At 71.9% G+C, this 55,919-nt stretch carries 51 protein-coding genes (2 of these 51 only partly in view); 20 read left to right on the top strand and 31 right to left on the bottom strand.

What is annotated here, in order from left to right; all coding sequences use genetic code 11:
* On the top strand, positions 1-435 hold the final stretch of the coding sequence (locus ACH4S7_RS02460; protein ID WP_398519178.1) for a Bcr/CflA family multidrug efflux MFS transporter. 903 nt of this gene lie to the left of the window's left edge; only the last 435 of its 1,338 coding nucleotides appear in the window; the start codon falls outside the window, past its left edge; it ends in the stop codon at positions 433-435.
* 134 nt (positions 436-569) lie between these two features.
* On the opposite strand, the gene ACH4S7_RS02455 is transcribed toward ACH4S7_RS02460, so the two are convergent.
* Positions 570-1,919, bottom strand: coding sequence for a hypothetical protein (locus tag ACH4S7_RS02455; RefSeq protein ID WP_398519177.1), 1,350 nt, complete (start codon positions 1,917-1,919; stop codon positions 570-572).
* A gap of 235 nt (positions 1,920-2,154) precedes the next feature.
* Here ACH4S7_RS02455 and ACH4S7_RS02450 point away from each other — a divergent pair, with 235 nt between their 5' ends.
* On the top strand, positions 2,155-3,216 hold the full coding sequence (locus ACH4S7_RS02450) for a small ribosomal subunit Rsm22 family protein (protein ID WP_398519176.1): 1,062 nt from the start codon (positions 2,155-2,157) through the stop codon (positions 3,214-3,216).
* 12 nt (positions 3,217-3,228) lie between these two features.
* Here ACH4S7_RS02450 and ddaH read toward each other — a convergent pair whose 3' ends face one another.
* Positions 3,229-4,053 carry a dimethylargininase gene (gene ddaH / locus ACH4S7_RS02445; RefSeq protein WP_398519175.1) on the bottom strand — a complete coding sequence of 275 codons (825 nt, stop codon included), beginning with the start codon at positions 4,051-4,053 and terminating at the stop codon, positions 3,229-3,231.
* 325 nt (positions 4,054-4,378) lie between these two features.
* On the opposite strand from ddaH, the gene ACH4S7_RS02440 reads away from it, so the two are divergent.
* Complete coding sequence (locus ACH4S7_RS02440) at positions 4,379-4,993, top strand: TetR/AcrR family transcriptional regulator (RefSeq protein ID WP_398519174.1); 615 nt, start codon at positions 4,379-4,381, stop codon at positions 4,991-4,993.
* A 206-nt stretch (positions 4,994-5,199) separates the two neighbouring features.
* Positions 5,200-5,988, top strand: a complete 789-nt coding sequence (locus ACH4S7_RS02435) for a bifunctional DNA primase/polymerase (protein WP_398519173.1) — start codon at positions 5,200-5,202, stop codon at positions 5,986-5,988.
* An 84-nt stretch (positions 5,989-6,072) separates the two neighbouring features.
* Here the strand turns inward: ACH4S7_RS02435 and ACH4S7_RS02430 are convergent, their stop codons facing one another.
* From ACH4S7_RS02430 to ACH4S7_RS02415, 4 genes are all read right to left on the bottom strand, one after another.
* On the bottom strand, positions 6,073-7,035 hold the full coding sequence (locus tag ACH4S7_RS02430) for a hypothetical protein (protein ID WP_398520005.1): 963 nt from the start codon (positions 7,033-7,035) through the stop codon (positions 6,073-6,075).
* A gap of 486 nt (positions 7,036-7,521) precedes the next feature.
* Positions 7,522-8,352, bottom strand: coding sequence for a heme ABC transporter ATP-binding protein (locus tag ACH4S7_RS02425; protein ID WP_398519172.1), 831 nt, complete (start codon positions 8,350-8,352; stop codon positions 7,522-7,524).
* Positions 8,349-9,395: a FecCD family ABC transporter permease gene (locus tag ACH4S7_RS02420; RefSeq protein WP_398520004.1), complete on the bottom strand. Its 1,047-nt coding sequence runs from the start codon at positions 9,393-9,395 to the stop codon at positions 8,349-8,351. Before ACH4S7_RS02420 ends, ACH4S7_RS02425 begins: the two co-directional genes overlap by 4 nt.
* 362 nt (positions 9,396-9,757) lie before the next feature.
* Complete coding sequence (locus ACH4S7_RS02415) at positions 9,758-10,756, bottom strand: hemin ABC transporter substrate-binding protein (protein WP_398519171.1); 999 nt, start codon at positions 10,754-10,756, stop codon at positions 9,758-9,760.
* A 255-nt stretch (positions 10,757-11,011) separates the two neighbouring features.
* Here ACH4S7_RS02415 and ACH4S7_RS02410 point away from each other — a divergent pair, with 255 nt between their 5' ends.
* The 3 genes from ACH4S7_RS02410 (at position 11,012) to ACH4S7_RS02400 (ending at position 15,075) form a co-directional block, all read left to right on the top strand.
* Complete coding sequence (locus ACH4S7_RS02410; protein WP_398519170.1) at positions 11,012-12,433, top strand: HtaA domain-containing protein; 1,422 nt, start codon at positions 11,012-11,014, stop codon at positions 12,431-12,433.
* Positions 12,434-12,456: 23 nt separating this feature from the next.
* Positions 12,457-14,157 carry an HtaA domain-containing protein gene (locus ACH4S7_RS02405; protein ID WP_398519169.1) on the top strand — a complete coding sequence of 567 codons (1,701 nt, stop codon included), beginning with the start codon at positions 12,457-12,459 and terminating at the stop codon, positions 14,155-14,157.
* Positions 14,158-14,343: 186 nt separating this feature from the next.
* Complete coding sequence (locus ACH4S7_RS02400; protein WP_398519168.1) at positions 14,344-15,075, top strand: PhzF family phenazine biosynthesis protein; 732 nt, start codon at positions 14,344-14,346, stop codon at positions 15,073-15,075.
* Positions 15,076-15,288: 213 nt separating this feature from the next.
* Here ACH4S7_RS02400 and ACH4S7_RS02395 read toward each other — a convergent pair whose 3' ends face one another.
* Positions 15,289-15,966 carry a heme oxygenase (biliverdin-producing) gene (locus tag ACH4S7_RS02395; RefSeq protein WP_398519167.1) on the bottom strand — a complete coding sequence of 226 codons (678 nt, stop codon included), beginning with the start codon at positions 15,964-15,966 and terminating at the stop codon, positions 15,289-15,291.
* Between the two features lie 145 nt (positions 15,967-16,111).
* Entirely contained in the window at positions 16,112-16,969 is an 858-nt protein-coding gene (gene map / locus ACH4S7_RS02390) for a type I methionyl aminopeptidase (protein WP_398519166.1), read from the bottom strand.
* A gap of 59 nt (positions 16,970-17,028) precedes the next feature.
* On the opposite strand from map, the gene ACH4S7_RS02385 reads away from it, so the two are divergent.
* Positions 17,029-17,256 carry a hypothetical protein gene (locus ACH4S7_RS02385; RefSeq protein WP_398519165.1) on the top strand — a complete coding sequence of 76 codons (228 nt, stop codon included), beginning with the start codon at positions 17,029-17,031 and terminating at the stop codon, positions 17,254-17,256.
* Between the two features lie 130 nt (positions 17,257-17,386).
* On the opposite strand, the gene ACH4S7_RS02380 is transcribed toward ACH4S7_RS02385, so the two are convergent.
* Together ACH4S7_RS02380 and ACH4S7_RS02375 are read right to left on the bottom strand one after the other, a co-directional pair.
* The gene (locus ACH4S7_RS02380) at positions 17,387-18,667 is read right to left on the bottom strand and encodes an MFS transporter (RefSeq protein ID WP_398519164.1); all 1,281 of its coding nucleotides are present in this window, start codon (positions 18,665-18,667) and stop codon (positions 17,387-17,389) included.
* 92 nt (positions 18,668-18,759) lie between these two features.
* Positions 18,760-19,359 carry a hypothetical protein gene (locus ACH4S7_RS02375; RefSeq protein WP_398519163.1) on the bottom strand — a complete coding sequence of 200 codons (600 nt, stop codon included), beginning with the start codon at positions 19,357-19,359 and terminating at the stop codon, positions 18,760-18,762.
* A gap of 221 nt (positions 19,360-19,580) precedes the next feature.
* Here ACH4S7_RS02375 and npdG point away from each other — a divergent pair, with 221 nt between their 5' ends.
* Positions 19,581-20,303, top strand: coding sequence for an NADPH-dependent F420 reductase (gene npdG, locus ACH4S7_RS02370; protein ID WP_398519162.1), 723 nt, complete (start codon positions 19,581-19,583; stop codon positions 20,301-20,303).
* A 136-nt stretch (positions 20,304-20,439) separates the two neighbouring features.
* Entirely contained in the window at positions 20,440-20,634 is a 195-nt protein-coding gene (locus ACH4S7_RS02365) for a hypothetical protein (protein WP_398519161.1), read from the top strand.
* A 65-nt stretch (positions 20,635-20,699) separates the two neighbouring features.
* Here ACH4S7_RS02365 and ACH4S7_RS02360 read toward each other — a convergent pair whose 3' ends face one another.
* Positions 20,700-21,509 (bottom strand): site-2 protease family protein, encoded by an 810-nt coding sequence (locus tag ACH4S7_RS02360; RefSeq protein WP_398519160.1) that lies wholly within the window; start codon positions 21,507-21,509, stop codon positions 20,700-20,702.
* A 200-nt stretch (positions 21,510-21,709) separates the two neighbouring features.
* Between ACH4S7_RS02360 and ACH4S7_RS02355 the strand changes: the two genes are divergently transcribed.
* The gene (locus ACH4S7_RS02355; RefSeq protein WP_398519159.1) at positions 21,710-25,234 is read left to right on the top strand and encodes an AfsR/SARP family transcriptional regulator; all 3,525 of its coding nucleotides are present in this window, start codon (positions 21,710-21,712) and stop codon (positions 25,232-25,234) included.
* A 9-nt stretch (positions 25,235-25,243) separates the two neighbouring features.
* On the opposite strand, the gene ACH4S7_RS02350 is transcribed toward ACH4S7_RS02355, so the two are convergent.
* From ACH4S7_RS02350 to panB, 3 genes are all read right to left on the bottom strand, one after another.
* On the bottom strand, positions 25,244-26,137 hold the full coding sequence (locus tag ACH4S7_RS02350; protein WP_398520003.1) for an ABC transporter permease: 894 nt from the start codon (positions 26,135-26,137) through the stop codon (positions 25,244-25,246).
* Between the two features lie 8 nt (positions 26,138-26,145).
* On the bottom strand, positions 26,146-27,159 hold the full coding sequence (locus tag ACH4S7_RS02345; protein WP_398519158.1) for an ATP-binding cassette domain-containing protein: 1,014 nt from the start codon (positions 27,157-27,159) through the stop codon (positions 26,146-26,148).
* 208 nt (positions 27,160-27,367) lie between these two features.
* Positions 27,368-28,228 carry a 3-methyl-2-oxobutanoate hydroxymethyltransferase gene (panB, locus tag ACH4S7_RS02340; protein WP_398519157.1) on the bottom strand — a complete coding sequence of 287 codons (861 nt, stop codon included), beginning with the start codon at positions 28,226-28,228 and terminating at the stop codon, positions 27,368-27,370.
* A gap of 161 nt (positions 28,229-28,389) precedes the next feature.
* Here panB and ACH4S7_RS02335 point away from each other — a divergent pair, with 161 nt between their 5' ends.
* The 3 genes from ACH4S7_RS02335 to ACH4S7_RS02325 all read left to right on the top strand — a co-directional run bounded on the left by ACH4S7_RS02335 (position 28,390) and on the right by ACH4S7_RS02325 (position 32,166).
* Positions 28,390-30,060, top strand: a complete 1,671-nt coding sequence (locus ACH4S7_RS02335; protein WP_398519156.1) for a DHA2 family efflux MFS transporter permease subunit — start codon at positions 28,390-28,392, stop codon at positions 30,058-30,060.
* A 104-nt stretch (positions 30,061-30,164) separates the two neighbouring features.
* Positions 30,165-30,812: a TetR/AcrR family transcriptional regulator gene (locus ACH4S7_RS02330; protein ID WP_398520002.1), complete on the top strand. Its 648-nt coding sequence runs from the start codon at positions 30,165-30,167 to the stop codon at positions 30,810-30,812.
* A gap of 328 nt (positions 30,813-31,140) precedes the next feature.
* Complete coding sequence (locus ACH4S7_RS02325) at positions 31,141-32,166, top strand: endonuclease/exonuclease/phosphatase family protein (protein WP_398519155.1); 1,026 nt, start codon at positions 31,141-31,143, stop codon at positions 32,164-32,166.
* A 287-nt stretch (positions 32,167-32,453) separates the two neighbouring features.
* Here ACH4S7_RS02325 and ACH4S7_RS02320 read toward each other — a convergent pair whose 3' ends face one another.
* The 3 genes from ACH4S7_RS02320 to ACH4S7_RS02310 form a co-directional block, all read right to left on the bottom strand.
* The gene (locus ACH4S7_RS02320; protein WP_398519154.1) at positions 32,454-34,208 is read right to left on the bottom strand and encodes an NAD+ synthase; all 1,755 of its coding nucleotides are present in this window, start codon (positions 34,206-34,208) and stop codon (positions 32,454-32,456) included.
* Positions 34,209-34,290: 82 nt separating this feature from the next.
* Positions 34,291-35,910, bottom strand: coding sequence for a multicopper oxidase family protein (locus ACH4S7_RS02315; protein WP_398519153.1), 1,620 nt, complete (start codon positions 35,908-35,910; stop codon positions 34,291-34,293).
* Positions 35,911-36,054: 144 nt separating this feature from the next.
* Entirely contained in the window at positions 36,055-36,732 is a 678-nt protein-coding gene (locus ACH4S7_RS02310) for a hypothetical protein (protein WP_398519152.1), read from the bottom strand.
* Between the two features lie 70 nt (positions 36,733-36,802).
* On the opposite strand from ACH4S7_RS02310, the gene ACH4S7_RS02305 reads away from it, so the two are divergent.
* On the top strand, positions 36,803-37,504 hold the full coding sequence (locus tag ACH4S7_RS02305) for a DUF998 domain-containing protein (protein ID WP_398519151.1): 702 nt from the start codon (positions 36,803-36,805) through the stop codon (positions 37,502-37,504).
* Complete coding sequence (locus ACH4S7_RS02300) at positions 37,501-38,343, top strand: alpha/beta fold hydrolase (RefSeq protein WP_398519150.1); 843 nt, start codon at positions 37,501-37,503, stop codon at positions 38,341-38,343. The genes ACH4S7_RS02305 and ACH4S7_RS02300 overlap by 4 nt, the downstream gene beginning before the upstream one ends.
* A 95-nt stretch (positions 38,344-38,438) precedes the next feature.
* Here ACH4S7_RS02300 and ACH4S7_RS02295 read toward each other — a convergent pair whose 3' ends face one another.
* Positions 38,439-38,858, bottom strand: a complete 420-nt coding sequence (locus ACH4S7_RS02295) for a CBS domain-containing protein (protein ID WP_398519149.1) — start codon at positions 38,856-38,858, stop codon at positions 38,439-38,441.
* Between the two features lie 158 nt (positions 38,859-39,016).
* Between ACH4S7_RS02295 and ACH4S7_RS02290 the strand changes: the two genes are divergently transcribed.
* Entirely contained in the window at positions 39,017-39,460 is a 444-nt protein-coding gene (locus ACH4S7_RS02290; protein ID WP_398519148.1) for a DUF5990 family protein, read from the top strand.
* A 190-nt stretch (positions 39,461-39,650) separates the two neighbouring features.
* On the opposite strand, the gene ACH4S7_RS02285 is transcribed toward ACH4S7_RS02290, so the two are convergent.
* The 3 genes from ACH4S7_RS02285 to ACH4S7_RS02275 all read right to left on the bottom strand — a co-directional run bounded on the left by ACH4S7_RS02285 (position 39,651) and on the right by ACH4S7_RS02275 (position 41,347).
* Positions 39,651-40,304 (bottom strand): DUF305 domain-containing protein, encoded by a 654-nt coding sequence (locus ACH4S7_RS02285; RefSeq protein WP_398519147.1) that lies wholly within the window; start codon positions 40,302-40,304, stop codon positions 39,651-39,653.
* A gap of 5 nt (positions 40,305-40,309) precedes the next feature.
* Positions 40,310-40,957, bottom strand: a complete 648-nt coding sequence (locus ACH4S7_RS02280; protein ID WP_398519146.1) for a DUF3105 domain-containing protein — start codon at positions 40,955-40,957, stop codon at positions 40,310-40,312.
* Positions 40,958-41,020: 63 nt separating this feature from the next.
* On the bottom strand, positions 41,021-41,347 hold the full coding sequence (locus ACH4S7_RS02275) for a hypothetical protein (RefSeq protein WP_398519145.1): 327 nt from the start codon (positions 41,345-41,347) through the stop codon (positions 41,021-41,023).
* Positions 41,348-41,648: 301 nt separating this feature from the next.
* On the opposite strand from ACH4S7_RS02275, the gene ACH4S7_RS02270 reads away from it, so the two are divergent.
* Positions 41,649-43,010, top strand: a complete 1,362-nt coding sequence (locus ACH4S7_RS02270; RefSeq protein ID WP_398519144.1) for a glutamine synthetase family protein — start codon at positions 41,649-41,651, stop codon at positions 43,008-43,010.
* A gap of 105 nt (positions 43,011-43,115) precedes the next feature.
* Here ACH4S7_RS02270 and ACH4S7_RS02265 read toward each other — a convergent pair whose 3' ends face one another.
* A complete protein-coding gene (locus ACH4S7_RS02265; protein ID WP_398519143.1) occupies positions 43,116-43,589 on the bottom strand; it encodes a hypothetical protein in 474 nt (157 codons plus the stop codon).
* 180 nt (positions 43,590-43,769) lie between these two features.
* On the bottom strand, positions 43,770-44,630 hold the full coding sequence (locus ACH4S7_RS02260; RefSeq protein WP_398519142.1) for a GNAT family N-acetyltransferase: 861 nt from the start codon (positions 44,628-44,630) through the stop codon (positions 43,770-43,772).
* Between the two features lie 131 nt (positions 44,631-44,761).
* Here ACH4S7_RS02260 and ACH4S7_RS02255 point away from each other — a divergent pair, with 131 nt between their 5' ends.
* Positions 44,762-44,953, top strand: a complete 192-nt coding sequence (locus tag ACH4S7_RS02255) for an antitoxin (protein WP_398519141.1) — start codon at positions 44,762-44,764, stop codon at positions 44,951-44,953.
* Between the two features lie 204 nt (positions 44,954-45,157).
* Here the strand turns inward: ACH4S7_RS02255 and ACH4S7_RS02250 are convergent, their stop codons facing one another.
* Together ACH4S7_RS02250 and ACH4S7_RS02245 are read right to left on the bottom strand one after the other, a co-directional pair.
* Positions 45,158-45,589, bottom strand: coding sequence for a VOC family protein (locus tag ACH4S7_RS02250; protein ID WP_398519140.1), 432 nt, complete (start codon positions 45,587-45,589; stop codon positions 45,158-45,160).
* Between the two features lie 55 nt (positions 45,590-45,644).
* Positions 45,645-46,151 (bottom strand): pyridoxamine 5'-phosphate oxidase family protein, encoded by a 507-nt coding sequence (locus ACH4S7_RS02245; protein WP_398519139.1) that lies wholly within the window; start codon positions 46,149-46,151, stop codon positions 45,645-45,647.
* Positions 46,152-46,339: 188 nt separating this feature from the next.
* Between ACH4S7_RS02245 and ACH4S7_RS02240 the strand changes: the two genes are divergently transcribed.
* Positions 46,340-49,330 carry a bifunctional [glutamine synthetase] adenylyltransferase/[glutamine synthetase]-adenylyl-L-tyrosine phosphorylase gene (locus ACH4S7_RS02240; protein ID WP_398519138.1) on the top strand — a complete coding sequence of 997 codons (2,991 nt, stop codon included), beginning with the start codon at positions 46,340-46,342 and terminating at the stop codon, positions 49,328-49,330.
* Positions 49,331-49,433: 103 nt separating this feature from the next.
* On the opposite strand, the gene ACH4S7_RS02235 is transcribed toward ACH4S7_RS02240, so the two are convergent.
* The 6 genes from ACH4S7_RS02235 to ACH4S7_RS02210 form a co-directional block, all read right to left on the bottom strand.
* Positions 49,434-49,805 carry a peptidase inhibitor family I36 protein gene (locus ACH4S7_RS02235; RefSeq protein ID WP_398520001.1) on the bottom strand — a complete coding sequence of 124 codons (372 nt, stop codon included), beginning with the start codon at positions 49,803-49,805 and terminating at the stop codon, positions 49,434-49,436.
* Between the two features lie 506 nt (positions 49,806-50,311).
* Positions 50,312-51,196, bottom strand: a complete 885-nt coding sequence (locus tag ACH4S7_RS02230) for a phosphatase PAP2 family protein (protein WP_398519137.1) — start codon at positions 51,194-51,196, stop codon at positions 50,312-50,314.
* A gap of 108 nt (positions 51,197-51,304) precedes the next feature.
* Complete coding sequence (locus ACH4S7_RS02225) at positions 51,305-52,396, bottom strand: LacI family DNA-binding transcriptional regulator (RefSeq protein ID WP_398519136.1); 1,092 nt, start codon at positions 52,394-52,396, stop codon at positions 51,305-51,307.
* Between the two features lies 1 nt (position 52,397).
* Positions 52,398-53,999, bottom strand: coding sequence for a glycoside hydrolase family 13 protein (locus ACH4S7_RS02220; RefSeq protein WP_398519135.1), 1,602 nt, complete (start codon positions 53,997-53,999; stop codon positions 52,398-52,400).
* Between the two features lie 158 nt (positions 54,000-54,157).
* Positions 54,158-55,006, bottom strand: coding sequence for a sugar ABC transporter permease (locus ACH4S7_RS02215; RefSeq protein WP_398519134.1), 849 nt, complete (start codon positions 55,004-55,006; stop codon positions 54,158-54,160).
* Positions 55,003-55,919 carry the 3' portion of a carbohydrate ABC transporter permease gene (locus ACH4S7_RS02210; RefSeq protein WP_398519133.1) on the bottom strand. It continues 25 nt past the right edge of the window, so 917 of the gene's 942 nt are visible here — the last part of the coding sequence; its start codon lies off the right edge, out of view; the stop codon is at positions 55,003-55,005. Before ACH4S7_RS02210 ends, ACH4S7_RS02215 begins: the two co-directional genes overlap by 4 nt.

Genomic DNA, 55,919 nt, shown 5'->3' with positions numbered 1-55,919 from the left:
ATCGCCGTCGGGCAGATCAACGGCCGGATCCTGGTCGGCCGGGTCGGTCTGGACAAGGTGCTCGGCGTCGGACTGATCATCCTCGCGCTGGCCGGGACCGCGCTGTTGCTGATGACCTCCGGCGCCTTCGGTGAGGCGAATCTGTTCGCCGTGGCCACCGGGCTCTTCGTGCTGATGGCCGCGATGGGTCTGGTCACGCCCAACACCAACGCCATGGCCCTCAACCGGACCCCGCACGCGGCCGGTTCCGCCTCCGCGCTGCTCGGGACGTCGTCGTTCCTGATCGGGGCGGTCGCCTCACCCATCGTTGGCATCGCGGGGGAGGCGACCGCCGTGCCGATGGCCGTGGTGCAGTTGGTGTGCGCGCTGACGGCGATCGGCTGCTTCCTGGGGCTCTGCCGTCCGTGGCAGCGCCGCGCGGGCGCGGTGATCTAGTACGGCGTACGGGGGAGTGACCCCACGGTCGTCGCAGGCACCCTTCGGCACACGGGTTCCGGGGTGGCACCGGGGCCGCACCGGTCCTGCCGATGGTCACCTCCGGCCACCTCCGACATGGGAGGGCGCGGTGGTCACTTCCGGCGCGGATGCCCCAGCAGCCGCAGCCGGTCCTTCGTGTCCGTCCAGCCGAAGACGCCCACCCCCGCCGCCTCGGCGCCCGGCAGCCGCACCGTCGGACCCAGCGGCCGGGGCGTCGCCGAGCCCGGACCCAGCTCCACCGGGACGCCGCCGCCCGCGAGCGCGTCCGGCGCGTTCCGGGCGCCGATCGCGCCGTAGGCGGTGCCCGTGTCGGTCACCGAGGTCAGGGTCAGCGGCCGGGAGTCGCCCGCCGGCTCGACGCACCGCCCCTTGCGGCGCTGGAGGTCGAAGACGAGATTCCCCGCCACGAGATGACCGCCCCCGGGCGAGAGCACCGCCCGGGGGTGCTCGCCCGGTTCGATGGCCGGCTTCTGGCAGCGCGTCTGCACCAGCGGCTTCCCCGACGCGGTGTCGTGCACCGCCCAGACCTCATGCGTGGGGGCGTCCTTCCGCCCCTTCGCGAGACGCCACTTGGCCAGCAGTCGGCCCGGTGCCACGGCGGTCGGCACCCCGGACGCGCGGTCGGTGCCGGCCGGGGCGGTGTTCCCGCTGTACCAGCCGCCCCGTACCCAGAAGCCCGTCTCGCCGCTGAGCAGCAGCCCCTTCGCGGTGACCCCGCGCACCTCGGTCAGCCGACGGCAGCCCGCACAGCCCTTGGGGTGGGCGAGCGCGGTCTCCGGCACCCGGGTCACCTCACCGGTCGCCGGATCGACGACGGCGTTACGGGTGCGGCCGTCGCCGACGAGGATTCCCGGGCCGGTGCCGGAGACGGTCGGCGGAGTGGGCCAGGGCAGTTCGGTCCGCTGCCGGCCGCCGGTCTCGACGTCGTACACATCGAGCACGACGAAGGTCTCGGTGGCCGTGAGCACATCGTCGCCGCCCGCCGTGCCGAACGACCAGACCACCAGATACTCCCGGCCGTCCTTGGCGACGGAGAGCAGCCGGGGGACGGCGGCCCCCGGACCCGAGCGGCGGTCGGCCGAGGCCGGGGGATGCCAGGGGCGGCCCGTCCAGACGGGACGGCCGGAGGCGATATCGAAGGCGCGCAGCCGGAAGCGGCCCGGCCCGACGCGTTCCAACTGGGCGATACGGCCGCTGGCCGGCGCGATTGCGTACCCGAGCGAGGCGTCGGGGAGCTCCCACCTCGGCCGGGGCTGGTACCCGCCGGGGACGGCGAGCCGGGTGAGGGGCGGCGCGGCGGTGCCGGTCGCGGCGCGTGGCGTGGAGCCGGATGCGCCGTCCTCACCGTCATCCCCGGCCGTGCCGCACATGGTGAGCAACAGGAGCGCCGCCAGTACGGTGGCACCCGCCGTCAGGGCCAGCCGTGCGACTCGCTGTCTCATGCGCCCCTCGGTGGTCTCATGAATCCCCCTCGTGAGCCCCCGGCCGGGTCCGGTGACCGGGCCGCCCCTCCACGTGCTGACGTCCGCCTGCGCACGTTCCGTGTGATCACGTTCCGTGTGCGGCGGAGGCGGTCAGCGTAGCAACGCGCCCCCGGGGCCGGGCACATGCTCCCCGACCCCCGGGCCCCGGGGCAGGACGCGTCAGCCCCCGCCCGTGAGGGCCTAGAATTTCTCGGTGAACGCCACCCTCCCCAGCGCGGAATCCCTGCGCGCCGCCCTCGCCGGTCTGCTCGACGGGCTGCCGCCCACCCAGGCCGCCCGGGCCGTCGACCGGCTGATCGCCAACTACCGGGGGACCACCCCGACCGACGCCCCCGTACTGCGGGACCGGTCGGACGTCGTCGCGTACGCCGCGTACCGGATGCCCGCGACCTTCGAGGCGGTACGGTCCGCGCTCGGCGCCCTGCGGGACGCGGCACCCGACTGGGTACCGGCCACCCACACCGACATCGGCGGCGGTACGGGCGCGGCGAGCTGGGCCGTCGCCGAGGCTTGGCACGACGAGAGCCCGCCCGGGGAGCAGCAGGGGGAACGACCGGAGCGGGAGGGCGCGGGGGACGGCCCGGGACCACGGACCACCGTGCTCGACTGGGCCGAGCCCGCGCTCGCCCTCGGGCGGGAGCTGGCCGTCGCGTCCGGCGCGCCCGCGCTGCGCGCCGCCCGCTGGGAGCGCTCGCGGATCAGCGCGGCCATCCGCATCGACGACGCCGACCTCGTCACCGTGTCGTACGTCCTCAAGGAGTTGACCGAGGCGGACCGCGCCGCCGTCGTCACCGAGGCCGCGCGTGCGGCGCGGGCCGTGGTCATCGTGGAACCCGGCACCCCCGACGGCTATCTGCGGATCATCGAGGCCCGTGACCGGCTGATCGCGGCCGGTCTCACCGTCGCCGCGCCCTGCCCGCACAGCGCCCCCTGCCCCATCGTCCCCGGCACGGACTGGTGCCACTTCTCGGCCCGGGTCAGCCGTTCCTCACTGCACCGCCAGGTGAAGGGCGGCTCGCTGCCGTACGAGGACGAGAAGTTCAGCTATGTCGTGGCCACCAGATTCCCGGTGCGCCCCGTCACCGCCCGGGTCGTCCGCAAGCCGCAGCTCCGCAAGGGCCTGGTCCTGCTGGACCTCTGTGGGACGGAGGAGACCCTGACCCGCGCCACCGTCACCAAGCGGCAGGGGGCCGTGTACAAGGAGGCCCGTGACGCGGAGTGGGGCGACTCGTGGCCGTCCCACCCCGCACCGTAGGAACGGAGCGGCTCAGGCGCGTAGTTCCTGCGTACAGCACTTCACGCTGCCGCCCCCCTTCAGGAGTTCCCCGAGGTCCATCCCGATCGGCTCGTAGCCCCGGTCCCGCAGCGGTTCGAACAGCCCCACCGCCGCCTGCGGGAGCAGCACATGGCGGCCGTCGCTGACCGCGTTCAGCCCGAGTGCGGCGGCGTCCGGCTCCCCGGTGATCAGGGCGTCGGGGAAGAGCCGGGCGAGGACCGCGCGGCTGCCCGGCGAGAAGGCGCCGGGGTAGTACATGACGTCGTCCGCCGCGTCGTCCAGGACGGAGAGCGCCGTGTCGAGGTGGTAGTAGCGCGGATCGACCAGGTCCAGGCCGATCACCGGCCGGCCGAAGAATTCCTGTGCCTCGCCGTGCGAGAGCGGGCTGGAGCGGAAGCCCCGACCGGCCAGGACGTAGGAGGCGGTGACGGCGAAGTCGCCCTCGCCCTCGTTGATATGGGTCGGTTCCTGGACGACGGGGAAGCCGGCCGAGCGGAACCAGTCGCGGTGGGCGGCGGCCTCGGCCTCCCGTTCCCGGTGGGCGAACCGGGCGAGGAGTACCCGGCCGTCGATCACGGTCGCGCCGTTGGCGGCGTAGACCATATCGGGCAGATCGGGCCGGGGGGTCAGCAGTTCCACGGTGTGGCCCAGGGCGCGGTAGCGGTCGCGCAGGTCCTCCCACTGGGCCATGGCCAGCGGGAGATCGATCGGTTTCGCCGGATCCATCCATGGGTTGATGGAGTACGTCACTCTGAAGTGCGCGGGTGGGCACATCAGATAGCGGCGCGGCGACGCGTCACGAAGCGATGAGCGCAATGAGGGCTCCTCACATGCGAGTACGACGGTGGTGCACGCGGTCTGCGTGTGTTCAGCCATGGTGCGGCCAAGGGCCCGGTTGTGTCCGGGGTCGGTCGTGTGGTGTTCCTTTCGTTGGAATCCGGCCGTTTCGGGGCAGGGCGCCGATGGCCTGTTCGATATATCCGGTGTGTCCGGGTCCGTTCGGCGCGGGACGACCGGTGCGGGTGGTTCGGTGGGGCGAGGGCGGTGCGGGTGGTTCGGTGCGGGTGGGCGAGTGATCACCGTGTGATCGATCAAATGTCGAGACGATACGTCTCGGTTCTCGGTTGGTAGATTGAGTGCCATGACCGACACCAAGGCACCCGACTCCAGCCGCCGCAGCGACCGCTCCCGCCACGCGATCTACGAAGCCGCACTCGCGCTCGTCGCCGAGGTCGGCTACGCCCGTACCACCATCGAGGGCATCGCCGCCCGCGCCGGAGTCGGCAAGCAGACCATCTACCGCTGGTGGCCCTCCAAGGCCGCCGTCCTCCTGGAGGCGTATCTCGACCTCGCCGGCCAGGCGGCCGGGGACGAGACCGAGATCCCCGACACCGGCGATCTGGCCGCCGACCTCAAGCTGGTGCTGCGCGCCACCGTGGACGAGATGAACAACCCCGCCTACGACGGGCCCACCCGCGCGCTCGCCGCCGAGGGCGTGGTCGATCCGGCCCTGGGAGCGCAGTTCGTGGAGAAGCTCCTCGACCCGTCGCTCCAGCTCTACGCGCGGCGGCTGCGCGCCGCCGAGGAGGCGGGCGGGCTGCGGCCGGGGCTCGACCTCCGGATCGCCCTCGAACTCTTCGTCGGGCCGCTCACCCACCGCTGGCTGCTGCGGACCCTGCCGCTCACCCACGACTACGCCGACACCCTCGTCGACTACGCCCTGCACGGGCTGGCGACCGAGCCGCCCCGCTCCTGAGCCGCCCCGCCGCCCGGAGGGAGCCCCCTCCCGAGGGGTTCCGCGCGGTGCCGGGAGCGCCCCATGAGCGGGCCAAGAGCGGGCCAAGACTGCCCCGGGCGACCCCCGCGACCGACCCCCGGTTGGAAACTGTGGCCACCTACGGCGCAGGATGGTGCGACGATGGTAGAGACCACGTGGGGCGAGCGTGAGCTGTGAGGGGATAGATGGGCGACGGTAAAGGCCGCTTCCGCGGCACGGAGAACGGGCTCTCCTGGGAGAGCCGGCTGCCCCAGTGGCTGCGCCGCCGCCCCAAGGACATCGACCCCGGCGCGGCCGACTCCAGCCGTGAGGATCTCCTTCTCGCCGTCGCCTCGGCGGGTATGCCCCTGGCGCCCGCTGCCCACCCGGTCTCGTACCGATGTTCCTGTGACCGCATCGGCTGTCCCACCCCCGGCCGGCACCCCGTCTCCTTCGCCTGGCAGACGCAGTCCACCACCGACCGCTCGCAGATCCTGCGCTGGGCGCAGGGTCAGCCGCAGGCCAACTTCATCACCGCCACCGGCATGGTCCACGATGTGCTCGATGTGCCACTGGACGCCGGGCGCGCCGCCCTGGACCGGCTGCTGGAGCAGGGCATCGAGGTCGGCCCGGTCGCCGAGTCCACCGGCGAGGGCGAGGCGGGGCGGACGCTGTTCTTCACCGCCACCCGCGGCACCCCGGAGGACGAGGACGAGTGGTGGCCCTGTGAGCTGGACTGCCGTCCCGAGACCATGGACGAGCACCCCGGGCTCCGCTGGCACTGCCGGGGCAGCTACGTCCTGGTACCGCCCGCCCGACTCCCCGGTGACCACGAGGTGTACTGGGTGCGCGGCCCCGAGCTGCCGCTGCCGGATCCGCTGACGCTGCTGGAGACCCTGACGGACGCCTGCGCGCGGTATGCCGGCGAGGTCGAGGCCAATGAGGCGCTGGACGAGGAGCGGCACCAGACGGCGTGGCCGATGGGCCGCCGCTGAGCACCCGCGGTGACCGGACCGGGCTGGTGGCTCGGTCCGCATCCGGCCTGAACGCCGGGGTGTGGGGCCGGGGTGCGCTCCGGCCTAGGACCCCTTCGCCGAGGTCAGCCCGGTCAGCCTGCCGAGCACATCGACCTTTCCGCCGTCGCCGACGGGCGGTATCACCACGGCCTGGCTGGAGATCCGCTCCTTCGTCAGCGAGGACGTGACCGCACCCGTCAGCAGGGCCTTCACATCCGGGTGGACCGTCAGGGTCACCCCCTTGGCCGCGGTCTCCCGTTCGAAATTCCGTACGGTGAAGAAGACCAGCGCCCCACCGTCCTCGGTGGTCAGCCCCAGCGGCGCGTACTCCCCGGTGTCCAGCGGCTGGTCGATGTACTGCGTGGACTTGCCGGGCCGATTCGCCGCCTTGCGGCGCGAGTCGCGCCAGCCGGAGGTGTGCGGGCCGTCGGCGAAGTACTCCGGTTCCCCGGTCCGCAGATATGCGGTGTAGTCCTCGCCCAGATCGCGCGGGGCCCGGGTCAGCGCGGTGCTGTTCGGGGCGACGGACTCCGCGTGGCCGTTCTTGTCGGTCTTCAGAGCGGGGATGCGGTCGGGCGAGAGGATCGTCAGATAGCCGGCCTTCCAGGTGTGCGCCGGCCCGTTGCGCAGAAAGACCAGCACCCAGCGGTTGTCCTGGGCGCCGGCGTCCGCGTCACGGTTGGAGTCGACGTCGGCGAGGAAGAACCGCGGCCAGCCCGCCTTCTTCGGGATCGTGAACCGGGCGTCGGTCAGCCGCAGCGGCACATGCTGCGGATTGCCGTCGGGGTAGTTGACGCTACGCGCCTTGATACCGGCCTGGTTGATCGCGCCGAGGGCGCCGGCGACCCGGCCCGCGTCCAGCGCGGGATCGTACGCCTTGTCGGCGGCGTTGTACGCGTCGGTGAACCCCTTCAACGCTTCGGCCGCCTCGGCCGCGGTCGCCGCCGGGACGAGTTCCCGCTCCCCGTGCACGGTCACACAGCCGCTCGCCGTCAGGGCCAGGACCGCCACGGCCGTCACCATCATGAGGCCCGTCGACCGGCTGCCCCGGTGCTGCCCTCTCACCCGAATCGGCCTTCTCATCGGTCGTCTTCTCCTCGCCGCACGGTGACCGGCCGAAGCCTACCGGGGTGCGGAACAGCGCGGCCCCGGGGATCGCGTACAGCGCCCACACCGCGATCTGGAGGACGGTCGGCCCCGGCGAGAGATGGAGCACGCCGTACACGACCGTCCCGTACCAACTGTCCGGGGGGAGGGCGCCACTGACGTCGAACGCCTCATCGGCGGGTGCGCCCGGCGGGGGCCCGGCTAAGTCGGAGGTCGGCGGCTGGACGTCGGAGGCGGGAAGTCCGAAGCCGGAGGCCGCGTTCTGAACGGCGGGCGTCAGCCGGGTGGGCGGGGGGCATGGCAGGGCCGGTGGCAGGGCCATGAGATCAGAGCCCGGCCACCGGCCGGCCGGAATCCCGGTGAGAGGAGAGCCCGGCGCCCCCCGGTGGGAGGCGCCGGGGAGGGTCAGTCCGTGCGGCGGGGGAGCACCACGGGCGCGCCGGAGCGCGGATGCGGGAACACCTCGACCGGCTGTCGGTAGACCTGGCTGAGCAGCTCATCACGGAAGATCTCGGTGGGCTCCCCCTCCGCCGCCAACCGGCCCTCGTGCAGCACGGCGACCCGGTCTGCGTAGGCCGCGGCGAGGCCGAGGTCGTGCAGGACGACGACGACACCGTCCCCGGCCGCCGCCCGCTCGCGGCAGAGGCGGAGTACCAGTTCCTGGTGGCGCAGATCGAGCGCGGCGGTCGGCTCGTCGAGGAGCAGTAGCGGGACGCGCTGGGCCAGCACCCGGGCGAGGGCGACCCGGGCGCGTTCGCCCCCGGAGAGCGCGGAGAACGGCCGGTCGCCGAACTCGGTGGTCTCGGTGGCCGCCATCGCCTCGGCGACGGCGAGATCGTCGTCGTCCTCCAACTCGGTGCCGGCCCAGGGTGCGCGACCCATCCGTACGACCTCGGCCACCGGGAAGGGGAAGGAGAGCACGGCGGTCTGCGGCAGCACCGCCCGGCGCAGGGCGAGTTCGGCGGCGCTCCACTCGCGGGCCGGGCGGCCGGAGATCCGCACCGAGCCGCGGTCGGCGGGGAGATCGGCGGCGAGGGCGCCGAACAGTGTCGACTTTCCGGCTCCGTTGGGTCCCACCAGGGCCAGCACCTCACCCGCGCGGGCCGACAGTTCGATACCGGCGAGGACCGCCCGGCCGCCGAGCCGGACATGGAGCCCCTCGACCTCGGCGAGTACGGTGCCGGGTGCGGGTCGGGCGGGCAGTTGCCGCCGTCGGTTGCCGAAGAGACTGATCATGCCCAACCACCCTGCTTACGACGGGTCCTGCGCAGCAGCCAGAAGAAGAAGGGGCTGCCGAAGAGTGCGGTGAGCACCCCGAGCGGAAGCTCGGCGGGCTCGGCGATCGTCCGCGCGGCGAGATCGCCGACGGCCAGCACCAGCGCGCCGCCGAGCGCCGAGCCGGGGACGAGGAAACGGTGGCCGGGGCCGTTCGCCATCCGCAGCAGATGCGGGACGAGCAGTCCGACGAAGGTGATGATGCCGGCGACGGCGACCGCGGCGGCGGTGAGCAGCGCGACGACGAGGATGAGGACGAGCCGGAGCCGTTCCACATCGACACCGAGATGGCGGGCCGGCCGCTCACCGAGGGCGAGCAGATCGAGCTTGCGCGCGTACAGCGGCGCGAGCAGCAGACCGAGGACGGTGCACGGCAGCACGGCGAGCACCTTCGGCCAGGTCGCCTGGGAGAGTGAGCCGAGCTGCCAGAACGTGATCTGGGTGATCTGCGCGTTGTCGGCGAAGAAGATGAACAGGCCGATCAGGGCGCCCGCGAAGGCGTTGACGGCGATACCGGTGAGGATGAGGGTGACGACCTCGCTCTTGCCGCCGGAGCGGGAGAGCACGTAGACGAGTGTCACGGTCAGGAGCCCGGCGACGAAGGCGCAGGCGGTGATGGTCCAGTTGCCGAAGAAGCTGAGCCCGAAGGCGATCGAGGCGACGGCGCCGACGGCCGCGCCGGCGGAGATGCCGATGATGCCCGGTTCGGCGAGCGGGTTGCCGAAGACGCCCTGCATGAGGGCTCCGGCGCAGCCGAGGGAGGCGCCGACGAGCAGGGCGAGGACGACCCGGGGGAGCCGGACGTTCCACAGGACGCTCTCGCCGACGCGGTCCAGGGCCTGACCGCCGAGTCCCATCCGGTGCTGGGCGGAGGCGATGACATCGCCGAGGGGGATGTCATAGGCGCCGTAGCCGGCGGAGACGAGGGTGACGAGGAAGAGGGCGCCGAGGAGCGAGGCGGTGAGGAGGTAGGCGGTGGAGCGGGGGCGTCGGGGCGGTTCCACGACGGGGGTGGTGCGGGGTGCGGTGGTCTGCTTCGCGACTGCGGTACGGGGGGTGGCCGCGGGTGCGGGGTCCTTGCTGAGCCGGGGCGCGGCGACGGGGGGTCGCTCGGCGGCCGGTTCGGTGAGGCCGGCCGGTTCGCCGGGTTCAGGGGGTTGGGTCGGCTGCGGCGCGGGGGGCGGCTTCGGCTGTTCAGTGGTCCTGGTCGGCTCCGTGCCTTCTGTGGCCTTGGTGGCCTTCGGGGCTCCGGTGGCGTCCGTGGCTCCGGTGGTTTCCGTCTCGTCCGTCGGGTCGGTCGCGGTTCCGGGGGTCGGCCGTTCCGGGGGCGTCGCCCCCGGCTGGGGCCGGGTGGAGATCGACATGGTCACTTACCGCCCGCGTAGAGCTGGTCGACCAGTGACTGCAACACCTCGTCGGTCCGGGGCCCGTAGTTCAGCATCACGCCGTCCGGGATCGACACCACCCTGCGGTCCATCCCGGCCGGGGTCTGCGCCACACCGGGGATCTTGACCAGACCGTCGATGCCGCCGACCGAGTCCAGGCCCTTCGACATCACCAGGATCGCGTCGGGCGCCGCCTTCGCGAGCGCTTCGCTGGTGATGGCGGTGAAGTCCTTCTCCAGACCGGACTCCTTGCCCGCGTCCACCGCGCCCGCCGCCTCCAGCAGGGACGCCGCACCCGACTCGCGCCCGCCGAGGAGGTACACCGACGCCGTGCCGCGCAGATACAGGAACGCGACCCGCGGCTTCTTCCCCTCGGTGGCCTGCGCCGGGATGTCCTTCTGGACCGCCGCGATGCGTGCCTCCGTACGCGTCTTCAACTCGGTGCCCGCCGCCTTCACGCCCAGCGCTGCGGCCACCGCGTCGATCCGGGTGCCGACATCGGACAGACTCTTCGCCGTCGTCACGACCACCAGCGGAATGCCCGCGTCACGTATCTGCTGAATGGATTCAGCAGGTCCCGACGCGGTCTCGGCGAGGACGACGGTCGGCTTCAGCGAGAGCACGCTCTCGGCCGACACATCGTGTCCCCGGGTCACCACCGGCAGATCCTTGGCCTGTTCGAAGGTGGCGGTGACATCGCGCGCCACCACCTTCTTCCCGAGCCCGAGGGTGAAGACCAGCTCGTTCAGCGATCCGGTCAGCGGCACGATCCGGTCGGTCGACGCGATGGTGACCTGCCGCCCGTCCGCCGACGGCACGGTCACCGGCAGCTCGGGCACCGGCGTCTTCGCCAGCGGCTCGACCCGGTCGGCGGCGGCGCCGGTGGCGGCGGTCCGACCCTTGGCGGCGGGCGAAGCGGAATCACCGCCGCAGCCGGTCGCCACCAGGGTGACGGTGAGCGCGGTAAGGGCCGCGCCCATCAGGCGAATTCTGCGCACCGAGCGCGTCGTGGCCTGTGAGAGCACCGAGGGCACCGTCCTGTCGTTCTGTGGCATGTCGTACGGGGGCGTCCCCCCATGGTCAATTCCCGTGGTGGTTTCGGTGGCCGGAACCCGGCACCGAGTCCGGCACCGGAGGCAAAAGCGGAATGCGGGGGGCTACCGGTACAGGGTGGACACAGCTTAGGTTAGCCTTACCTCGCTCTGCCAGACCGCCGCACCCCTCGGAGGGAACTCATGCTGCCGTTCAGACCGGCCCGCGCGTTCGCCGTCGCGCTCCTCGCGGCCGTGCTCGGGGCGCTGCTCCCAGCCGGTGCCGCCCATGCGGCGGAACGCACGGTCCAGGGCGGCAGACTCGACTGGGGACTGAAGTCCTCCTTCCAGAAGTACATCACCGGCCCCATCGCCAACGGCAACTACCGGCTCACGGCGGGCGCGGCCACGGTCGGCGGCAGCAACTACCGCTTCCACTCCGCCCAGGGCTCGTACGACCCGGGCACCGGCGCCTTCGAGGCGCGCTTCTCCGGTGGCGTCCACTTCACCGGCCACCGCAAGCCCGACGGCACCCATGAGCTGGACCTCTCACTCAGCCGCCCGACCGTCAAGATCTCCGGCGGTCGGGGCACCCTCCACGTGGACATGGTGAGCAAGGCCCGGAGCACCGGCAAGGTCACCACGTACAACCAGGTCGCCTTCGGCACGCTCAACCTCTCCGGCATCAACATGCGCGGCGGCTCGGGGCCCATCGGCCTCACCAACATCCCCGCCACGCTCACCTCCCAGGGCGCCGCCGCCTTCGCCGGGTTCTACACCGCGGGCACGCCCCTCGACCCGATCAGCCTGAACGTCGACCTCGCGGCCGCGCAGGCGCCGCAGAAGCCGCAGCCGAACAAGCCCCAGCCGCCCGCGGCCAAGCCCCCGGTCACGGCACAGCCCCCGCGCGCCGCCGGAGTGCTCCAGAACGCCGCCGTCGACTGGGGGGTGCGCCGCACCTTCCGGGAGTACGTGACCGGTTCCATCGCCCAGGGCCAGTGGACCCTCTCCGGCGGGGCCCAGGACGGCGGAGCCCTCTTCCGCTTCCCGCAGGGCAAGGGCACCTACGACGCGAAGACCCAGACCCTGAACGCCTCCTTCGCCGGGTCCGTGCGCTTCACCGGCGAGCACCTCGACCTCACGCTGGGCCGGGTCACCACCCGGGTGGCGGCCGGCCTGGGCACGCTGAGCGCCGATGTGACCGCCGCCGGCCGCACCGAGAAGGCGGTCCCCCTGGTCACCTTCGTCGCCAAGGACTTCACCCCCAAGAACGGTCTCGCGGCCCTCACGGAGGCCCCGGCCACCCTCACCGCGGGCGGCGCCAAGGCGTTCGGCTCGATGTACAAGGCGGGCACCGTGATGGACCCGGTCTCGCTCGCCGTCGCCGTGGACAAGGCGGCGCAGCTTCCCGCCCTTCCCGATCTGGGCAGTGACGTCAAGCCGGCGCCGAGCCCGGCGCAGTCCGAGCCGAAGGCCGAGTCCGCGTCCGCCGTGGCACCCGCCGCCGACTCGTCGGACTCGACCGTTCCCACCTGGGTCTACGTGGCCGCGGGCGCCGGTGTCCTCGCCGCTGCCGCCGCCGTCGCCCTCTTCGTCGTACGCCGTCGCCGTACGACCCCGAACTGATCCGGACTGAAGGAGTAGCCACCATGACAGCCAACCGTCGTTCCCTGAGCATCGCCGCGGCGGCGGCCACCGCGGCCGCGTTCGGAGCAACCGCGCTCGCCCTCCCCGCGGTCGCCGCCGCGAGTTCACCGGCTGCCGCCGGCGCCACGGCCGACCAGGCCACTTCATCGGCGGCGGGGGCGACCACCATCGGGCTGAAGGACGGCACGCTGGAGTGGGGCTTCAAGGGAACCTTCCGCAAGTATGTGAAGGCGAAGAACATCAGCGTCGCCGACGGCGCGAAGCAGGCGCCCGACAACGGGCCCTTCACCTTCACGGGCGGCACCGGCACCTACGACACCAAGTCGCACGGCACGAGTACGGCCTTCCAGGGCAGCGTGCTGTTCAACTCGGCGCACTTCACGATGGAGTTCGCCGATGTGAAGATGGTCACCAACCGGACGAGCGGCAGCATCACCGCCGATGTCACGCTCGACGGCGAGCTCCACCCCGATCTCGCCATCGCCGCGCTCGATATGACGAAGGCCACCCGGGGCGGGGGCGAGGGCGGCGCGATGGTCTTCAGCGCCATCCCGGCGTCGATCACCGCCGAGGGCGGGCCGGTCCTCAACTACCCGGAGGGCGAGGTGCTGGACACCGCGACGCTCTCCGTGAAGGCGGATGGCGGCGGCCGGCCCGACCCGGGCAAGGACCCGGAGACGGACCCCGGTAAGGACCCGGAGAAGGACCCGGAGAAGGACCCCAACAAGGATCCTGAGAAGGAGCCCGAGAAGGACCCGGGGAAGGAGCCGGGCAAGGATCCTGAGAAGGACCCGGTCAAGGAGCCCGAGAAGGACCCGGTCAAGGAGCCCGACGCCGCCGTGAACGGCGCGATCGTCGACGGCAATCTCGACTGGGGCGTGATGAAGCGCTTCCGGGAGTACGTCGTCGGCAACTTCGCCAAGGGCAAGGCCGAACTGGCCGGTGGCGCGGTGAAGTCCGGCGAGGGCTACCGCTTCCCCAAGGGCAAGGGCAGCTACGACGCCGCCAAGGACTCCCTCTCGGTCTCCTTCGACGGCAGCGTCCGCTTCCTCGGCCACCTCAGCCAGGGCGTCTACGGTCTCGACCTCAAGCTGAGCGACATCAAGGTCAAGGCGACCGGCACCAAGGGCACGCTCTATGTGGACGTCAACACCAAGAGCAAGGACACGGGCAAGCCCCTCAACTACAACGACGTCGCGTTCGGCTCGCTGAGCCTGCCGGCCGGGGCGCTCAAGCCCGTGAACAAGACGGTGAAGCTGACCGCCGTACCGGGCACGCTGACCGCCGAAGGCCGCAAGGTGTTCGAGAACCAGTACGACCTGGGGGAGCCCCTCGACGCCGTCACGGTCGCGGCGGCCCTCGACAAGGGCGTCCCCCTGCCGCCCGGAGGCACCGGTGGCACCACAGGCGGTACCAACGGCGGCACCACGGGCGGCTCGACCAACGGTGGCACCACGGGCGGCTCGGTCGGCGGCACCGTCGGCGGCGGTTCGCTGGGTAGCGGCTCCGTGGGCGGCGGTTCGGTGGGCGGTACGACCGGCTCCGTCGGCGGCCCCGCCGATGGCTCGGTCGGCGGCGCACTCGCCTCCACCGGCGCCGGCCTCCCCACGACCGCGCTGCTCGCCGCATCGGCGGGCATCGCCGCGGCCGGCGCCGGTGTGGTCTTCGCGGTCCGCCGCCGTGGGGCCACCACCGAGTTCTGACCGGAGCGGTCCCGTACGTCCTGTACATCCCGTACGACCCTGATGGCAGGGCCGGTCCGACGCCACCCGCGTCGGACCGGCCCTGCCGTCGTACGGGCGCGCTGCTCGGCCGGTCCCGCCGCGCCGGGGGCGCGCCGTCCTGGGACGGCCGCCCACTCCCCACCCGGCTGGTGCTTCAATGCCCGGGTGAACGAACGCCACGCGCTCCATGTACTCGATGTGCTCGATGTGTTCTGCGGCCCCGACGGACGCCACGGGAACACCCTGGGAGTCGTACGCGACCCCCGACGCTTCCCCGACCAGGCGTCCCGCCAGGCCCTCGCCGCCGAACTCGGCTACAGCGAGACCGTGTTCGTGGACGACCCCGAACGCGGGGTGGTCGACATCTACACCCCCGGTCTACGGCTGCCGTTCGCCGGGCACCCGCTCGTCGGGGCGGCCTGGCTACTCGATCTGGCGGAGCTGAACCCGCCGGCCGGGCAGGTGTGGGCGCGCGGCGACGGGGAGTTCACCTGGATCACCGCGCGGGCCGAGTGGGCGCCGCCCCGGACCCTGACGCGGTACGCGTCCCCCGCCGAGGTGGACGCGCTGCCCGCGCCGCCACCGGGGGAGGGCTGGCTCTACGCCTGGGCGTGGGAGGACGAGGCGGCCGGGCGGGTACGGGCGCGGGGCTTCCCCCGGCGCGACGACGGCATCGTGGAGGACGAGGCCACCGGCGCGGCGGCCCTCCTGCTCACGGATCTGCTCGGGCGGGCCCTGAACATCACTCAGGGCCGGGGGTCGCAGATCCTGACGGCCCCCGGCCCTGACGGCACGGTCGAGATCGGCGGACGGGTACGCCTCGCGGCGCCCGCCCCCGTACTGACTCCGGTACCCCCTCCGGCCCTGGTGCCCAAGCGCCGTACTTCTTTCTTTTGAGGGCTCGGTTCGCCTCCGGGGCGCTGTGAGCGTGCGTCGACGGTCGATCGTGCTCGGTCCCTCGTACCTCGGGACCTGCGCGCGTTCTCCCTTTCGACCCCCGCGCGCCCCTTCGGCTCACTCGCCACGGGTGCCCGGGCCATGGGTACGGGGGCGCCCCTTCGGCTCATTCGCCGAAGGGGCGCCGGGTACGGCTCGCTGACCGCACGGGCCCTACGCGCTCAGCGGGAACTCCGCGCCCAGCTCGCGGAAGACCGCGCCGTTGAAGTCGAACGCCCGCTTGCACTCGTCGATGATCCGCTTCTTCTCCAGATCGTCCGCGTTCACCGCGTCCAGCAGCTCGCGGTAGCCCCGCTTGAAGGCGGCCGGGTTGCCGATCTCCTCGAAGACGTAGAACCGCACGCCGTCGCCCTTGCGGTCGAAGCCCCAGGTCTTCTCCGCCTTGTCCCGGATGATCTGGCCACCGGAGAGGTCCCCCAGGTAGCGGGTGTAGTGGTGTGCGACGTAACCGGCCGGCCAGCTCTCGGCGCACTCCGCGACCCGTGCCGCGTACGCCGTGGTCGCGGGCAGCGGGGCGACGCCCGCACGCCAGTCGGCACCCCGCAGATGCGCCAGATCGCGCTCCAGCTCGGCCGTGCGGAACAGCTCGGGCTGGATGAAGGGCCCGGCGATCGGGTCGTCCTTCAACGACGCGGCGGCGCTCTCCAGCTCCCGGTACACGAACCAGAGCTGCTCGGTGTATCGGGCGTACGCCTCGACACCGAGCCGGCCACCGAGGAGGTGGCCCATGAAGGGGGAGGTCTCCGCCTCTGTGTGCTGCTCGTGGGACGCGACACGGATGAGCGTGGAGAAGGGCGTGCCGGTGGGCGTGCCGGTGGCGGTGACGTCCAAGGCGGACCTCCAGGGACCAGGGGGGACGGAACGAACGGGCGGCGACAGCCCATGGCTGCCACCGCCTCCGATCATCCTACTTAGGCATACCTAAGTCAATGTGTTCCCGACGACCTGTCGGTAAAAACGTTCGCCCCGGCGCGCCTCAGGGAAGCGTGAGGATTTCCGTTCCCGTCTCGGTCACCACCAGCGTGTGCTCGAACTGGGCGGTGCGCCTGCGGTCCTTGGTCACCACGGTCCAGCCGTCCTCCCACATGTCGTACTCGTACGTACCGAGGGTGAGCATCGGCTCGATGGTGAAGGTCATGCCCGGCTGGATGACGGTGGTCGCGTGCGGGGAGTCGTAGTGCGGGACGACCAGCCCGGAGTGGAACGAGGTGTTGATCCCGTGCCCGGTGAAGTCCCGGACGACCCCGTAGCCGAAACGCTTGGCGTAGGACTCGATGACCCGACCGATGACATTGATCTGGCGGCCCGGCCTGACCGCCTTGATGGCCCGCTCCAGGGACTCCCGGGTGCGCTCCACGAGCAGCCGGGACTCTTCGTCCACATCACCACAGAGGTAGGTGGCGTTGTTGTCGCCGTGGACGCCGTCGATGTACGCGGTGACGTCGAGGTTCACGATGTCACCGTCGCGGAGCACGGTGGAGTCGGGGATTCCGTGGCAGATGACCTCATTGATCGAGGCGCAGAGCGACTTGGGGAAGCCGCGGTAGCCGAGTGTGGAGGGGTAGGCGCCGTGGTCGCACATGAACTCGTGGGCGACCCGGTCGAGTTCGTCGGTGGTCACCCCGGGGGCGATGTGCTTGGCGGCCTCCGCCATCGCGCGGGCGGCGATCCGCCCCGCGACACGCATCCGCTCGACGGTGTCGGAGTCCTGGATCTCCGGCCCGGTGTACGGGGTCGGCGCGGACTTGCCGACGTACTCGGGGCGCCGGATGGCGGCGGGGACGGGGCGGGGGGGAGAGAGCTCACCTGGGACGAGCAGCGACTGGCCAGACATGTCAGCGAGTCTAACCAGGGGGTGTGGGGCAGCATGGCGAGAGAGGAAGGGAGCCGACGATGGCCTTGTTCAAACGGCGCACGGTGGGTAAGCCGGGCGAGTGGTACTACTGCCTCCAGCACCAGAAGGTCGAGGAGGGGCCGGACTGCCCGGCGAAGGACCGTTTCGGACCGTACGGGACGCGCGAGGAGGCAGAGCACGCGATGGAGACCGCGCGCGAGCGGAATCTGGAGTGGGAGACCGATCCGAAGTGGCACGACAAGCCACCGGGGGAGCGGGACGGCTGACCGGCTGGCGGGGCGCGCGTCCCGGCCGACGCTCCACCGAGGGGCGGGACGGCTGACGGTCCAGCGGTCCAGCGGGGGGTGGGGCCGCACTGTGGCGGCCCCCCGCCCGTCACCGTGCCGCCCCCGCCCGTCACTCCGCCAGCGTCGCCTGCTGCTGCGCCCGGCGCCGTAGCGCGTCCTCGTCCGTCGACGCGTCGTACCGCAGCAGCTTCGGCAGCGCCAGCGTCAGCAGCGCCACCCCCGCCACACACATCACCCCGCCAGCGCCGATCGCCGCCCGGGTGCCGGTCCATCCCGCCATCGCCCCCGCGCGGACCTGGCCCAGTTGGGGGCCGACGCTGTACGAGAGCACCTCGATCCCCGCCAGCCGGCCCCGCAGCTCCTCCGGGATCGTCTGGTTCCAGATGGTGGAGCGGCCCAGGCCGCTCAGGGTGTCCCCGGCGCCCGCCACCGCCAGACACGCCAGCACCAGCCAGACATTGCTGAACCACCCCGCCGCGGCGATGGCGAGCCCCCACACCGCCGCCCCGTAGACCACGAAGAGCCCGTGCCGCCGCACCCGTGAGGTCCAGCCGCTCGTCAGGCTCAGCACCACCGAGCCGAACGAGATCGCCGCGAACATCAGGCCCAGCGACCACTCCGCGCCCAGGTCCTCCGCGAGGAAGGGGAAGATCGCGACCGGGAAGGCGAAGACCATCGCCACCAGGTCGATCGCGTACGTCCCCAGCAGGACCGGACGCGACCAGGCGTAGCGCGCGCCCTCCGCTATCCCGCGCAGCGACGGCTTCTCCGCGTCGTGCGCGGCCGGCGCGGGCGCCAGCCGCAGACACATCAGTACGGACACCGCGAACCCGACGATCGTGATCCCGTACGCCGTCGCATGGCCCGCGTACGCCACCACCAGACCGGCCACGGCGGGCCCCGCGATCCCGCCGAGCTGCCAGCGCAGGGTGTTCAGCGCCGCCGCGGCGGTGAGCTGGTCATGCGGCACGATCCGGGCCATCAGCGAGTCCAGCGCCGGGCGCTGGAGCCCCGCCAGTGCCGAGACCCCCGCCGCCACCACATAGAGGGGCCAGAGCAGCGGATTCGGCAGCAAGGCGTTGACCAGCAGGATCACGGCCAGCAGCCCGAGGCCGACCTCGGTCCAGAGGATCATCTTGCGCCGGTCGGTGGAGTCGGCGAGTGCCCCTCCGTAGAGCCCGAACACGATCAGTGGCACCAGCTCGACCGCGCCCATCGCGCCGACCGCCAGCGGTGACCCCGTCAGATCCTTGATCTGCAACGGCAGCGCGATCATCGCCATGAAGCTGCCGAAGTAGGTGATCAGGCCCTGGACCCAGAGTCGGCGGAAATCCGGCGAGGAACGCCATGGCGAGAGGTCGGGGAGTACGGCGGAGAGCTTCGAGGTCACAACGGGCCATCGTCCGTCCCCGGAAACGCCCCCGGCAACCGAATTACCCGCCCGCCCCGGTCCTGGCACGGGCGCCCCCGGCCGGCCGGGGGCTACCAGCGGCCCGGTGGCGGTGAGGTCAACTGGTCCACCAGCCGTGACAGCCGGTCCTGGAACCGCCACCGCCCGCGCGCCCCCGGCAGGCAGTTCTCCCCGGCCGCCGCGCTCACCAGATGCTGCACCGTGTCCAGGTCCAGTTCGTCGTCGGCCACCGTCAGGGCCTCATGGGCCAGCCCGTGCACCTCCGGGTGCCCGCCGTCCAGCGCCAGCACCGTCGCGCCCGCCCGGCGCGCGTCGTGCACCCGCTCCAGCAGCCCGGCCCCTGGCCGGCCCGGCGCCACCAGCAGCAGGGTCTCCCCGCGCCCCGCCGCCGCCAGCCTGGCGAGACCGACGCCCAGATGCGCCGGGCCCCCGGGGCGCACCCGGTGCCGTACCAGCGTCGGCGCCAGCTCCGGCAGACCGGACCAGGCGGCCTCGTCCACCAGATGCGCCGCCAGGTGCCAGGGTTCGTACTCCTCGGTGCCCACCAGCAGCAGCCCACCGCCCTGGGGCACCACGGACGAGCGCAGCACCCCCGCGAATCGTCGGGTGGTGGCCGGCCACTCGGTGCCCGCCAGGACTTCGCGCAGCAGCGCGACACGTACGGCATCCATGGCCCGCATCCTGTAGTACCGGCCGCGCCGGTACGGGGGCGTTGCCCGATGCTCACCCGTACGGGACCCTCCGGCGGCGAGACCATCCGTCAGCAGGGTCAGCAGGGTCAGCAGGGTCGGCAGGGTCGGCGGACGGTGATCGTGGGAGGCGTCGGCGGGACCGTGACCGAAGTCGCACGGGAGTCCGTACCCTCGTCCCTACCTGCGAGTAGGGTCGGGCCATGACTTCCCATGACACCGCGGGCGACACCGCGCCCGCCGCCAAGCCCGCGCCGAAGGATCCCTGGGACCTCCCCGACGTGTCCGGTCTCGTCGTCGGCGTCCTCGGCGGCACCGGCGACCAGGGGCGGGGGCTCGCCTACCGGCTCGCCAGGGCCGGACAGAAAGTGATCATCGGCTCCCGGGCCGCCGAGCGCGCCGAGACCGCCGCCGCCGAGCTGGGCCTCGGCATCGAGGGCGCCGAGAACGCCGAGTGCGCCCGGCGCAGCGATGTGGTGATCGTCGCCGTCCCGTGGGAGGGACACGGCAAGACCCTGGAGGCGCTGCGGACCGAACTGGCCGGCAAGCTCGTGGTCGACTGCGTCAACCCCCTCGGCTTCGACAAGAAGGGCGCCTACGCGCTCAAGCCGGCCGAGGGCAGCGCCGCCGAGCAGGCCGCCGCCCTGCTGCCCGACTCACGGGTGACGGCCGCCTTCCACCACCTGTCGGCGGTACTGCTCCAGGACGCCACGATCGACGAGATCGACACCGATGTGATGGTGCTCGGCGAGTCGCGTGCGGACACCGACATCGTCCAGGCGCTGGCGGGCCGGATTCCCGGGATGCGCGGAGTCTTCGCCGGCCGGCTGCGTAACGCCCACCAGGTGGAGTCGCTGGTCGCCAACCTGATCTCGGTGAACCGCCGCTACAAGGCGCACGCGGGCCTGCGCGTCACCGACATCTGAGCCGACATCTGAACCGATATCTGAGCCGACATCTGAGCGCCGGCTTGACCGACACCTGAGCTGACGTAGGTGCCGGATCGGGGCATGGGGGACACTGGACGGGACGTCCGTACACCCCCGACAGGAGCCGTACCCCATGCCCCGCCTCGCTCTCTACGCACTCGCCGTCTGCGCGCTCGCCATCGTGGCGGCGGTGGTCTCCTTCGTCCAGGGCCTCTGGATCGGGGTCGTCTGGGTGCTGCTCGCCGGACTGGCGTCCAACATGGCCTGGTACTACCTGCGCAGGGCGAAGGCCGAGCGCGCCGCCGCCGAGCACGCCACCACCGGCTGACGCGCCCGTACCCGTACCCCCGTACCGCCGGAGCCCCCCCGGCGGTCGTCGCGCACCGCCGCGTCCTAGCCGTCGTCGCGGACCGCCGCGCAGAACTCGTTCTCCCCCTGCCAGAAGCGGTAGTACTCCCGGCCGCAGTCGGCGTCCAGGTCCGCCACGCCCAGACTCCGCAGGATCGCGTCGACCCCGTCGAAGAAGGCGCCGTTCACCTCCGGGATGAAGAGCAGCGCGAAGACCGCGATCAGCCCGTACGGCGCGAAGGGCTCCACTTGGCGACGGATCTTGTACGAGAGCCAGGGCTCGATCACCCCGTACCCGTCGAGCCCCGGTACCGGCAGGAAGTTCAGGAGTGCGGCGGTCACCTGGAGCAGCGCCAGGAAGGCGAGCGCGAAGCGGACCAGGTCCGGGACGCCGTCCAGTGCGTCCAGCCAGAACGGCGCGGTGCAGACGACCGCGAAGAGCACATTCGTCAGCGGGCCGGCCGCCGAGATCAGACTGTGCCGCCACCGCCCCCGGATGCGCTCCCGCTCGATGAAGACCGCGCCACCGGGCAGGCCGATGCCGCCCATGATGACGAAGAGCACCGGCAGCACGATGCTCAGCAGGGCGTGGGTGTAGGCGAGCGGGTTGAGCGTCAGATAGCCCTTCGCGCCGACCGAGATATCGCCGCTGTGCAGCGCGGTCCTGGCGTGCGCGTACTCGTGCAGACAGAGCGAGACGATCCACGCCGAGGTCACGAAGAGGAACACGGCGAGCCCGGCCGACGCCGAGAAGTCCGTCCAGACCGCCCAGCCGGTCACCACCATCACGGCGACGATCCCGAGGAAGACAGGGCTGACGCGCCGGCCGCTGTGGCGGGAGGTGGCGGAGGTCATGGGCACGGCTCCAGAGATGAGGGGGTGGGGGATGAGGGGGCGGGAGGGCGGCGGAGGCGGAGACGGTGGTACGGGGTGAGGGCGCGGGAGTGGATGGTGGGCGCGGGAACGACCGTACCGGTGACGGAGGAGGAACGTCCCGTGGTCGCCCGGCCGTTCCCGCCCGTGGCCCCGCCGTCCGCACCAGGGACAATGGGGGCGTGCGCATCTCGCTGCTCGGCCCCACCCAGGCACTCCACGACGACGGCACCCCCGTCGCACTCGGCGGGGCGCGGCTGCGTGCGCTGCTGACCATACTGGCGCTGCGGGCCGGCCGGCCGGTCCCGGTCGACGCCCTCATCGACGAGGTGTGGGGCGCTGAGCCGCCGGCGGACGCAGTCGGCGCGGTCCAGGCACTGGTCGGAAGGTTGCGCAGGGCGCTCGGCCGGGAGGCGGTGGCGTCGGCCGGGTTCGCCGGCTACCGGCTCGGAGTGGACGCCGATCACATCGATCTGTACCGGTTCGAGCGGCTGGTGGCGGACGGCGCCCGCGCACTGGAACAGGGCGACACCGCGAAGGCGCTGGCGCTGCTGGACGACGCGCTGGCGCTGTGGCGGGGCCCGGTGCTGGCCGACCTCCCGGACCGCGCGGTGGAGGCCGCCCGCTGGGAGTCCCGACGGCTGGACGCCCGCCGCACCCGGCTCGCGGCGGCGCTGGCGCTCGGCCGGGCCGAGGAGGCGCTGCCGGAGCTGGTGGCGCTCTGCCAGGACCATCCGATCGATGAATCCCTCCAGGTCCTGCGGTTGCGTGCGCTGCGGGCTACCGGCCGCCCGGCCGAGGCGCTGGCGGCGTACGAGACCTTCCGCCGTGAACTCGCGGAGCGGCTGGGGACCGACCCGGGGCCGGGGCTGCGGGCGCTCCACGCGGAGCTGCTGTCACCGGACGGCCGGGTGGCGCCGGAGGGAGCCGGGCCGGAGCTGAACAGAACCGCCGCGAGCCCGACCGACCCGACCGACCGGACTGACCGGATCGACCGGACTGACCGGACTGACCGGATCGACCGGATCGACCGGACTGACCGGATCGACCTGCTCAACCGGCCCGCCCCGCCCACGACCGCCTCAGCGCCCGCTGTGCCCACCGCGCCCGTCAGGCTCCCCGCGGACACCGAGTCCCCCGCGCGGCCCGCCACCCACCGCCCCGCCCCCGCGACCGCGCCGCCGACCGTCGCCCCCGCCCCGCCACCGGGCAATCTGCGGGCCCGGCTCACCTCGTTCGTCGGGCGGGAGCGCGATATCGAGGCGATCCGGAGCGACCTCCGGAGCGCCCGGCTCGTCACTCTCCTCGGCCCCGGAGGCGCCGGGAAGACCCGGCTCTCCCAGGAGGTCGCCGAACTGGTCGCCGCCGAAGCCCCCGACGGGGTCTGGGTCGCCGAACTGGCCCCTGTGGACGACCCCAACGATGTGCCCGAGGCGGTCCTCACCGCTCTCGGCGCCCGGGAGACCGTGCTCCGCGGCGCCGGCGCCGAGGAGGTGCGCGCCGCCGAACGGTCCGGTGACGACCCCCTCGTACGGCTCGTCGAACACTGCGCGCGCCGCCGAATGCTCATCCTCCTCGACAACTGCGAACACGTCGTGGCCGCCGCCGCCACCCTCGCCGAACGGCTGTTGGAGAGCTGCCCCGGACTGACCGTGCTCGCCACCAGCCGGGAACCACTGGGAGTGCCCGGCGAGTTGGTACGTCCGGTGGAGCCGCTGCCCGCTCCCACCGCACTGCGGCTGCTGGCGGACCGGGGTGCCGCCGCCCGCCCCGGGTTCCGTACGGACGACGATCCGGACGCCTGTGCCGAGATCTGCCGCCGCCTCGACGGGCTGCCGCTCGCCATCGAACTGGCCGCCGCCCGGCTCCGGATGCTCACCCCGCGCCAGATAGCCGACCGGCTGGACGACCGGTTCCGGCTGCTGACCGGCGGCAGCCGCACCGTCCTGCCCCGCCAGCAGACCCTGCGCGCCGTGGTCGACTGGTCCTGGGACCTCCTCGACGCCCCCGAACGCGCCGTCCTGCGCCGCCTCTCCGTCTTCTCCGGCGGCTGCGATCTGGCCGCCGCCGAAGCGGTCTGTACGGAGGAGGGCGCGGAGGTCGCCGACAGCCTCGGCGGACTGATCGACCGGTCCCTCGTCGTCGCCGCCCCCGACGGCGCGCGCGGGATGCGCTACCGACTGCTCGAAACCGTCGCCGAGTACGCCTCCGCACGGCTCGACGAGGCCGCCGAACGCGCCACCGTCGAGCGCCGCCACCTCGTCCACTACCGGGAGCTGGCCCGCACCACCGACCCGCTGCTGCGCGGTCCCGACCAGGCCGCCGCGATCGAACTGCTGGGTCTTGAGTACGAGAATCTGCGCACCGCGCTCCGCCACGCCATCGCGGCCGATGACGAACACGAGGCGCTCCAGCTCGTCCTCTCGCTCTCCTGGTACTGGCAGATGCGGGACCTGCGCTCCGAGGCCCGGCACTGGGCCGCGGCCGCCTGCGAGCTGGGCCCTGACCCCTTCGCGCCGCCGTACACCCCCGCGACCCCGGTCTTCGAGCGGTTCACGGACGCCCCGCCGCCCATGTCGCCCGAGCTGCTGCTCGAAGCCCGCCGGGGGGCCGCCCTGCTCCGGATGGTCTTCACCAACTACGACATCGGCAACTGGCACGCCCCCGGCAATCTGGAACGGCTGAGAGGGATCACCCGGGTCTACCGGCCGGGCCTCCCGCAGACTTGCCGCTCCCCGGGCACGCTCTGGTTCTTCGCGGTGCTGATGACCGGGGACGTGGACGCGGTCCGGCGGATGATGGACGAGACCGTCGCCGCGTGCCGGCGTCACGGGTACGAATGGGAGCTGGCCTCCGCCCTCCAGGACCGGGCCAACATCCTCGCCAACCGGGGTGACTGGGCCGGTGACGCCCGGCGGGACGCCGACGAGGCGTTGGAGATCTTCACCCGGCTCGGTGACATCTGGGGCGCCGCCGAGGCGCTGTCCGCACGGGGCGAGGCCCATGAGCGGCGCGGCGCGTTCGCCAGCGCGGCCGAGGACTTCACCGCCGCCGTCGCGTACGCGGAGCGGATCGGCGCGCAGGTCCAGGTGGGTGTCCTACGCGCCCGGCTGGCCGGCACCCTGATCGAGCTGGGGGAGGGGGAGCGCGGTGAGGCCCTGCTCCGTCAGGTGTTGGCCGAGAACGGCACATCGGACAACGAGTCCACGGCCATCGCCCGGATCTATCTCACCATCTGGCTTGGTCGCACCGGCCGGCGCGGTGAGGCCCGGACCGAGATCGCGCGCCTGTTCGAACAGTTCCGTTCCAGCACACTGGCGATCTTCGAGGGCATGATGACCGGGTATCTCGCCTGGCTGGATCTCGCCGACGGCCACCATCAGCGGGCGCTGGATCTGGCCCGGGAGGCGCTGGCGACCGCACGGGAGGGGCTGAGCCAGATGGTCGCCCCGCAGATGGTCGCGGCGCATCTGGTGACGGCGGCGGGGGCGCTGGTCGGCGGCTGGCCCGAGCGGGCGGCCGACGCGGTCCGGATGCTCGCGGTCGCCGACGCCCAGATCCCGCCCGCCCACTTCCCGACCCTGTACGAGCGGGAGGGCAGGGCCGATGTGGAGGCCGCGGTACGGGCGGTGCTCGACGCCGCCGCCTACGACGCCGCCTACGCCGACGGCGGCGGACTCACCGTCGAGGAGGCCGCCGCCCTCTGAGCGCGGCCGTCAGGTCTTGTTGCGGAACTTCGCGACCGCCAGGGGTGCCGTGACGAGGGTGATCACTGCCGCCCAGCCGAGCGTCCACCAGACGGAACTCGCCAGCTCGCCCCCGTTGACCAGGGCCCGCGCCGCGTCCGCGAGGTTCGACAGCGGGTTGTAATCGGTGAAGGTCTTCAGCCAGTCCGGCATCGTCGTGGGCGGGGCGAAGATGGACGAACCGAACTGGAGCGGCAGCAGTACCAGCATCGCCATGCCCTGGACGGCCTGCGGCGTCTTCAGGGAGAGACCGAGCAGGATGAAGATCCACATCAGTGAGGCGCCGAACAGGAGGGAGAGGGCCATCGCGGCGGCCAGCTCCAGCACGGAGGTCTTGACCTCCATGCCCAGCAGGAAGCCCATGCCGAGCAGGATGAACATGGAGACCGTCATCCGGCCGATCTCCACGATGATCTTCGCGATCAGGACGGACGACCGGGCGATCGGCATCGACCGGAACCGGTCCATCACCCCCTTCTTGAAGTCGTCGTTGACCCCCGTGCCGACGGCCATGGCGATGTTCATGCCCATCATCGCCATCAGACCCGGCACCACGTAGTTGACGTAGTCGGCCTGGTTGCCGTCGCCGGAGATCGCGCCGCCGAAGACGTAGACGAACAGCAGGGTGAAGACGACGGGCATCAGCAGGGCGTCGAACATCGACTCCGGGTCCTGCTTGATCTGGAGGGCGTTGCGGCGCACCAGTGCGCTGATGTGCCGCAGATTGCTGCGCAGCCCGATCCGGCCCTCCCCGATCTGGCCGCCTTTGCCCGGCGCGGTCGCCGCCTTCGTCCACGCGTCCGGGCCCGTCCCCGTACCCCTGCCCGCGTCCGTATCCGTCGTCGTGCCCGTGCCCGTGCTCATGCTTGTGCTCATGCGGCGACCTCCTCGGAAAGCGGTTCGGACACCGGTGGCTTCTCACCGGTGATGGCCAGGAACACCTCGTCCAGGCTGGGCAGTTGCGTACTGATGTCCGCTATCCCGAAGCCGTGCGCGGCCAGCAGCGCGATGACGGCGGTCAGTTGGGTGTCGGCGAGGATGGGGACATAGAGCCGCCCCTCGTCGGGGACGATCGTCGCCCCGGCGATACCGTCGAGACCCGCGTCGCCGAGCGCCCGTGCCATCGCGGGCAGCCGGGCGGGATCGGTCGGCCGGATCCGGAGCGTCCGGCCGCCGACCTTCGCCTTCAGCTCGTCCACCCCGCCGCTGGCGATGACCTTGCCCCGGTCGATCACCGTCAGCTCGTTGGCGAGCCGCTCGGCCTCCTCCATGTACTGGGTGGTGAGCAGTACGGTCACCCCGTCCGCGACCATCCGCTGCACCTCGTCCCAGACCTCGTTGCGGGTCCGGGGGTCCAGCCCCGTCGTCGGTTCGTCCAGATAGAGCACGGCCGGCCGGCCGATCATCGAGGCCGCCAGGTCCAGCCGGCGCCGCATCCCGCCCGAGTACTGCATCACGGGCCGCTTCGCCGCCTCCGTGAGCGAGAAGCGCTCCAGCATCGAGTCGGCCCGGCGACGGGCCTCCGGGCGGGGCAGATCGAGCAGCCGCCCGATCATGTACAGGTTCTCCCAGCCGGACAGCTTCTCGTCGACCGATGCGTACTGCCCGGTGAGTCCGATCGTGCGGCGCAGCTGGCGGGGCTGCCGGACCACGTCGTATCCCGCCACGGTGGCGGTTCCGGCGTCGGGGGTGATGAGGGTGGAGAGGCAGCGTACGAGGGTGGTCTTGCCGGCACCGTTGGGGCCGAGCACGCCGAGCACGGTCCCCTCGCGGACGTCCAGGTCCACGCCGTCCAGTGCCTTGGTCGCGCCGTAGTGCTTGACCAGCCCCCGGACCTCGACGGCGTGGTCGCTGCCGCCGTACGGGTTCTTGTCGATTCGTGTCATGGCACTGACGATGCCCGCACGCGCCGACAGCGCGCCGACAGGCCGTCGACACCCCACCGACACGCCCGACCCGGCCCTGCCCCCGGACGGCCGACAGCCCGCCGACGGGGGAAGATCGGCGGGCTGTCGTCTGTGCCGGGAGTGGTTCGGGGATCCCGTCGGCTCGGTGGCCCGAGGCTCGGTGGCCCGAGGCTCGGTGGGCCGTGGCTCAGTGGAAGGTGTGCTCCGGGAGCGGGAACTCGCCGCCGACCACATCGTCGGCGAACGCCTTCGCGGCGTCCCCCAGCGTCTGCCGCAGATTCGCGTACTGCTTGGTGAAGCGCGGCACCTTGCCGCCCGTGAGCCCGGCCATATCGGTCCAGACGAGCACCTGCGCGTCCGTGTCCGGGCCCGCGCCGATACCGATGGTCGGGATGTGGAGCGAACGGGTGATCTCGGCGGCGACCTCGGCCGGGACCAGCTCCAGGACGACGGCGAAGGCGCCCGCCGCCTCGGCGGCCTTGGCGTCGTTGAGCAGCCGGTGCGCGGCCTCGTCGCCACGGCCCTGCACCCGGTAGCCCATGGTGTTGACGGACTGCGGGGTCAGCCCGAGGTGGGACATGACCGGGATGCCCGAGCTCACGATGAGTTCGGTCTGCGGCAGGGAGCGCTCGCCGCCCTCCAGCTTGATCGCGCCGACGCCCGCCTCCTTGACCAGCCGGGTGGCGTTGCGCAGGGCCTGTACGGGGCCCTCCTGGTACGAGCCGAAGGTCAGGTCGCCGACGACGAGGGCGCGGGTGGTGCCCCGTACGACGGCGGCCGACAGCAGGGTCATCTCGTCCATGGTGACCGGCACGGTGGTCTCGTAGCCGAGGTGGGCGTTGCCCATGGAGTCACCGACGAGGACGACCGGGATGCCCGCCTCGTCGAAGACGGATGCGGTCATGGCGTCGTAGGCGGTGAGCATCGGCCACTTCTCGCCGCGCTCCTTGGCGGCGGCGATGTCATGGACGGTGATGCGACGAGTGCCCTTCCCCCCGTACAGCGCCTTGCTGCTGTCGGTGGACTTCTGGGCAGCCTGAAGCGTCATGGCTAACGGCTCCTTACGTCATCTCGAAGCGCCCTGACGGCGTCTCCGGATCACCTCCCATGGTGGCACCTCGTGCCGCCCGCGCGGAAGGGGCCCCACACATGATCGCGGAGGTTTCCTATACGAGACGGTCTCGTATCGAAATGCGCTACGGTGTTGCCATGCCGGACTCCGCCGCCCCGCCCCCCGCCGTCCCCCGCGTCCCGGAAGCGGTCCACCGCCGCCGCTGGGCGATCCTCGCCGTGCTGATGTTCAGCGTCCTCATCGTCGTTCTCGACAATTCGATCCTGAACGTGGCCGTGAAGACCATCGCCGCCCCCGCACCCATCGGCATCGCCGCCACCCAGAGCGAGCTGGAGTGGGCGATCAACTCCTACACGCTCGTCTTCGCCGGCCTCCTCTTCACCGCCGGACTGCTCGGCGACCGCTTCGGCCGGAAGCGGATCCTGCTGGTCGGGATCGTCGTCTTCGGCGTCGGCTCGGCGTTCGCCGCCTTCTCCGGCAGCCCCGGCGAGCTGATCACCCACCGTGCCGTGATGGGCCTCGGCGCCGCCCTCGTGATGCCCGCCACCCTCGCCATCGTGATGAACATCTTCGAGCGCGACGAGCAGCCCAAGGCCATCGGCATCTGGGCGGGCAGCGTCGGCCTGGCCATCGCGATAGGCCCGATCACCGGGGGCGTGCTGCTGGAGCACTTCTGGTGGGGCTCGATCTTCCTCGTCAATGTGCCGGTCGTGATCGTCGGCTTCATCGCCATGGCGGTCCTGGTGCCCGACTCCCGGGACCCGAGCCCCGGCCGGCTCGACCCGGTGGGCGTCCTGCTCTCCGTCATCGGCCTGGTCCTGCTGGTCTACGGCATCATCCGGGGCGGCGAGCTGGCCGATTTCACCACCGCGTCCGTCCTGCTGCCGCTGCTCGGCGGGGTGGCCGTCCTGATCGCCTTCGTACGGTACGAGAAGCGCAGCGACCACCCGGCCCTGGACATCTCGGCCTTCCGCGTCCCCGCCTTCTCCGCCGCCGTCGCCGCCATCGCGCTCGTCTTCTTCGCCCTGATGGGGGTGACGTTCTTCGCCGCCTTCTACCTACAGAGCGTGCGCGGTCTCAGCCCGCTGGAGTCGGGGCTGCTCATCCTGCCGCTGGCGGTGGCCCAGATGGTCTTCGCGCCCCGCGCCCGACTGGTCGTCGACCGCTTCGGGGTCCGGTTGGTCTGCGCCGTCGGCATGGTGCTGGTCGCCGCCGGGCTCGGGGTGTTCGCCCTGGTGGACGCCGCGACCCCGCTCTGGGCGCTCGCGGTGGCCTTCTTCGTCCAGGGCGTCGGCATGGCCCATGTCATGCCGCCCGTCACCGTCACCGTGATGCAGGCGCTGCCCCGCGAGAAGGCGGGCTCCGGCTCGGCGGTCAACAACACCTTCCGCCAGGTCGGCGGGGCGCTGGGCATCGCCGTACTCGGTTCGGTGCTCTCCGCCCGCTACCGGAGCGGGATCGAGGAACACCTCCAGGGCCTCCCGGACGGACTGCGGGAGACGGCCGGCGAGTCGATCGAGGCCACCCTCGGCGTCGCGGACCGGCTCGGCCCCGCGGGCGACGCGCTCATCGGTCCCGCGCGGGAGGCGTTCCTCGACGCCATGAGCCTCACCGCGCTCGGTTCGGCGCTGGTCGCGCTGGTCGGCGCGCTGGTCGTGGCGCGCTACCTGCCGGGCCGGCTCACGGCCCCGGCCGTACCCCCACAGCGGTCGCCGGACGCGGCGCCGGAGACGGTACGGGAAGGGGCCCAGGACGAGGCGGTACGGGGAGGGGCCCAGGAGGAGGCTCAGAAGGCGGCCGAGCGCTGATCGGCCAGTGGCGAGGGCCCACCACCCGGCCGGGCGGTGGCACCGCGCGCGGTCGGCGAGAATCGACCGTGACGACGGCGGTTGGAGACGGAGCGGACGTGCCCCTGCAGGAGCAGCATCACCCCGAACGCGGAACCGGCCCGGAGCGGGCCGTGACGAACCGGCGCGGGCGCCCCCGCAGCGAGGCGGCCGAGCGTTCCATCCTCGACGCGGTGGTCCGCCTCCTGGACGAGGGCGTCCCCCTCGCCGAACTCTCCATCGAGCGCATCGCCCGCACCGCCGGGGTCGGCAAGGCCACCATCTACCGCCGCTGGGAGGGCAAGGAGGCCCTCTTCCTCGATGTGGTGCGCGCCATGGAACCGGTCGACCCGCCGCTGCCCGGCACCTCCGTGCGCGACGACCTCGTCGCCCTCGTCGAGATGGTCCGCCGCCGCGGCCTCGCCAAACGCTCCTCCGCCCTGGTCTACAGCGTCTTCGCGCAGATGCAGAACCATCCCCGGCTGTGGGAGATGTACCACGACATCTCGGTCGCGCCCCGGCGCCGGATGATGGACGACGTGCTGCGCCGGGGCGTCGACCGGGGTGAGATCCGCGACGACCTCGACTTCGAGTTGCTCAGCGATCTGTTCGTGGGCCCGATGCTGGTCCGCACGGCGCTGCGGCCAGAGACGACACCGCCCGAGGGCAGCGCGGAGCGGATCGTCGACGTCGTACTTGCGGGTGTACGTCCCCCGGCCGGCCGGGCAGGCTAGAAACGCCGTGCCCCGGGCACACTGACGCGCCGCGCCCGGCACGGTCGTGCGCCGCGCCCGGCGAATTGATGCGACGCGCCCGGGAATCCGTCACGCCGCACGCGGGAAACTGGCGCGCCGCGTCCGGGAATCGCCGCGCCGGGCGGCAGCGCGGCGGGTGCGTGTTCCGTCACACCGCCCCCACCTGGACCGATACCAGGAACCGAAGACACCCGCCGCATCGTCATCCGGAACGTAGGGCCGCCCGGGGCGGTGAGACAAGTACCGTCATCACCTAGTGTCGACGCCGAGGCTGGTGTGACGGTGGCAAGGCAGTGAGGACAGCTCCATGGTGCAGGCGTACAAGACCGATACCGGGACCGGCGACCCGGGGAACCGGATCACGGGATCACGGGCCGGACGCCTGCTGGAACGCTGGCGCGGCGACCGGGACATCTGGCGGCGCGGCCTCCTGATCGCCGGCTGCGCCGTTCTGATCGCGCTGGTGATGATCTTTCACGCGCAGATCCCCAACCGCTTCGGGAACTTGGGCAGCCTGGGCGAGACATTCCTGCCCTGGCTGGGTGTCATCGCCATCCCGCCGCTGTTCGCCGCCGCGCTCTGGCGCCGGTCCGCCACGGCGCTGATCGCCCTGCTGCTACCGCTCGTTGTCTGGCTGAATCTCTTCGGCGGCCTGCTCACCGACAAGGCGGGCGGCGGCGGCGATCTGATGGTCGCCACCCACAACGTCAATGCGGAGAACCCGGACCCGGCCGGCACGGCCAAGGAGGTTGCCGCCTCCGGCGCCGACGTACTGGCGCTCCAGGAGTTGGCCCAGGGCGAGGTGGCGACCTACCGCGCGGCGCTCGCCGACACGTACAAGTACCACGCGGTACTGGGCACGGTAGGACTGTGGAGCAAGTACCCGATGACCGACACCGCGCCGGTGGCGATCCGGCTGGGCTGGACCCGCGCGATGCGCTCCACCGTCCAGACGCCCAAGGGCGAGGTCGCCGTCTATGTGGCCCATATGCCGTCCGTGCGGGTCAAGATGCACGCGGGCTTCACCGCCAACCAGCGCGACGACAGCGCGGACGCGCTGGGGGAGGCCATCGCCCGGGAGGGGGTCGGCAAGGTGGTGCTGCTCGGCGATCTCAACGGCACGATGAACGACCGCGCGCTGAACGCCATCACCTCCCAGATGCGATCCACCCAGGGCGCGGCGGGGAACGGCTTCGGCTTCAGCTGGCCGGCGTCGTTCCCGATGGCCCGGATCGACCAGATCCTGGTGCGGGGGGTCGAGCCGGTGTCGTCGTGGAGCCTGCCCCGGACCGACAGTGACCATCTCCCGCTCGCCGCGCGGGTGGAGCTCTGACGAAGCGTCGGCCCAGGGGGTACGGGGACGCGCCGGCCGGTCCACGGGTACGGGCACCGGGACGCGCACGGCTCCGCGCCCCGGTCGGTGAGGCGGTACGGACCGGACCCCGGCCCGTACGCCCGCTGAGCCCCGGTTCCCGCCCGTACGCCTCCTTGAGGTCTCGCGTCGGACCCGTACGCCCGCGCTCACTGAGCCTCGCGCCCCCGCCCGTACGCCCTGACGTGCCTGCGCCCTGACGCGCTGACAGTCCGACCCGCTGACCGTCCGGCGCGCCCCCACCCGCGTCAGCCGGTCGACTCGCGCCAGCGGTTGGTGATCGGCAGGCGGCGGTCCTTGCCGAAGCCCTTCGCCGAGATCTTCGTGCCCGGCGGGTACTGCCGCCGCTTGTACTCCGCCGTGTCCACCATCCGCAGCGTCCGCGCCACCAGTTCCTCGTCGAACCCGGCCGCCACGATCGCGTCCTTGCCCTGGTCCCGGTCCACGTACAGCGCCAACAGCCGGTCCAGTACGTCGTAGTCCGGCAGCGAGTCGGTGTCCACCTGACCGGGGCGCAGCTCCGCGCTCGGCGGCTTGGTGATCGAGTCCTCGGGGATCGGCGGGGTCTGCCCGCGCTCCACGGCGGCCCGGTTGCGCCACCTCGCCAGTTGGAAGACCGCGGTCTTGTAGACGTCCTTGATGGGCCCGTACGCGCCGACGGAGTCGCCGTACAGCGTCGAGTACCCCACCGCCAGCTCGGACTTGTTGCCCGGCGCGAGCACGATGTGGCCCTCCTGGTTGGAGATCGCCATCAGCGTCGTGCCGCGCAGCCGCGACTGGAGGTTCTCCTCCGCGAGCCCGGTCAGGGAGAGCGAGTCCATGTACGCGTCGAACATGGGCCCGATCGGCACGGTGCGGAAGTTCAGCCCGGTGCGCCGGGCCAGTTCGGCCGCGTCGTCCTTGGAGTGCTCGGAGGAGTACTTGGACGGCATCGAGACGCCGTAGACGTTCGGTGCGCCGAGGGCGTCACAGGCGATGGCGGCGACGAGCGCGGAGTCGATGCCACCGGAGAGCCCGATCAGGACCGATCCGAAGCCGTTCTTGGCGGCGTACGCGCGCAGGCCGACGACCAGCGCCGAGTACAGCTCCTCCTCGTCGTCGAGACGGTCCGCGTAACCCCCGGTCAGCTCCCGCTCGTAGGCCGGGACCGGTTCGTCGGAGAGCACGACGTGATCGATGCGCAGTCCGTCGTCCACGACGCCCGAGGGGATCTCGCCGGCGGCGGGCAGCTCCAGATCGAGCACGACACAGCCCTCGGAGAACTGCGGCGCCCGCGCGATGACCTCGCCCGCCGCGTCGACCACGATCGAGTCGCCGTCGAAGACCAGCTCGTCCTGACCGCCGATCATCGCCAGGTAGGCGGTGGTGCAGCCGGCCTCCTGGGCACGCTTGCGCACCAGCTCAAGACGGGTGTCGTTCTTGTTCCGCTCGTACGGCGACGCGTTGATCGAGACCAGCAGCCCCGCCCCGGCCGAGCGGGTCGCGGGCACCCGGCCGCCGCCCTGCCAGAGGTCCTCGCAGATGGCGAGCGCCACATCGACGCCCCGCACCCGGATCACGGGCATGGTGTCGCCGGGCATGAAGTAGCGGAACTCGTCGAAGACGCCGTAGTTCGGCAGATGGTGCTTGGCGAAGGTCAGCGCCACCTCGCCGCGGTGCAGCACGGCGGCGGCGTTGCGCGGGGAGCCCGGCGGCCGGCCGTACCTCGCCGGGGCGCTCTCGGCCCGGTCCAGGTAGCCGACGATGACGGGCAACTCGCCGAAGCCCTCGTCGGCCAGCCGGGCGGCGAGCGCCAGCAGGGCCGCCCGGGAGGCTTCCACGAAGGAGGAGCGCAGGGCCAGGTCCTCCACGGGGTAGCCGGTCAGCGCCATCTCGGGGAAGGCGACGAGATGCGCTCCCTGCTCGGCGGAGTGACGGGTCCAGTCCATGATCGCCTCGGCGTTTCCGGCGAGATCGCCGACGGTCGAGTCGATCTGATTCAGGGCGAGGCGAAGTTGAGGCACGCCGCCCAGTGTAATCGTCTTTCTGACGCGATGTCCTGGGCGGGCGGTGTGGGACACCCCACGCGGGGGTGTCCCACGGGGGTCACCTCCGGTAGCCGAGCACCGTCATCATGCCCGCCTCCGCGTGGTAGACGTTATGACAGTGGATCATCCAGAGCCCCGGATTGTCGGCGTCGAAGTCAACGCTCAGGGTGCCGTTCGGCAGGATGATCGCGGTGTCCTTGCGCGGGCCGCCCGGCGTGTTGGCCAGGGCGAAGGTGTGGCCGTGCAGATGGAGCGGATGCCACATCCCGGTGGGGTTGCGGAAGGTCAGCCGCACGCGTTCGCCCGCGCGGACCGCGTGGCGGCGGCTCGGCGAGTACGGCTTGCCGTCGAAGGCCCAGTCGTACTTGGCCATGGTCCCGGTCAGCTCGATCGCGATCGTCCGGTCGGGCTTGCGGTTCGGCAGCGCGACGGACGCGGCGGCCCGCAGCTTCTCGGCGGTCAGCAGCCGCCGGGAGAGTTCCTTCGGGCGTACGGAGGGGCCCGGGGCCGCTCCGCCACCCGTGCGCAGCAGGGCCAATGCGGCGGCCTTCTTGCCCTCGGCGACCGCGGTGAACGGGAAGACGCCGGCGCCCGCCGTCACCAGGACGTCGTAGCGCTCGCCCATGCCCAGCAGCAGGGCGTCGGTCTTGGCGTGCTCGACCGGGAAGCCGTCGGTGTGGGTCACGGTCATCTCATGACCGCCGAGGGCGACCCGGAAGGCGGTGTCACCGCCCGCGTTGATGATCCGGAGCCGGATGCGGTCGCCGGGGCGCGCGGTGAAGGTGGTCGGCGCCGTGGGGATGCGGCCGTTGATCAGGTAGTACGGGTACGCCACGTCGCCCGCGTCCCCGCCGAGCAGATCGCTCTTGGCGCCCATCATCATCCGGGACGGCCCCTTGGGGTCCGGCGCCTTCTTCGCGGAGACCTGGTCCAGGGGGGCCGAAGCGCCGTGCCCCTCGTGCCCGCCGCCGCCACTGCCGCCGCCGCCCGTCATCCCCTTGCGGAGTTCGGCCAGCACGGCGTCCGGCGTCGAGCCGTCCACCCCGTCGACCCAGTCGTCCAGCACGATGACCCACTCCTTGTCGTACGCGAGCGGCTCCTTCGGGTCCTCGATGATCAGCGGCGCGTACAGGCCCCGGTCCTGCTGGACGCCGGAGTGCGGGTGGAACCAGTAGGTGCCCGGGTGGGCCAGCGCGAAGCGGTAGGTGAACTCCGCGCCCGGCTTGATCGGGCGCTGGGTGAGTCCGGGCACGCCGTCCATGTCGTTGCGCAGGGCGAGGCCGTGCCAGTGCAGGGACGTCGTGTCGGGGAGGTTGTTGGCGAGGGTGAGCGCGAGGGTGTCACCGGCGGTGGCCCTGACCTCCTGGCCGGGGAGCCGGTCCCCGTAGGCCCAGGACCGGACGGTCCGGCCGGCGCCGAGGTCGAGCGGGGTGGCGACGGCGGTGAGCCGCACCTTCCGCTCCGGCCCCTTGCCGCGCTTGGCCTCGGCGGCGGCGACTTCCTCGCCGTCGGGCGCGATGAATCCTTCGGGGGTCGCGGTCTTGCCGCCACCGGCGCCACCGCCGTGCCCGGCGTGTCCGCCACCGCCGTCGGACTGGGAACAGGCGGCCAGTGCGCCGGTCGCGGCCACGGCGAGGGACGCTCCGACGACGGAGCGGCGGGTGATGTGCGTACGCATGACTGAGTGCACCTCATGGTGATGTCGATAAGGGCATACGGATGGGGCGCGTCCGCCGCACGGGTGGGCGGCGGGGGCGCGGCCGGGGGGCTTGCCGTCGGGATCGGGCCGGGCACGTGAGACCGGCGATCCGTCGGGCAGGGCCTAGATCCGCAGTACCGACAGGCGCGCGAGGAGGTGTCTCGGGGGTGGCGGTTCGGGCCAGAGCGCGCGCAGTGTCCGGGCGCCCGTGCCGCCGGTGGTGACGGCCCGGAACCAGCGGCCGAGCCAGGCGCCGGCGACGACGAGCAGGGCGACGGCCCAGGCTCCGAGCACGGCGAGACAGACCAGCGAGGGGTCCATGCCGTGCCCCTGGTGCTCACCGTGGTCGCCGTGCCCGCCCTGCCCGCTGTGGTTGGCGGCGGTGGCGGTGAGGTGCGCGGCGGTCTCCGGGGCGGGTACGGGCGCGGGTGCCGATACGGGCGCGTGGGCCGTGCGTGACGCGGGGTCCGTGCCGGTGCCGGTCCCGGTGGTGCTGGTGGGGTGCCCGGTCGCGGGGTTGTTGTGAGCCTTCGGGGCGGCCCCGGTCGCGGTGCTCGGCGACTCGGTGCTCGGCGAACCGGTGGGTGTCAAACCTCGAGGTGTCGCACCGGTGGGCGTCGAGGAGGCGAGGGCCGGGAAGGCGTACATCGGGACGGTGGGCGCGGCCGGTGCGGGGAGGGCCGTGGCCGCCGCGGCCGGTGGCGACGGGTGTCCCACCGTGTGCATCGTGGCGAGGCCGAACAGCAGGGCGACGAGCAGCAGCAGCCGCTGCCCCGCCCGCGCGTCGCCGATCATCGCCATGGTTCCGCATCTTACCCCCACCGGGTATACGTACCGCCGCGCCCCCGCCCGGTCGGCGATCATGGGGCCTATGACCGCCGCCCTCATAGCCATCGGCGCCCTCGTCTACACGGCCTGGCTCCTCGAATTCCCCGCCGCCACGGGCCTCGACCCCGTCCAGAGCTACGTCAGCGAACTCGCCGCCGAGGACCAGCCGCTCGGCGGTCTCTTCCGCACCGCCGACCTCACCGCCGGGCTGCTCGTCCTCACCGGCGCGCTCTGGGCACTCGCGCGGACGCCCCGCACCCCCCACAGGGCCTGGGCGCTCATCGGCTGGGGCGGAGTCGCCCTCTTCGGCGCCGCCACCGCCGTCGACTCCCGACTGCCGCTCAGTTGCGCGCCCACCGACGACCCCGCGTGCGCCGCCCGGGAAGCCGCGGGGCTCGTCCCCGCCACCCACACCGCGCACGCCGTCAGCTCCTCCGTCGCGATGACCGGCGCGCTCATCGGGATGCTCGCACTCACCGTCGCCGCCCGCCGCTACGGCTGGTGGCCGCCGATCGCCCGCTACGGCCCCGCGATCGTCGCCGTCGAACTCACCGCCACGGTCTGGACCCTGTCCTCCGTCGCCGCCTTTGAGGCCGGCCGGGGCACCTGGGCCCTGGGTGCCGGGCAGCGGCTCCAAGTGCTGTTCGTGGCAGTCTGGCTGGGAGTCCTCGCGCTGTCCCTGGCACGCGCGGCGCGGCGGGGCGGTACGGACCACGGCGGGATACGGCTGGACGGGGCGCGATGATGTTCGTACGGATCGGTGGGGTACCCCACCATGTGGTGGTCGAGGGCAGCGGTCCCCCCTGTGTGCTGAGCGCGGGCCTCGCGCTGAGCTGGTTCGACTGGGGCCCCGTCGTCCCGCTGCTCGCACCGCACCGCACCGTCATCCGGTTCGACCGCCCCGGCCACGGGCTCAGCGCCCCCGCCGTCGTACGCCCCTCCGCCACCGGCGAGGCCCACCGCATCGCGGGCGTACTCGACGCGCTCGGCATCGACGAGCCAGCCACCGTCGTCGGGCACTCCATCGCCGGGTTCCACGCGGAGGCGTTCGCCCGGCTGCACCCGGCCCGTACGGCCGCCGTCGTGCTGGTCGACTCCAGCGTCGAGGAGTCGGCACGTACGCCCGCCGCGCCCGGCGCCCGTACCGCCGTCAGCCGGCTGGTCGGCGGGATGCTGAGCGCCGTCGGAGCGCCCGCGGCCCTGGGGCCGCTCGCCCGGCGCGTGACGGTCCGGCTCTCCCGCGCTGGCGGCGGCGATCCGGCACCGGCCGACGTCGTACGCCGCTGCTACACGACCTCACGCGTCACCCGCGGCGCCCTGCTGGAGAACGCCCACTACCGCGCGGTCGCCGCCGAACTCCTCGCCCTGCGGCCGCGGTACCCCCTCCCGGAAGTACCGGTCACGGTGCTCGCCGCGACGGCGGGCGGGCGCCGCTGGACCGCGCGGCAGCAGGCGCTCGCCCTGCTGTTGGGGGCCCGGTTCCGGGAGATCGGCCAGGCCGGCCATCTGCTGATGCTGGACCGGCCGGACGCGGTGGCGGACGCGGTGCTCGTCAGCGGCCGGGTCGCCCGCCCCGGCCGCTGACGTCCGCCGCCGCGCCGGGGGCGGTAGGCGTCGCCTGGCCCCCGCCGCCGCGCCGGGGCGTCAGCGGCGGACGCGTCGACCCGGAGTCGGTCCCGCTAGCCCCTCGCGTAGACGCGCTCCATCCACTCCGCCAGTTGCTCGTCGGAGAGGTGCTGCGCCAGATCGGCCTCGCTGATCATCCCGACCAGCCGCTTGTTCTCGATCACCGGCAGTCGCCGGATCTGGTGCACCTCCATCTCCTGGAGGATGTCGTCCACCCCCGAGTCCGCCGAGATCCAGCGGGGCGTCCCCTTGGCCATGTCACCCGCGGTGACCTTCGCCGGATCGTGCCCCATGGCCACGCAGCCGACCACGATGTCCCGGTCGGTGAGGATGCCGCAGAGGCGCTCATCGGCGTCGGCGATGGGCAGCGCGCCCACATGCAGATCGCGCATCAATTGCGCGGCCCGGTCGAGCGTCTCGTGCATGGGGATCCACTGGGCCCCGGCGTGCATGATGTCCTTGGCGGTGGTCATGGCGGTAGCGCCTCCTCGAAACCACTGACGGTGCGGGCGCACTCATCGTCATGTGGGCCATTGGGAGTACGCGACCCCTGTAGACCAAACGGGTGAAAGTGGACAGACCTCGACCACGCGCCGAGCAACGGCGCACCACGACGAGTGAAGGCGGACACGTGGCACGACTCACCCTGCGGATCATCGGCCGGGAGCTGCCGGGCCGCACCTGCGGCGAGTACCGCGACGTCCAGGTGGGCACCCAGCGCGGCCGCGAGCCGGACCAGCTCGTCCCGGCCGACGCGGCCGAGGTGGTCTTCGAGATCCCGGTGGAGACGGTCACCGCCGCCGACGGCACGGCGGACTTCCGCGGTCCGTACGTCCAGGGCCCGCGCGGCGCCCGCTTCGTCTACCTCACCTGGGGCGAATTTCCCCCCGGCGGGGAGTTCACGATGTTCCGCCGCGCCAAGTTCCACCTCGCCGACCTCCCGGAGGGGGCGGCGGCCGGTGGCGTCGCCGAGACCTCACTCGGTCTCACCGACGACACCGGGATGCCACTGTGCGCGGGAACGCGTCCGCCCCGGATCGCCTGGCGGCTGACCGGGGCGGACGCGGTCTCTTAGGCCCTGCCTCCCTGAAGGCAGGGTCCTGTCGCGCTGAGGGCTCGGACGCCGGTAAGCACCCACGCCCGGTGACCCGGTGACCCGGAGATCCGGTGACCCGGAGATCCGGTGACCCGGTGACCCGGTGACCCGGAGCCCCAGGGGCCGGCCGGGCCCCAGGATCCTCAGGCGTTCCAGGCTCTCCAGGTGCTCAGGTGCGGACCTGAGCGCCCCGCTTCCTCAGCAGGTCGACCATCAGCTCGACCTCCGAACGCTGCGCGTCCACCATGCCCTGGGCGAGTTCCCGCTCCGGGGTCACCTCGCAGAGGTCGACACAGCCCTGGGCCATCGTCACCCCCGCGTTGTGGTGGACGATCATCAGTTGCAGGAACTCGATCTCCGCCGCCTTGCCGCTCAGCCCGGTCAGCCGGGCCAGCTCCGCCTTGGTGGCCATGCCGGGCATCAGCGAGCCCTCCCCGGCCGGAGCCGTGGAGTGCCCGCCGTGTCCACTGCCCTCGCCGGCCATCCAGGCCATCGGAGCGGCGTCCGGCGCGACCTTCGGCAGGTCCCACAGATCCAGCCAGCCCAGCATCATGCCGCGCTGGTTGGCCTGGGTGTTGGCGATGTCGTACGCCAGTCGGCGCACTTCCTCGTCCTGGGTGCGGTCACGGACGATGTACGACATCTCCACCGCCTGCTGGTGGTGGAGCGCCATGTCCCGGGCGAACCCGGCGTCCGCCGAGTCCGCCGTCGGGGTGGCGGGCCGCCCGCTGTCACCGTCGCCCGCGGAGGCCACCGTCGCGGCCCCCGCGAAGAGCAGCGCCAGCACGACGGCGGCTATCGACGCCCAGTGGGTGCGGGTCATTCCCATCACTTACCGGACACTCCGCCCGTGCAGGCCGCGCCGGGCTCGGGGGTCTGCTTGCCCTGGACGTACTTCGTGAAGAACTGGACGACCCGCTTGTCGCTCGCGTCGTCGATGGTGACCTGCTTGCCCCAGGCCGTCAGCATGATGGCACCGGTCTGGTCCTTGACCGGGCTCATCATCGAGTACGGGGTGTCCTTGACCCGCTTCTCCAGCTTGCTCAGCTCGGCCTTGGGCGCCTTGTCGTTGTACGAGACCCAGACCGCGCCGTGCTCCAGCGAGTGCACGGCGTTCTCGTTGGGGATCGGTTCCTTGTAGACGTCGCCGTTGCAGTTCATCCACGCCTGGTGGTGGTCGCCGCCGACCGGGGGCTTCTCCGGGTAGCTGACCGCCTTGTCGACATGGGTGCGGCCGAGCTTCTTGGGATCCCAGGACTTCTCGCCCGTGATGGGCTCCTTCGACATGGCGACTTCCTGCTGCTGTTCGTCCGATTCCTTGTTCAGGACGTAGACGCCGAAGCCGACGAGCCCGGCGACGACCAGGCCGCTGACGCCGATGGTGATGATGCGGCTGCGGCGCTCGCGCGCCCGCTCGGCACGGCGCATGGCCTCTATTCGGGCGCGGCGGTCGTCGGTGGTCTGCTTGCGAGCCATGAGTTGTCGTCCTTCATCATCAAGTGGTCTGGGGGGTGGTGACGCCGCGGAAACGTGGGGTGACTAGGTCCGCAGCACCTGAAGGACGTGCAGGTCCGGAGCGCGCGGCTGCGAATCGGAGTGCGGCGGCCGGGCGCCGTCGACCGGCCGGTCGAGCCGTGCGGGCTGCTCGGCGGCGGCGATGGGCGAATCCGGGGGCGGCACGGTGAGCACGGCGGGACCGGTCACCGGCAGCAGCCCACAGGCGCCCCGGTCGTACGGACACGTGTACGCGGGCACGACGGGCGCCGAGGGCGATACGGTGATCATGGCCCGGAACCGGTCGGCGGTGCGGTGGTGCTCGGCGGGCGGGCTCAGACAGATGAAGAGCGCGCCAACGAGCGTCGCCACAGCACTCAACAGTGCCGCGGGACGCGCGCCGCGTGCGACGAGTCTCCGTCGTTGACCCCCCATGGCCGCTGATCGTAGCGAGAGACGCCGCCGCGCACCTCATACGGGGCGCCGATAAAGCCAACCGGTCGGGGACGGGTGCCCGCGGAGCCCCTGGTGATGGGGTCGAGGGGGCCTCAGGGTCGTCTCCCGGTGGCCGCTGACCCACAATGGGGCTCAGCCCGGGTTCGCAACCTGCCTGAAACCCGTGGATGGGATGCTCGCGGGAGCCGGCGGCTTGACCAGCAAGGAATGGGTGGAAATGGATAAGCAGCAGGAATTCGTGCTCCGTACGCTGGAGGAGCGCGACATCCGCTTTGTGCGTTTGTGGTTCACGGATGTACTCGGCTTTCTGAAGTCGGTGGCCGTCGCCCCCGCCGAACTCGAACAGGCGTTCGATGAGGGTATTGGATTCGACGGGTCCGCCATCGAGGGCTTCGCGCGGGTCTATGAATCCGACATGATCGCCAAGCCGGATCCCGGCACTTTCCAGATCCTGCCCTGGCGTGCGGAGGCCCCCGGCACCGCCCGGATGTTCTGCGACATCCTGATGCCCGACGGTTCGCCGTCGTTCGCGGATCCGCGCTATGTCCTCAAGCGGATGCTCAACAAGACCTCCGACCTGGGCTTCACCTTCTACACCCACCCGGAGATCGAGTTCTTCCTGCTGAAGGACAAGCCGCTGGACGGCAGCCGTCCGGTGCCCGCCGACAATTCCGGTTACTTCGACCACACACCGCAGAACGTCGGCATGGACTTCCGCCGTCAGGCGATCACCATGCTCGAATCGATGGGCATCTCGGTGGAGTTCAGCCACCACGAGGGTGCGCCGGGCCAGCAGGAGATCGACCTGCGTTACGCGGACGCGCTCTCCACGGCCGACAATATTATGACGTTCCGGCTGGTCATGAAGCAGGTGGCGCTGGAACAGGGCGTGCAGGCCACCTTTATGCCCAAGCCGTTCAGTGAATACCCGGGCTCGGGAATGCACACCCACCTCTCCCTCTTCGAGGGCGACCGGAACGCGTTCTACGAGTCGGGCGCGGAGTACCAACTCTCCAAGGTCGGCCGCTCTTTCATCGCGGGCCTGCTCAACCACGCCGCCGAGATCTCGGCCGTCACCAACCAGTGGGTCAACTCCTACAAGCGCATCTGGGGCGGCTCGGCCCGCAGCGCCGGCGCGGGCGGCGAGGCCCCCTCGTACATCTGCTGGGGCCACAACAACCGTTCGGCACTGATCCGGGTGCCGATGTACAAGCCGGGCAAGACCGGCTCGTCCCGGGTCGAGGTCCGCTCCATCGACTCCGGCGCCAACCCCTACCTGACCTACGCCGTCCTGCTGGCGGCCGGCCTCAAGGGCATCGAGGAGGGCTACGAGCTCCCGCCCGGCGCCGACGACGACGTCTGGGCGCTCTCGGACGCGGAGCGCCGGGCGATGGGCATCGAGCCCCTGCCGCAGAACCTGGGCGAGGCCATCGCACTGATGGAGCGCAGCGAACTGGTCGCCGAAACCCTCGGGGAGCATGTCTTCGACTTCTTCCTGCGCAACAAGAAGCAGGAGTGGGAGGAGTACCGCAGCGAGGTCACCGCCTTCGAACTGCGGAAGAACCTGCCGGTGTTGTAAGCGCAGGTCAGATGATGTTTCCCGAGCCTGGAAACAGTCAGGGCCGGAGGCGGAAGCGCTCCGGCCCTGAATCCCCCGGCGGGGGGAGTCCCGGACCGGGGAGGCTCAGGCGTTGAACTGCTTGGACTGTACGACCCCGTCGGCGCTGAGTATCACCGAGAGGTATCCGTTGTGCACATTCCAGGCCGGGTAGCTCTCGATCTCCCACGGGGCATTGACGACACCCGGTCCGCAGGGCAGTGAGCCCGCTCCCGACGCCCCGGCGATCGGCATCATCTGGATGGCGTTGAACTCGACCGCCACCGTGCTGCCGACGGGGTCGGTACAGGTGTAGGTGCCGCCCACGGTGATGGTCCCGGAGGTGAACGGGTACGCGGGGGGCGTCACGGCGGCCCACTGGAGCTCTAACGCCCTGGTCTGCTGGACGGATCTCGGTGCGGTCGGTGCGGTCGGTGCGGCGACGGCCGGGGCGGCGGTGGCGAGCGCGGTGAGGCCGGCGCAGACCACCCCGGCGCATACGCGCCCTCGGGACAGGCGGGACGGACGGGGTGTACGGGGGAGGCGGTACGGGCGGGGCATGGCGGGCTCCTTCGGGTCGTGGCCTCGCCGCGCGACAAGGCGGCGGGCTCTCGGTCCAGACCCTCTTCCCCCGGTCCGCCAGTCGCACACCACGGCAGGCGATGAAGCAACGTCCTTATGGGGAAGGTGCGTTGACCGAGGCGACCCCGCGCCGGCGCGGGCCTGCGCTTCCCCACTCGTTCATTCCGGGGGTTCCGCGATCAGCGCGGTGGCCACCTGCCGGAAGCCGAGCCCCGCGTAGATCCGCGCCACGTCCTCGTCGCCCGCCGACAGGAACACCGTGTCCACACCGAGCGAGCGCGCGTCCGCCACCAGTGCCGCCGTCACCGCCCCGCCGAGCCCCCGGCGGCGGGCGCTCGGCAGCGTGCCCACCCCCACGATCTCGCTGACCCGCCCGACCGGCTGGTGCTGGCCCGCACAGAGCGCCGCGCCGTCGGCCAGCGCGGCGACCACCCGGGTCAGTCCGGCCCGCAGCCGCGCCGCCGACTGCTCCAGTGACCCGTCACCGGCCTGTTCCCTTACGAGCGCCGCCAGTTCGGCGACCCCGGCGTTCCCCACCCCGGTGCCGGGCGCGGCGAAGGCCAGATGGGGCACGGCCAGCGCACCCGGCAGCGCCGGATCGTCCGGCCCGAGCGTCCGTACCACCACACCGTCCGCGCGCTCCCGGGTCACCGGCTCCGGCCCCGGATCCGGCGACTCGGCGGCGAGCACCATCAGGGGGTGCTCCCGCACCACGAGCCCGGCTCCCTCGACGGCGACACGCAGCCCCGGCGTGGTCTCGGCGACCCACTCGAAGCTCTCCGGGACCCCCGCCTCCCGCTGCCGCGCACGCACCCGGCGTACGTCATCGGCGCTCACCGTCTCCGCCCGCCCGAGCGTCGGACGCGCGTAGTACGGCCAGCCGGGCCCGTCCCGTACGAACAGGGTCAGCGACCCGAAGTCCTCGGCGCGGGCGGCGGTGCGGGGGACGGCGTCGTAATACCGTTCCAGCCGGTCGAGTACGTCGGCTCGCCGGGCGGGGTCAAGATCGTCGGAAGTCATCCGGAGCATCCAAGCAGAAGTTTGACGGGGCCAGGCCGGGCGGGGCGGCGGGAGACGGGCTCAGGAGATGCGGACCGCCGGATGTGCGGAGACCCTGGAAGAGCGGGGGAAGTGTGGCGAAGGGATACCCCATGTCCGTGATGGACAAGCTCAAGAACATGCTGAAGGGTCACGAGGCCCAGGCCGATAAGGGCATCGACAAGGCGGGCGACGCCGTCGACAGCAAGACCCAGAGCAAGTACAGCGGTCAGGTCGACTCAGCCCAGGACAATCTCAAGGGCCGGTACGGGACGGGTGGCCAGGGACAGCCGCCGCAGACCTGACGCGCCGCGGCCCCAAGCGGTGGCGCATGGCTTCGGCCCCGCTCCGGACGCGTTCCGGAGCGGGGCCGCTGTGCCTCGGTGAGCCGCACCCCGGGCCCACGCGGACCGGTGCGTGCCGATGGCGGGTGCCCGACGGGTCGCGTGGTGGGTGGGGCGGGCCCGCCCCACCCACCACGCGTGGCGGTCAGTGCCGAGTGCGGGGCGTCAGCGCTGCGAGAGCGGCGCCGGGGCCTCCTGGATCGCCCAGCCGTTGCCGTCCGGGTCCTTGAAGAAGAGGAAGGAGTTCCACTCGCCGCCAGCCCCGTCCTCCCAGCCGTTGGCGCCGACGCGCTGTATCTCGCCGACCTCGACCGAACGCTCCAGCAGGGCCGCGCGGGCCGCCGCCAGGTCCGTGACGCAGAGCTGGAGGCCGCTGAGCGAGCCGGGGGCCATCTTGGGCTGGCCCGGGTTGTCCGGCTGGCCGCTGGTCAGGGTGATCGAACAGCGCGAGCCCACGGGGGTCAGCTGGATCACGCGGATGCCGGGCGCCACTTCCTGGTCGAGGTCGACCTTGAAGCCACAGCCCTCCTCGTAGAACTTCTTCGCACGGTCGAGATCCGTGACCGGGACCGTAATGACCTCAAGAGTCAGCTCCATCGCTGAAATCCCCTCGTGTTGTGGTAATTCGGCATGTCATCGTGGTGCGGATGCATCACTTCCGGGTGAACCGCCAACGGGTCTGGCCGTAGGGCCGCTTGGCGAATCCGAACGCCGTGCGCGGTTCCACGCGGTAGACCAGGGCGGGCCCGCCGTCGCCCACGAACCGGCCGTCACGGACCTCGAAGGTCCACTCGGGGCCGTATTTCGTGACATAGGCGTCAGCGAGGGCGCGCAGTCGCGTCTCGTCCGACACCAGCGCGGCCGTGCCCTCGATCACCAGGTCGAGGCCCTCGTTGAGGGCGTTGTTCCCGGTGGTGAGGACGATCTCGGGATTCTCCCTGAGGTTCTTGGCCTTGCGTTCCTGGGCGCCGGTACAGAAGTGCACCCCGCCATCGTGCCAGACGATGATCAACGGGGTTACATGTGGGCGGCAGTTGGGCCGCACGGTCGTCAGCCAGGCGATCTCGGCGGCCGTCAGCAGGGCGACCGCATCGGACCACTCCGACGCCGTGGCCTCCTCTTCGCTGTAGCGGGTGTCCAGCTCCGTGCGCGGGTTCATGAGCGATGTCCCTTCGTGGCGTCGCGGCCCGCCCGCCCCGGTCGTGCCGGTGGCGGGCCGCCGTGAGGGGTGACCGTACGGACGGCCGATACTCATCGATCCGCCGCCGATCGGTCGGGTCCGACGCGCGTCCCTGCGACTAGGCTCGATCCCGGACCTTGATCACGGCACGAACGGGAGACTGCGGAATGACGGCCGCGCCGGGACGCAGAAGCAGCACCTTCACACGGCTGCTGCGACACGGCTTCACCGATCCCGGTGGCGCCGAGCGGCTCCTCGACCTCCCCGCCATGTCCTCCGTACGGGCCGATCCGCTGCTCCTGGAGGCCCTCGGCGCCACCGCCGACCCCGATCTGGCGCTGCGCGGACTCGTCCGGCTGGCGGAGGCCCAAGAGGCGGACGATCCGCGCGCGCTGCTGGACACCCTCGTCACCGTGAAACCCCTGCGGGACCGGCTCCTCGGCGTCCTCGGCGCGTCCGAGGCGCTCGGTGACCACCTCGCCCGCCACCCGGGCGACTGGCGGGCGCTCGCCACCTACGAGGCGGTGGACCTGCACCCCGGGGTCCCCGAGTTCGAACGCTGCCTCGCCGACGGTACCGATCCCGTCACGCTGCGCGTCGCCTACCGGCGCTGTCTGCTCTCCATCGCGGCCCGCGACGTCTGCGGCACGATCGACGTCGCCGAGACCGCCGCCGAACTGGCCGACCTCGCGACCGCCACCCTGCGCGCCGCGCTCGCGATCGCCCGGACGGCCGCGCCCGAGGACGCGGGCCGGTGCCGGCTCGCCGTCATCGCCCTGGGCAAGTGCGGCGGCCACGAGCTGAACTACGTCTCCGACGTCGATGTCGTCTTCGTCGCCGAACCGGCCGGCGGCGCCGACGAGAACGCCGCCCTCCAGGCCGCCACCCGGCTCGCCTCCCACCTGATGCGGATCTGCTCCGAGACGACCGTCGAGGGCACCATCTGGCCGGTGGACGCCAATCTGCGCCCCGAGGGACGGAACGGCCCGCTGGTCCGCACCCTCTCCAGCCATCTCGCCTACTACCAGCGCTGGGCGAAGACCTGGGAGTTCCAGGCGCTGCTGAAGGCACGGGCCGTGGCCGGCGAACCGGCGCTCGGCGCGGAGTACATCGAGGCCGTCTCCCCGCTGGTCTGGCAGGCCGCCGAGCGGGAGAACTTCGTCGCCGACGTCCAGAAGATGCGGCGCCGCGTCATCGAGAACATCCCCGCCACCGAGATCGAACGGGAACTGAAGCTCGGCCCCGGGGGGCTGCGGGACGTCGAGTTCGCCGTCCAGCTCCTCCAGCTCGTGCACGGCCGCAACGACGCGACCCTGCGCAGCGGCAGCACCCTGGAGGCCCTCCAGGCGCTCGCGTCGGGCGGCTACGTCGGCCGGGTGGACGCCGCCCAGTTCGACCAGGCGTACCGCTTCCTGCGGGCCATGGAGCACCGCATCCAGCTCTACCGGCTGCGGCGCACCCACCTCGTCCCGGAGGGCGAGGAGGACCAGCGGCGGCTCGGCCGCTCCCTCGGCCTCCGCACGGAACCGGTCGCCGAGCTGAACCGGCAGTGGCGGCGGCACGCCTCCGTCGTACGGCGGCTGCACGAGAAGCTCTTCTACCGGCCGCTGCTCGACGCCGTCGCCCAGCTCGGCCCCGGCGAGACCCGGCTCAGCCCCAAGGCGGCCGGCGAGCGGCTGGAGGCACTCGGCTACAACGACCCGGCCGCCGCGCTGCGCCATCTGGAGGCACTCGCCTCCGGGGTCAGCCGGAAGGCCGCGATCCAGCGGACCCTGCTGCCGGTGCTGCTCGGCTGGTTCGCCGATTCGGCGGACCCCGACGCGGGGCTGCTCGGCTTCCGCAAGGTGTCCGACGCGCTCGGCAAGACGCCCTGGTACCTGCGGCTGCTGCGGGACGAGGGCGCGGCGGCGGAGAATCTGGCCCGGGTGTTGTCGGCGGGCCGGCTCGCCCCCGATCTGCTGCTGCGGGCGCCCGAGGCCGTCGCCATCCTGGGCGACCCCGGCGGGCTGAAGCCGCGCGGCCGGAACCATCTGGAGCCGGAGATCCTGGCGGCGGTCGGCCGCGCGGAGACCGCCGAAGGCGCGGTCGCCTCGGCCCGTGGGGTCCGCCGGCGTGAGCTCTTCCGCACCGCCGCCGCCGATCTGATCGGCACCTACGGCACGGAGTACAGCCCCGCCCTGGCGGACCCGGGCATCCTGGTCGACCAGGTCGGCAACGCGATCACCGACCTGAATGCGGCGACGATCGCGGGCGCGGTCCGGGCCGCCGTACGGGAGCGCTGGGGTGATGAGTTGCCGACCCGGTTCGCGGTGATCGGCATGGGCCGCTTCGGCGGCCACGAGCTGGCGTACGGATCCGACGCGGACGTCGTCTTCGTCCACGAGCCGCGCGAGGGCGTGGCCGCCGAGGAGGCGGCCCAGGCCGCGAACGCGGTGATCACCGAGGTGCGGCGGCTGCTCCAACTGCCCACCGCCGATCCGCCGCTGGCCATCGACGCCGACCTGCGGCCGGAGGGCAAGAGCGGCCCGATGGTGCGGACCCTCGCGTCGTACGAGGCGTACTACCGGCGCTGGTCGGTGGTGTGGGAGAGCCAGGCCCTGCTGCGGGCCGAACCGATGGCGGGCGACCCCGAACTGGGCGCCCGGTTCATTGACCTGATCAACCCGCTGCGCTACCCCGCCGAGGGGCTCGGCGAGGACGCCGTACGCGAGATCCGCCGGCTGAAGGCCCGCATGGAGACCGAACGGATGCCGCGCGGCGCCGATCCGACGCTCCACACCAAGCTGGGCCGGGGCGGGCTGAGCGACGTCGAGTGGACGGTCCAGCTCCTCCAACTGCGCCACGCCTACGCGGAGCCGAGCCTACGCACGACCCGCACCCGCCAGGCGCTCTCCGCCGCGCACGCGGCGGGCCTGATCGACACGGAGGACGCGCAGACCCTCGACGAGGCGTGGGTGCTGGCCACCCGGGTCCGCAACGGCGTGATGCTGGTACGGGGCCGGGCGGGGGACACCTTCCCGTCGGACGGCCGCGAGCTGGCGGCGGTGGGCCGCTACCTCGGGTACGGGCCGGGCCACGTCGGGGACATGCTGGACGACTACCGGCGGATCACCCGGCGCGCGCGGGCGGTGGTGGAGACCCTGTTCTACGGCGCGTAGGGCGCGACGAGGACCCCGGGCGAGGGCCCGCGCCGCCCGCGCTCGGCCGGGGCATACGAGTGGGCCGGGCCGTCACCGGGCCCGGCCCACCGACCCGGACGGACTACTGGGGCTTGAAGGAGCGGATCTGATAGCCGCCCTGGAGGTTGCCGCCCTGGTTGTTCAGGGTGGAGCCGACGCGGGACTGGTGGTTGGGCTGGGTGTAGTACTGCTTGCGGTGGCCGCTGAAGTTCCATACCGACTTCACCGTTTGACCGCGCTGGATGAAGCCGCAGTAGTCGGCGGTGTTGCTCACGGAACGCGCGCTTGAGGCGCACACCTCCCCGGTGCCGTTCCAGTCGCTGTAGATGCAGAATTGCCCGCCGCCACAGCTGGGATAGGCGACGGTCTTGGGTTCCGCGGTCGCGGTGGGCGCGGCCGTGAAGGCGGCTGTCAGGGCGATCGAGGCGACCGCCAGTGAAGTGAATCGGCGTATGGACATGGAGCTTCCCCTCGTCCGATCGGATTCCCGCCACCCGAGCGGGCGGGCGGGGTGCGGAGTCGTCCGTGGTCCCGGTCCGTGGTGGTGGGGCACTCGGGACCATGAGGTGAACGGACGCGCTCGGAGGGTGGGCTCTCCCGGGCGGTGGCCGGACCGGGTGGCCGCCGCATGGCGCTCGGCCGCTCACTCGGTCTCCATGGATCACCCACACCTGGGCGTGCCCCGTTCCCCCGATCCGAGGCGCGCCCTTCTTGTCCCTTTCAGGATGGGCTCCGTCCGGATGGGCCGTCGATAGCACTCGACGCACAGACCGTTGTCTCTCCGTGCACCGGGCGGGCGACGCTCGCCGACCCCGGTATGCCGTACGGCCGTGCCCGGTGGTCGCCGTCCGCGCAGCCCTCAGCGGGGCAGGGGAGAAGCCTCAGCGAGGGAGGGGTGGGGGGAGGGAAAGACGGGAGAGAAGGCGCAGGGCGCCCCGCGCGGGCCCGGGCCGGAGGTCGTCACGCCTTCGTCGGCCAGCGGCGCTTACGCTCCGGGTCCCGTACCGGCACCTTCGGGAGGTGGTGCGGGAGGGACTGGTACCAGGCGTAGGAGAGGGCGAAGCCGAAGGCGAGGCAGATCACGCCGCCCACCGCGTCCAGCCAGAAGTGGTTCGCCGTCGCGACGATCACGACCAGGGTCGCCGCGGGGTAGAGCAGTCCCAGGATCTTCGCCCAGGGCGCCGCGGCCAGGGCCGCGATGATCAGGCCGCACCAGAGCGACCAACCTATGTGCATCGACGGCATCGCCGCGTACTGGTTGGACATGTTCTTGAGGTCGCCCGAGGCCATCGAACCCCAGGTCTCGTGGACCAGCACCGTGTCGATGAAGTCGAGGTGGGTCATGAGGCGCGGCGGTGCGAGCGGGTAGAGGTAGTAGCCGACCAGAGCCACGCCGGTGGTGGCGAAGAGGACCAGCCGGGCCGCCGCGTAGCGGCCCGGGTGCCAGCGGTACAGCCACACCAGGACGCCGATCGTCACGATGAAGTGCAGGGTGGCGTAGTAGTAGTTCATCGAGACGATCAGCCATTCGACCGAGTTCACGGTGTGATTCACCGAGTGCTCGAACGCCAGGCCCATCGACTTCTCGATGTCCCAGATCCAGTCCGCGTTCTTCACGGCCTGGGCCTTCTGCTCCGGCACCGCGTTACGGATCATGGAGTAGATCCAGTAGCTCACCGCGATCAGCAGGATCTCGAACCAGATCCGCGGGCGGCGGGGTGAGCGCAGTTCCAGGAAGCGTTCGCGCCGCGAACGGGACGAACGAGGCGAATCGGACACCTCGTCCGTGGTGGGTGATGGTGTGGCCGTTCGGCCTTCCAGTGTCTTCACGGTCGTCTCACCCATGTGACGAGAGTCTGCCAGATCCACGCCCACCCACCGATCATCCCTCGGTCCCGTTCCCGCCGCACCCGGTCCACCTTACGGAGGACGGGGCGGCGGCAGGCGGCGGAGTCAGGAACGGGTTCCGGCGCCGGGGCCGGACGCCGTCGAGCCCCGGACCACCAGTTCGGGCATGAAGACGAACTCGCCGTACGTCGGCGCGGACGTCTCCTGCCCCCTAGGGGACGGATCGCCCTGGATCTCCTCCAGCAGGGTCCGCACCGCCGCCTGGCCCATCGCCGGGACCGGCTTGCGGACCGTCGTCAGCGGGGGATCGGTGAAGGCGATCAGCGGGGAGTCGTCGAAGCCGACCACCGAGATGTCGTCCGGCACCTCCAGGCCGCGCTGTCGCGCCGCCCGGATCGCGCCCAGCGCCATCATGTCGCTGGCGCACACCACCGCCGTACAGCCCCGGTCCATCAGTGCGGACGCCGCGGCCTGGCCGCCCTCCAGGGTGTACAGAGAGTGCTGGATCAACTCCGTCTCGATCACCTTGGCGTCCAGGCCGAGCTGCTCCCCGACCACCCGGACGAAGCCCTCGATCTTCCGCAGCACCGGCACGAACCGCCGGGGGCCCAGCGCCAGGCCGATCCGGGTGTGCCCCAGCGACACCAGATGTGTCACCGCCAACTGCATCGCCGCCCGGTCGTCCGGGGAGATGAACGGCGCCCGGACCTTCGGTGAGTAGCCGTCCACCAGCACGAACGGCACGCCCTGGCCCCGTAGCCGCTCATAGCGCTGGGTGTCCGCCGTGGTGTCCGCGTGCAGTCCGGAGACGAAGATGATCCCGGCGACGCCCCGGTCCACCAGCATCTCGGTCAGCTCGTCCTCCGTGGATCCGCCGGGGGTCTGGGTGGCGAGGATCGGCGTATAGCCCTGCCGGGTCAGCGCCTGCCCGATGACCTGCGCCAGCGCCGGGAATATCGGGTTCTCCAGCTCCGGGGTGATCAGCCCCACCAGTCCCGCGCTGCGCTGGCGCAGCCGTACCGGCCGCTCATAGCCGAGGACGTCGAGCGCGGCCAGTACCGACTGGCGGGTGGTCGCGGCGACGCCGGGCTTTCCGTTGAGGACCCGGCTCACCGTCGCTTCGCTGACCCCCGCCTGAGCCGCTATGTCTGCCAATCGTGCGGGTGCGGTCACAGGAGGGGACTGTACCGGGCGCATCTCAGACTGCCCACCAGACACCGGTCTCGCCGGGGACGCGCACCGAGCCGCCGCCGAACTCCAGCGCGGCGGACGAGATCAGCGGCCGGCCCGGCACCGGGAATTCGACCTCGGACGCCAGGGTGTTCAGGGTGCAGACCAGTCCGGGGCGGCGCAGGACCAGCGTCCCCTCCGGGCCGGCCAGCCACTCCATCGTGCCGTCGCCGAGACCCGGCAGCTCCTTGCGGAGCGCGATGGCCGAGCGGTACAGCTCCAGGGTGGAGCGCGCGTCGCCGGTCTGCGCCTCGACCGAGAGGCCCTGCCAGGACGCGGGCTGCGGCAGCCAGCTCCCGCCGGGGCCGAACCCGTACGGCGCGTCCGTGCCCGACCAGGGCAGCGGCACCCGGCAGCCGTCCCGCATCCCGTCCTGGCCGTCACCCCGGAAGAAGGCGGGGTCCTGGCGGGCGCCGTCCGGCAGCTCCTCGACCTCCGGCAGCCCCAACTCCTCGCCCTGGTAGACGTAGGCCGAGCCGGGCAGGGCCAGGGTGAGCAGCGCGGCGGCCCGCGCCCGGCGCAGACCCGTCGCGCCGCCGCCGTACCGGGTGGTGTGGCGCACGACGTCGTGGTTGGAGAGGACCCAGGTGGTGGGCGCGCCCACGGAGGCCGTCGCGGCCAGCGACTCGTCGATGACCCGCCGCATCGCCGCCGCGTCCCAGTCGCACGTCAGGAACTGGAAGTTGAACGCCTGGTGCAGTTCGTCGGGGCGGACGTAGAGCGCCAGCCGCTCCGAGGTCGGCGCCCACGCCTCGGCGACGCCGATCCGCTGGCCCTCGTACTCGTCGAGCAGGGTGCGCCAGGAGCGGTGGATCTCGTGGACGCCGTCCTGGTCGAAGAAGGGCAGCACCTGCGCGCCGATCAGCTTCGCCTGTTCGCTGAGGCCGATGTCCGGCAGCCCGGCGGCCTTGACCATGCCGTGCGCCACGTCGATACGGAATCCGTCGACGCCCAGGTCGAGCCAGAACCGCAGGATCGACTCGAACTCCTCGCGGACGGCGGGCTGGTCCCAGTTGAGGTCGGGCTGTTCGGGCGCGAAGAGGTGCAGGTACCAGTCGCCGGCGCCGGTGCGGGTCCAGGCCGGCCCGCCGAAGACCGACTCCCAGTCGTTGGGCGGCAGCTCGCCGTCCGCGCCCTTGCCGGGGCGGAAGTGGTACAGCTCGCGCTCCGGGCCCCCGGCCAGCGCGGACTGGAACCAGGCGTGCTGGTCGGAGGTGTGGTTGGGCACCACGTCGACGATGACCCGCAGGCCGAGCCGGTGGGCCTCGCGCACCAGCTCGTCCGCGTCCGACAGATCGCCGAACAGCGGGTCCACCGCCCGGTAGTCGGCCACGTCGTAGCCGCCGTCCGCCTGCGGGGAGGCGTAGAACGGGGTCAGCCAGACGGCGTCGACCCCCAGGTCGGCCAGGTACGGCAGCCGGCCGCGGACGCCCCGCAGATCGCCGACGCCGTCCCCGTCGCTGTCGGCGAAGGAGCGCACATACACCTGGTAGATGACGGCGTCCCGCCACCAGCCCGCCGAGGACGCGGCGGACTGGTCACGGAAGGTGGGAGCGAGCTCCTGGGTCATGTGCGTTCCCTTGTAAGTCGTCACATAAGTTGTCGTGCTGTTACGTATGGGGATGATTCCCCCGTATCGGCTGATCGACGCACGCCGGCCGGAGCGAGGTGCACCCCGCCCGGAGCGAGGTGCCCCCGGCCGGAGAGGCGACGCGCGCCCGGTCGGCGTCAGCCCTTGGTGCCGCCGGCGGTCAGCCCGGCCACCAGGTGCTTCTGCGCGAAGAAGAACAGCAGCCCGGCCGGAATCATGATCAGCACGGAGGACGCGGTCATCAGCCCCCACTCCGCCCGGTGCGGGCCGACGAAGGTCTGCAACCCGACGGCGAGGGTGTACTTGGACTCACTGCTCATGAACGAGGTCGCGAACGCCACCTCGCCCCACGCGGTGAGGAAGGTGTAGAAGGCGGTCACCGCGAGACCCGGCCGCGCGAGCGGCACGATCAGCCGCCAGAAGGTGCCGAACGGCGTCAGCCCGTCCACCCGGCCCGATTCGTCGATCTCGACCGGGATGGTGTCGAAGTACCCCTTGAGCATCCAGGCACAGAACGGCACGGACACCGAGCAGTAGGTGATGATCAGGCCGCCGTAGCTGTCCAGCAGGCCCAGGGTGCCCAGGATGTTGTAGAGCGGCACGATCAGCACCGCCACCGGGAACATCTGGCAGACCAGGAACGTCCACATCAGCGATTTGTGCCCGGGGAACCGCATGCGGGAGACCGCGTACCCGGCGCTCGCCGAGATCAGCACGCCCACCAGCATCGTGCCGGCCGCGATGAGGGCCGAGTTCATCAGCCAGGTCAGGAACTCCGTGTCACCCAGCACATGGCGGTAGTTGGAGAGCGTGAACCCCTCCATCTCCATGGGGTGGGTCCAGCCGTTCTCACCGCGGATCGAGACCAGCAGGATGAAGACGATGGGGAAGAGGGCGATGATCGACGCCACGATCAGGGTCGCGTGCAGGGCGACGGACGTGGCGCGGGACCGCTGCCCCCGCTGTCGTACGCGTACGGTGCTCACTTGGCTGCCTCCTGACGCTTGAGCATTCCGCGGTAGAAGACGGTGAAGACCAGGAGCAGCGAGAGGATCACGATGCCGTACGAGGCGGAGCCCGCGAAGTCCCGTACGCCCTGGAAGGCCAGCCGGTAGGCGTAGGTCACGAGGATCTCGCTCTCGGTGCCACCGGCCTGCCCGATCACCAGATAGATGATCGGGAACATGTTGAAGGTCCAGATGGTGCCCAGCAGCACGATGGTGGAGCTGATCGGCCGCAGACCGGGCATCGTCACGTTCCAGAACCGCTGCCAGGGCGATGCGCCGTCCATCTCGGCGGCCTCGTGGAGTTCGCGCGGGATGGACTGGAGGCCGCCGAGGATGGCGACCATCATGAACGGCACCCCGAGCCAGGTGTTCACCGCGATGACCGACAGCTTCTGGATGAACGGGTCGCCGAGCCAGTCGACCGGCCCCATGCCGACCTTGGCGAGCAGCTCGTTGAACACCCCGTTGTTGGAGTTGTACATGAGCTTCCAGGCGAAGGCGGCGACGAACGCCGGGACCGCCCACGGCAGGATCAGCAGCACCCGGTACATCGACCGGCCGCGCATGTTCCGGTTGAGCAGCAGCGCCAGTCCGAGCCCGATGGTGTAGTGCAGCACCACACAGCTCGCGGTCCAGACGACCGTCCACATCAGCCGGGGATAGAACGACCCCTCCTTGCCGGAGAGGATGTTCCAGTAGTTGTCGAGCCCGACGAACTGGTACGTCGCCGGGACGCTGAAGTCACCGATCGTGCGGCCGATGTTGGCCTCGTTGGCGTCGGTGAACGAGAGATAGATACCGCGGCCCAGCGGATAGCCGACGAGCACCGCGAGAACGATCACCACGGGCAGGACCATGGCCCACGCGTACCAGTGGGTGGCGAAGGACCGTT

Source organism: Streptomyces sp. NPDC020965 (assembly GCF_044333555.1).
Taxonomy (GTDB): Bacteria; Actinomycetota; Actinomycetes; order Streptomycetales; family Streptomycetaceae; genus Streptomyces.
Note: the sequence above shows the minus strand (reverse complement) of the source record. Positions and strands in the feature narration are given on the sequence as shown.

Coding starts and splice junctions, on each gene's coding strand:
- ACH4S7_RS02455 (WP_398519177.1), bottom strand. CDS start 1,919: ATGAGACAGCGAGTCGCACGGCTGGCCCTGACGGCGGGTGCCACCGTA.
- ACH4S7_RS02440 (WP_398519174.1), top strand. CDS start 4,379: ATGACCGACACCAAGGCACCCGACTCCAGCCGCCGCAGCGACCGCTCC.
- ACH4S7_RS02435 (WP_398519173.1), top strand. CDS start 5,200: ATGGGCGACGGTAAAGGCCGCTTCCGCGGCACGGAGAACGGGCTCTCC.
- ACH4S7_RS02430 (WP_398520005.1), bottom strand. CDS start 7,035: ATGATGGTGACGGCCGTGGCGGTCCTGGCCCTGACGGCGAGCGGCTGT.
- ACH4S7_RS02425 (WP_398519172.1), bottom strand. CDS start 8,352: ATGATCAGTCTCTTCGGCAACCGACGGCGGCAACTGCCCGCCCGACCC.
- ACH4S7_RS02415 (WP_398519171.1), bottom strand. CDS start 10,756: ATGGGCGCGGCCCTTACCGCGCTCACCGTCACCCTGGTGGCGACCGGC.
- ACH4S7_RS02410 (WP_398519170.1), top strand. CDS start 11,012: ATGCTGCCGTTCAGACCGGCCCGCGCGTTCGCCGTCGCGCTCCTCGCG.
- ACH4S7_RS02405 (WP_398519169.1), top strand. CDS start 12,457: ATGACAGCCAACCGTCGTTCCCTGAGCATCGCCGCGGCGGCGGCCACC.
- map (WP_398519166.1), bottom strand. CDS start 16,969: ATGTCTGGCCAGTCGCTGCTCGTCCCAGGTGAGCTCTCTCCCCCCCGC.
- ACH4S7_RS02385 (WP_398519165.1), top strand. CDS start 17,029: ATGGCCTTGTTCAAACGGCGCACGGTGGGTAAGCCGGGCGAGTGGTAC.
- ACH4S7_RS02375 (WP_398519163.1), bottom strand. CDS start 19,359: ATGGATGCCGTACGTGTCGCGCTGCTGCGCGAAGTCCTGGCGGGCACC.
- npdG (WP_398519162.1), top strand. CDS start 19,581: ATGACTTCCCATGACACCGCGGGCGACACCGCGCCCGCCGCCAAGCCC.
- ACH4S7_RS02365 (WP_398519161.1), top strand. CDS start 20,440: ATGCCCCGCCTCGCTCTCTACGCACTCGCCGTCTGCGCGCTCGCCATC.
- ACH4S7_RS02360 (WP_398519160.1), bottom strand. CDS start 21,509: ATGACCTCCGCCACCTCCCGCCACAGCGGCCGGCGCGTCAGCCCTGTC.
- ACH4S7_RS02350 (WP_398520003.1), bottom strand. CDS start 26,137: ATGAGCACGGGCACGGGCACGACGACGGATACGGACGCGGGCAGGGGT.
- ACH4S7_RS02345 (WP_398519158.1), bottom strand. CDS start 27,159: ATGACACGAATCGACAAGAACCCGTACGGCGGCAGCGACCACGCCGTC.
- panB (WP_398519157.1), bottom strand. CDS start 28,228: ATGACGCTTCAGGCTGCCCAGAAGTCCACCGACAGCAGCAAGGCGCTG.
- ACH4S7_RS02335 (WP_398519156.1), top strand. CDS start 28,390: ATGCCGGACTCCGCCGCCCCGCCCCCCGCCGTCCCCCGCGTCCCGGAA.
- ACH4S7_RS02325 (WP_398519155.1), top strand. CDS start 31,141: ATGGTGCAGGCGTACAAGACCGATACCGGGACCGGCGACCCGGGGAAC.
- ACH4S7_RS02315 (WP_398519153.1), bottom strand. CDS start 35,910: ATGCGTACGCACATCACCCGCCGCTCCGTCGTCGGAGCGTCCCTCGCC.
- ACH4S7_RS02310 (WP_398519152.1), bottom strand. CDS start 36,732: ATGGCGATGATCGGCGACGCGCGGGCGGGGCAGCGGCTGCTGCTGCTC.
- ACH4S7_RS02305 (WP_398519151.1), top strand. CDS start 36,803: ATGACCGCCGCCCTCATAGCCATCGGCGCCCTCGTCTACACGGCCTGG.
- ACH4S7_RS02300 (WP_398519150.1), top strand. CDS start 37,501: ATGATGTTCGTACGGATCGGTGGGGTACCCCACCATGTGGTGGTCGAG.
- ACH4S7_RS02295 (WP_398519149.1), bottom strand. CDS start 38,858: ATGACCACCGCCAAGGACATCATGCACGCCGGGGCCCAGTGGATCCCC.
- ACH4S7_RS02285 (WP_398519147.1), bottom strand. CDS start 40,304: ATGACCCGCACCCACTGGGCGTCGATAGCCGCCGTCGTGCTGGCGCTG.
- ACH4S7_RS02280 (WP_398519146.1), bottom strand. CDS start 40,957: ATGGCTCGCAAGCAGACCACCGACGACCGCCGCGCCCGAATAGAGGCC.
- ACH4S7_RS02270 (WP_398519144.1), top strand. CDS start 41,649: ATGGATAAGCAGCAGGAATTCGTGCTCCGTACGCTGGAGGAGCGCGAC.
- ACH4S7_RS02265 (WP_398519143.1), bottom strand. CDS start 43,589: ATGCCCCGCCCGTACCGCCTCCCCCGTACACCCCGTCCGTCCCGCCTG.
- ACH4S7_RS02260 (WP_398519142.1), bottom strand. CDS start 44,630: ATGACTTCCGACGATCTTGACCCCGCCCGGCGAGCCGACGTACTCGAC.
- ACH4S7_RS02255 (WP_398519141.1), top strand. CDS start 44,762: ATGTCCGTGATGGACAAGCTCAAGAACATGCTGAAGGGTCACGAGGCC.
- ACH4S7_RS02250 (WP_398519140.1), bottom strand. CDS start 45,589: ATGGAGCTGACTCTTGAGGTCATTACGGTCCCGGTCACGGATCTCGAC.
- ACH4S7_RS02245 (WP_398519139.1), bottom strand. CDS start 46,151: ATGAACCCGCGCACGGAGCTGGACACCCGCTACAGCGAAGAGGAGGCC.
- ACH4S7_RS02240 (WP_398519138.1), top strand. CDS start 46,340: ATGACGGCCGCGCCGGGACGCAGAAGCAGCACCTTCACACGGCTGCTG.
- ACH4S7_RS02230 (WP_398519137.1), bottom strand. CDS start 51,196: ATGGGTGAGACGACCGTGAAGACACTGGAAGGCCGAACGGCCACACCA.
- ACH4S7_RS02225 (WP_398519136.1), bottom strand. CDS start 52,396: ATGCGCCCGGTACAGTCCCCTCCTGTGACCGCACCCGCACGATTGGCA.
- ACH4S7_RS02220 (WP_398519135.1), bottom strand. CDS start 53,999: ATGACCCAGGAGCTCGCTCCCACCTTCCGTGACCAGTCCGCCGCGTCC.